The sequence below is a fragment of the Collinsella aerofaciens genome (assembly GCF_039062365.1).
Taxonomy (GTDB): Bacteria; Actinomycetota; Coriobacteriia; order Coriobacteriales; family Coriobacteriaceae; genus Collinsella.
Window position 1 is genome coordinate 57,672 of record NZ_JBCJBI010000005.1, and the last position, 57,671, is coordinate 115,342.

The 57,671-nt window shown below is 61.5% G+C and carries 43 protein-coding genes and 1 tRNA gene (2 of these 44 cut by a window edge); 9 read left to right on the forward strand and 35 right to left on the reverse strand.

All coding sequences use genetic code 11. From position 1 onward, the window contains the following. The 3 genes from ABCN01_RS04035 to ABCN01_RS04045 form a co-directional block, all read left to right on the forward strand. Nucleotides 1–242, forward strand: the end of a protein-coding gene (locus tag ABCN01_RS04035; RefSeq protein WP_342996692.1) for a hypothetical protein. The gene continues 1,081 nt to the left of window position 1, outside the view; 242 of the gene's 1,323 nt are visible here — the last part of the coding sequence; its start codon lies off the left edge, out of view; its stop codon occupies nucleotides 240–242. Nucleotides 243–290: 48 nt separating this feature from the next. Further along, nucleotides 291–1,514 (forward strand): SPFH domain-containing protein, encoded by a 1,224-nt coding sequence (locus ABCN01_RS04040; protein WP_342996693.1) that lies wholly within the window; start codon nucleotides 291–293, stop codon nucleotides 1,512–1,514. A gap of 80 nt (nucleotides 1,515–1,594) precedes the next feature. Next, the gene (locus ABCN01_RS04045; RefSeq protein WP_342996694.1) at nucleotides 1,595–2,437 is read left to right on the forward strand and encodes a hypothetical protein; all 843 of its coding nucleotides are present in this window, start codon (nucleotides 1,595–1,597) and stop codon (nucleotides 2,435–2,437) included. Between the two features lie 111 nt (nucleotides 2,438–2,548). Here the strand turns inward: ABCN01_RS04045 and ABCN01_RS04050 are convergent, their stop codons facing one another. From ABCN01_RS04050 to ABCN01_RS04080, 7 genes are all read right to left on the reverse strand, one after another. Then, nucleotides 2,549–3,169: a response regulator transcription factor gene (locus ABCN01_RS04050; RefSeq protein WP_006236292.1), complete on the reverse strand. Its 621-nt coding sequence runs from the start codon at nucleotides 3,167–3,169 to the stop codon at nucleotides 2,549–2,551. Then, nucleotides 3,166–4,659 carry a sensor histidine kinase gene (locus ABCN01_RS04055; RefSeq protein WP_342996695.1) on the reverse strand — a complete coding sequence of 498 codons (1,494 nt, stop codon included), beginning with the start codon at nucleotides 4,657–4,659 and terminating at the stop codon, nucleotides 3,166–3,168. The genes ABCN01_RS04050 and ABCN01_RS04055 overlap by 4 nt, the downstream gene beginning before the upstream one ends. A 2-nt stretch (nucleotides 4,660–4,661) precedes the next feature. Further along, nucleotides 4,662–6,461 carry a histidine kinase N-terminal 7TM domain-containing protein gene (locus ABCN01_RS04060; protein ID WP_342996696.1) on the reverse strand — a complete coding sequence of 600 codons (1,800 nt, stop codon included), beginning with the start codon at nucleotides 6,459–6,461 and terminating at the stop codon, nucleotides 4,662–4,664. A gap of 253 nt (nucleotides 6,462–6,714) precedes the next feature. Beyond that, nucleotides 6,715–7,359, reverse strand: a complete 645-nt coding sequence (locus ABCN01_RS04065; RefSeq protein WP_342996697.1) for a DUF4867 family protein — start codon at nucleotides 7,357–7,359, stop codon at nucleotides 6,715–6,717. A gap of 144 nt (nucleotides 7,360–7,503) precedes the next feature. Beyond that, the gene (locus ABCN01_RS04070; RefSeq protein ID WP_195521906.1) at nucleotides 7,504–7,992 is read right to left on the reverse strand and encodes an S-ribosylhomocysteine lyase; all 489 of its coding nucleotides are present in this window, start codon (nucleotides 7,990–7,992) and stop codon (nucleotides 7,504–7,506) included. A gap of 102 nt (nucleotides 7,993–8,094) precedes the next feature. Next, nucleotides 8,095–9,069, reverse strand: a complete 975-nt coding sequence (locus tag ABCN01_RS04075) for a nucleoside hydrolase (protein WP_342996698.1) — start codon at nucleotides 9,067–9,069, stop codon at nucleotides 8,095–8,097. Between the two features lie 30 nt (nucleotides 9,070–9,099). Then, the gene (locus ABCN01_RS04080; protein ID WP_342996699.1) at nucleotides 9,100–10,062 is read right to left on the reverse strand and encodes a ribokinase; all 963 of its coding nucleotides are present in this window, start codon (nucleotides 10,060–10,062) and stop codon (nucleotides 9,100–9,102) included. Nucleotides 10,063–10,249: 187 nt separating this feature from the next. Between ABCN01_RS04080 and ABCN01_RS04085 the strand changes: the two genes are divergently transcribed. After that, the gene (locus ABCN01_RS04085; protein WP_342996700.1) at nucleotides 10,250–12,466 is read left to right on the forward strand and encodes an acyltransferase family protein; all 2,217 of its coding nucleotides are present in this window, start codon (nucleotides 10,250–10,252) and stop codon (nucleotides 12,464–12,466) included. A gap of 544 nt (nucleotides 12,467–13,010) precedes the next feature. Here the strand turns inward: ABCN01_RS04085 and ABCN01_RS04090 are convergent. The 8 genes from ABCN01_RS04090 to trhA all read right to left on the reverse strand — a co-directional run bounded on the left by ABCN01_RS04090 (nucleotide 13,011) and on the right by trhA (nucleotide 22,241). Further along, a complete protein-coding gene (locus ABCN01_RS04090) occupies nucleotides 13,011–14,207 on the reverse strand; it encodes an Nramp family divalent metal transporter (RefSeq protein WP_006235731.1) in 1,197 nt (398 codons plus the stop codon). A 74-nt stretch (nucleotides 14,208–14,281) separates the two neighbouring features. Continuing rightward, nucleotides 14,282–16,126, reverse strand: a complete 1,845-nt coding sequence (locus ABCN01_RS04095) for a magnesium transporter (RefSeq protein ID WP_117758587.1) — start codon at nucleotides 16,124–16,126, stop codon at nucleotides 14,282–14,284. 331 nt (nucleotides 16,127–16,457) lie between these two features. Then, nucleotides 16,458–17,864 (reverse strand): polysaccharide deacetylase family protein, encoded by a 1,407-nt coding sequence (locus ABCN01_RS04100; protein WP_342996701.1) that lies wholly within the window; start codon nucleotides 17,862–17,864, stop codon nucleotides 16,458–16,460. 72 nt (nucleotides 17,865–17,936) lie between these two features. Beyond that, nucleotides 17,937–18,692 carry a PRC-barrel domain-containing protein gene (locus ABCN01_RS04105; RefSeq protein WP_342996702.1) on the reverse strand — a complete coding sequence of 252 codons (756 nt, stop codon included), beginning with the start codon at nucleotides 18,690–18,692 and terminating at the stop codon, nucleotides 17,937–17,939. Further along, nucleotides 18,692–19,081, reverse strand: a complete 390-nt coding sequence (locus ABCN01_RS04110) for a YtxH domain-containing protein (RefSeq protein WP_342996703.1) — start codon at nucleotides 19,079–19,081, stop codon at nucleotides 18,692–18,694. Before ABCN01_RS04110 ends, ABCN01_RS04105 begins: the two co-directional genes overlap by 1 nt. A 136-nt stretch (nucleotides 19,082–19,217) precedes the next feature. Then, nucleotides 19,218–20,051: a cyanophycin synthetase family protein gene (locus tag ABCN01_RS04115; RefSeq protein ID WP_342996704.1), complete on the reverse strand. Its 834-nt coding sequence runs from the start codon at nucleotides 20,049–20,051 to the stop codon at nucleotides 19,218–19,220. Between the two features lie 24 nt (nucleotides 20,052–20,075). After that, nucleotides 20,076–21,449 (reverse strand): hemolysin family protein, encoded by a 1,374-nt coding sequence (locus tag ABCN01_RS04120; protein WP_342996705.1) that lies wholly within the window; start codon nucleotides 21,447–21,449, stop codon nucleotides 20,076–20,078. A gap of 108 nt (nucleotides 21,450–21,557) precedes the next feature. Beyond that, complete coding sequence (gene trhA / locus ABCN01_RS04125; protein WP_172676303.1) at nucleotides 21,558–22,241, reverse strand: PAQR family membrane homeostasis protein TrhA; 684 nt, start codon at nucleotides 22,239–22,241, stop codon at nucleotides 21,558–21,560. A gap of 186 nt (nucleotides 22,242–22,427) precedes the next feature. Here trhA and ABCN01_RS04130 point away from each other — a divergent pair, with 186 nt between their 5' ends. Then, complete coding sequence (locus ABCN01_RS04130; protein ID WP_342996706.1) at nucleotides 22,428–23,393, forward strand: alpha/beta hydrolase; 966 nt, start codon at nucleotides 22,428–22,430, stop codon at nucleotides 23,391–23,393. Between the two features lie 164 nt (nucleotides 23,394–23,557). On the opposite strand, the gene ABCN01_RS04135 is transcribed toward ABCN01_RS04130, so the two are convergent. The 6 genes from ABCN01_RS04135 to ABCN01_RS04160 all read right to left on the reverse strand — a co-directional run bounded on the left by ABCN01_RS04135 (nucleotide 23,558) and on the right by ABCN01_RS04160 (nucleotide 31,814). Further along, the gene (locus tag ABCN01_RS04135; protein WP_342996707.1) at nucleotides 23,558–24,763 is read right to left on the reverse strand and encodes a DUF362 domain-containing protein; all 1,206 of its coding nucleotides are present in this window, start codon (nucleotides 24,761–24,763) and stop codon (nucleotides 23,558–23,560) included. A 207-nt stretch (nucleotides 24,764–24,970) separates the two neighbouring features. Then, nucleotides 24,971–27,637, reverse strand: a complete 2,667-nt coding sequence (locus ABCN01_RS04140) for an ABC transporter permease (RefSeq protein WP_342996708.1) — start codon at nucleotides 27,635–27,637, stop codon at nucleotides 24,971–24,973. An 8-nt stretch (nucleotides 27,638–27,645) separates the two neighbouring features. Continuing rightward, on the reverse strand, nucleotides 27,646–28,359 hold the full coding sequence (locus tag ABCN01_RS04145) for an ABC transporter ATP-binding protein (protein ID WP_342996709.1): 714 nt from the start codon (nucleotides 28,357–28,359) through the stop codon (nucleotides 27,646–27,648). Between the two features lie 127 nt (nucleotides 28,360–28,486). After that, a complete protein-coding gene (locus ABCN01_RS04150) occupies nucleotides 28,487–29,692 on the reverse strand; it encodes an ABC transporter permease (protein ID WP_342996710.1) in 1,206 nt (401 codons plus the stop codon). Then, on the reverse strand, nucleotides 29,679–30,866 hold the full coding sequence (locus ABCN01_RS04155; protein ID WP_342996711.1) for an ABC transporter permease: 1,188 nt from the start codon (nucleotides 30,864–30,866) through the stop codon (nucleotides 29,679–29,681). The genes ABCN01_RS04150 and ABCN01_RS04155 overlap by 14 nt, the downstream gene beginning before the upstream one ends. 9 nt (nucleotides 30,867–30,875) lie before the next feature. Beyond that, nucleotides 30,876–31,814 (reverse strand): ABC transporter ATP-binding protein, encoded by a 939-nt coding sequence (locus ABCN01_RS04160; RefSeq protein WP_342996712.1) that lies wholly within the window; start codon nucleotides 31,812–31,814, stop codon nucleotides 30,876–30,878. Nucleotides 31,815–32,010: 196 nt separating this feature from the next. On the opposite strand from ABCN01_RS04160, the gene ABCN01_RS04165 reads away from it, so the two are divergent. Further along, nucleotides 32,011–33,135 (forward strand): sensor histidine kinase, encoded by a 1,125-nt coding sequence (locus ABCN01_RS04165; protein ID WP_342996713.1) that lies wholly within the window; start codon nucleotides 32,011–32,013, stop codon nucleotides 33,133–33,135. A 17-nt stretch (nucleotides 33,136–33,152) separates the two neighbouring features. Continuing rightward, nucleotides 33,153–33,782, forward strand: coding sequence for a response regulator (locus ABCN01_RS04170; protein ID WP_342996714.1), 630 nt, complete (start codon nucleotides 33,153–33,155; stop codon nucleotides 33,780–33,782). 607 nt (nucleotides 33,783–34,389) lie between these two features. On the opposite strand, the gene ABCN01_RS04175 is transcribed toward ABCN01_RS04170, so the two are convergent. The 9 genes from ABCN01_RS04175 to ABCN01_RS04215 all read right to left on the reverse strand — a co-directional run bounded on the left by ABCN01_RS04175 (nucleotide 34,390) and on the right by ABCN01_RS04215 (nucleotide 50,723). Next, the gene (locus ABCN01_RS04175) at nucleotides 34,390–40,665 is read right to left on the reverse strand and encodes a Spy0128 family protein (RefSeq protein ID WP_342996715.1); all 6,276 of its coding nucleotides are present in this window, start codon (nucleotides 40,663–40,665) and stop codon (nucleotides 34,390–34,392) included. Between the two features lie 729 nt (nucleotides 40,666–41,394). Next, nucleotides 41,395–41,736 carry a 4Fe-4S dicluster domain-containing protein gene (locus tag ABCN01_RS04180; protein ID WP_342996716.1) on the reverse strand — a complete coding sequence of 114 codons (342 nt, stop codon included), beginning with the start codon at nucleotides 41,734–41,736 and terminating at the stop codon, nucleotides 41,395–41,397. 7 nt (nucleotides 41,737–41,743) lie between these two features. Next, complete coding sequence (locus ABCN01_RS04185) at nucleotides 41,744–42,832, reverse strand: hydrogenase large subunit (RefSeq protein ID WP_342996717.1); 1,089 nt, start codon at nucleotides 42,830–42,832, stop codon at nucleotides 41,744–41,746. A gap of 5 nt (nucleotides 42,833–42,837) precedes the next feature. Then, on the reverse strand, nucleotides 42,838–43,557 hold the full coding sequence (locus ABCN01_RS04190; RefSeq protein ID WP_342996718.1) for an NADH-quinone oxidoreductase subunit C: 720 nt from the start codon (nucleotides 43,555–43,557) through the stop codon (nucleotides 42,838–42,840). Next, on the reverse strand, nucleotides 43,557–44,174 hold the full coding sequence (locus ABCN01_RS04195; RefSeq protein WP_342996719.1) for an NADH-quinone oxidoreductase subunit B family protein: 618 nt from the start codon (nucleotides 44,172–44,174) through the stop codon (nucleotides 43,557–43,559). The genes ABCN01_RS04190 and ABCN01_RS04195 overlap by 1 nt, the downstream gene beginning before the upstream one ends. Before the next feature lie 12 nt (nucleotides 44,175–44,186). Then, complete coding sequence (locus ABCN01_RS04200) at nucleotides 44,187–47,069, reverse strand: proton-conducting transporter transmembrane domain-containing protein (RefSeq protein ID WP_343014202.1); 2,883 nt, start codon at nucleotides 47,067–47,069, stop codon at nucleotides 44,187–44,189. Between the two features lie 176 nt (nucleotides 47,070–47,245). Continuing rightward, on the reverse strand, nucleotides 47,246–47,641 hold the full coding sequence (locus tag ABCN01_RS04205; RefSeq protein WP_271737015.1) for a transposase: 396 nt from the start codon (nucleotides 47,639–47,641) through the stop codon (nucleotides 47,246–47,248). A gap of 446 nt (nucleotides 47,642–48,087) precedes the next feature. Next, nucleotides 48,088–50,118, reverse strand: a complete 2,031-nt coding sequence (gene bilR, locus ABCN01_RS04210) for a bilirubin reductase, long form (protein ID WP_342997059.1) — start codon at nucleotides 50,116–50,118, stop codon at nucleotides 48,088–48,090. A gap of 528 nt (nucleotides 50,119–50,646) precedes the next feature. Then, nucleotides 50,647–50,723 (reverse strand) — tRNA-Met (locus ABCN01_RS04215). A gap of 196 nt (nucleotides 50,724–50,919) precedes the next feature. Between ABCN01_RS04215 and ABCN01_RS04220 the strand changes: the two genes are divergently transcribed. Further along, the gene (locus ABCN01_RS04220; RefSeq protein ID WP_342996863.1) at nucleotides 50,920–51,693 is read left to right on the forward strand and encodes a type III pantothenate kinase; all 774 of its coding nucleotides are present in this window, start codon (nucleotides 50,920–50,922) and stop codon (nucleotides 51,691–51,693) included. 145 nt (nucleotides 51,694–51,838) lie between these two features. On the opposite strand, the gene ABCN01_RS04225 is transcribed toward ABCN01_RS04220, so the two are convergent. The 3 genes from ABCN01_RS04225 to ABCN01_RS04235 all read right to left on the reverse strand — a co-directional run bounded on the left by ABCN01_RS04225 (nucleotide 51,839) and on the right by ABCN01_RS04235 (nucleotide 55,115). Then, nucleotides 51,839–52,540, reverse strand: coding sequence for a hypothetical protein (locus ABCN01_RS04225; protein WP_342996864.1), 702 nt, complete (start codon nucleotides 52,538–52,540; stop codon nucleotides 51,839–51,841). Then, a complete protein-coding gene (folK, locus tag ABCN01_RS04230) occupies nucleotides 52,541–54,268 on the reverse strand; it encodes a 2-amino-4-hydroxy-6-hydroxymethyldihydropteridine diphosphokinase (RefSeq protein WP_342996865.1) in 1,728 nt (575 codons plus the stop codon). A gap of 94 nt (nucleotides 54,269–54,362) precedes the next feature. Then, nucleotides 54,363–55,115, reverse strand: a complete 753-nt coding sequence (locus tag ABCN01_RS04235; protein WP_342996866.1) for an NAD-dependent protein deacylase — start codon at nucleotides 55,113–55,115, stop codon at nucleotides 54,363–54,365. Between the two features lie 113 nt (nucleotides 55,116–55,228). Between ABCN01_RS04235 and ABCN01_RS04240 the strand changes: the two genes are divergently transcribed. After that, on the forward strand, nucleotides 55,229–56,047 hold the full coding sequence (locus ABCN01_RS04240; RefSeq protein WP_342996867.1) for an exodeoxyribonuclease III: 819 nt from the start codon (nucleotides 55,229–55,231) through the stop codon (nucleotides 56,045–56,047). Nucleotides 56,048–56,583: 536 nt separating this feature from the next. On the opposite strand, the gene ABCN01_RS04245 is transcribed toward ABCN01_RS04240, so the two are convergent. After that, complete coding sequence (locus ABCN01_RS04245) at nucleotides 56,584–57,297, reverse strand: DUF6580 family putative transport protein (protein WP_342996868.1); 714 nt, start codon at nucleotides 57,295–57,297, stop codon at nucleotides 56,584–56,586. Between the two features lie 4 nt (nucleotides 57,298–57,301). After that, a protein-coding gene (locus tag ABCN01_RS04250; protein ID WP_343014204.1) for an ABC transporter ATP-binding protein crosses the window boundary here: on the reverse strand, nucleotides 57,302–57,671 show its 3' portion. The gene runs 1,274 nt beyond the window's last position; the window shows 370 of its 1,644 coding nt (coding positions 1,275–1,644); the start codon falls outside the window, past its right edge; its stop codon occupies nucleotides 57,302–57,304.

The following is a 57,671-nucleotide window of genomic DNA, read 5'->3' on the forward strand; positions in this document are numbered from 1 at the left end:
TGGGTGGGAATGCCTTCGATCCAGACTACCTCACCTTTGATATCGAAGGCATCCTCATCAACATCGTCGCGCCGCTGATCATCGTAATCATCGCGGACGTACTGCTGGTAGGCCAGCTCAAGACAGCCAACGAGGCCACCCACGCCGATTACTACTGCGGAGACTTCGACCTGACCGAGAAGCACGACACCTTCAGCCATACCGAGACCTCGGTCGTCATGAAGGACAACAAGGACGATTAACCATTCTGACCAATACCACCCGGCCTTTGACGAGAAAGGAAGATCACCATGGGACTCTTGAAAGCTGGATTGGGTGCTGCCGGCGGCGTCATGGCCGACCAGTGGAAGGAATTTATCTATTGCGAATCGATGCCCGCTGACGTCTTGGCCTGCAAGGGCAGTAAGCGCACCGGCGGCCGCAGCTCCAACACGCGCGGCGAGGACAACGTCATCTCCAACGGCTCGGTCATCGCCGTCAACGACGGCCAGGGCATGCTCGTGGCGCAAAACGGCAAGATCATCGAAGTCGCGCTGGAGCCCGGTGAGTTCGTCTTCGATACCGGCAGCGAGCCGAGCGTCTTTAGCGGTAACCTGGGCGACTCCATCAAGGAGACCTTCGCCAATATCGGCAGCCGTTTTACCTTTGGCGGCGACGCCGGCAAGGACCAGCGCGTCTACTTTATCAACACCAAGGAGATTATCGGCAACAAGTACGGCACCGCCTCGCCCGTGCCCTTCCGCGTGGTCGACAACAACATTGGCCTGGACGTTGACATCTCCGTGCGCTGCAACGGAGAGTATTCGTACCGCATCACCAACCCGCTGCTGTTCTACACCAATGTGTGCGGCAACGTGACCGATAGCTATACGCGCGACAAGATCGACAGCCAGCTTAAGTCCGAGCTGCTCACCGCCCTGCAGCCCGCCTTTGCCAAGATTTCGGAGATGGGCATCCGCTACAGCGCTATCCCCGGTCACACCACCGAGCTCGCCCGCGCGCTCAACGAGGTCCTCTCCGCCGACTGGCGCGACCTGCGCGGCGTCGAGATCGTGAGCTTTGGCGTTAACTCCATCGCCGCCTCGCAAGAAGACGAGCAGATGATCAAGGACCTGCAGAAGGCCGCGGTCATGCGCGATCCCACCATGGCAGCAGCCAACATTGCCAGCGCCCAGAGCGACGCGATGCGCGCGGCGGCGGCCAACCCCAACGGCGCGATGGCCGGCTTTATGGGCATGGGCATGGCAGGTGGCATGGGCGGCATGAACGCCAGCCAGCTGTTCGCCGCCGGCCAGGCACAGCAGCAGGCCGCCCCGCAGCCGGCTCCGGCACCCGCCCCCGCACCTGCGGCCGGCACATGGGCCTGCAGCTGCGGCGCCACCAACACCGGCAAGTTCTGCCCCGAGTGCGGTAGCCCCGCACCCGCCCCGGCACCGGCCAAGTGGTTCTGCCCCAACTGCGGTAGCGAAAACGGCGGCAAGTTCTGCAGCAACTGCGGAACACCCCGGCCCTAGCCCCTTTATCTGGTAATCGGCGGGGGTTCCGCCACCCCCGCATTTGCTTCTATGGGTTTTCACACAAGAAGGAGGACACCATGAAGACAACGTTCAAAAAGTCCGCACTCGCATTTCTGACATGCGTTTTGGCGCTCGCCTTTGCCCTGACGGGCTGCAGCGGCGGCGGCAAGGACCCCAAGGCCAACTTCGTCGGCAGCTGGAAGTTCTCGGGCGGAACCCTGGAGGGCGAAGAGCTGACCGATGAGTACATGGACATGCTCGAGGAGTGGGGCGTCAACTGCATCCTGATCCTCGATGAGGACGGCACGGGTTCCCTCGACCTGTTCCTTGAGGTTGTCGACCTTAAGTGGGAGGCCAAGGACGCCACCACCGCAACCATCACCGCCGACGGCGATTCGCAGGACATGAAGCTCAAGGACGGCAAGCTCGTCCTCGAGGCTGACGGGGACGAACTCGTCTTTACGAAGTCCGACAAGGACCTGTCCGGTACGGTGAAGAAGGATCGCGAGAACGCCGAGAAGGAAGAAGAGATCGATGAGGCCGTCGAAGACGACGACGTCCAGAGCATCGAAATCTCCCCCGCCGTCACCGTCGCCGATGACGACCTGTGCACCATCACCATCACCGAGAAGTTCAAGGACGACTGGGGCGACATCGGCTTTGTCGTTAACATCACCAACAAGAGCGACAAGGACCTGACCTTCTACGCTCCCTCCGGCAAGACCAATGTCAACGGCACCATGAAGGACCCCTGGTTCTCGGCTCACCTGATGCCCGGCACCAACGCCACCGAGGAATTCACGTTCTCGAACGGCGAGCTTGACAGCCTTGACGACCTGGTCAACACGACCATCGGCATCGACGCCTACCTGACCGATTCCTACGAGGACGTCGCCTCCTACAGCGCAACCATCGCGTAGCGGCAGACATCGACGGCCGCGGATTGGCAGATACATCCGCGCACATGTCAGGCGGGGCCGCAGGAGTTGATCCTGCGGCCCCGTCGTTTTTGTGCCGATGCGTAACGAGCGCTAGCGCTCCATATTGGGAACGATGCTGCCCTCCGTTACTGCGCGCACGGCCAAGCGCATGATGTTGTCGTAGCCGGTCTTGTTGAGGATCTCCGAGATGCGACGCTTGATGGTGCCCTCACTCATAAACAGCTCGGCCGCGATCTCGCGACGGCTCTTGCCCTCGCAGGCAAGGCGCAAAATCGATAGCTCAACATCGTCGAGTGCCGCCGTACCCGAAAAAATACTCTCGGGCGGCTTGGGAAACGTGCAATAGCCCGCCAGCGTGGAGCGCATCACGGCGAACAACTCGTCGATACCGACGTTCTTGTACACAAAGCTATCGACGCCCGCCTCGCGGGCCTGATCGACAAAGGTGATCTCGGGCATGCCGGTCATGATAATGACGCGGCACTCGGGCAGTTGTTCTTTAATGCGCGCCGCCGCCACGATGCCGTTGGAATCATGCTCGGTGCATACGTCCATCAGTATCATGTCCGGGCGCTCCTTGAGCGCGACACCCAAGGCCTCGGAAGCATCGGCAATGGCGGAAACAACGGTCATATCGGGCTGGTCGCCAACGGAACGCGCCAGGCTCTCGCGCAGGATGGCCTGGTCTTCGACTATAAGGACGCGGATCATGAGCTTCTCCTTTGAGCTGTGGCGCTGGCGTTGAGCGGGATGGACACCGCAAGCGTAAAGGGCGGGGCGGCATGGATTTCCAGGCAGCCGCCCAGATCTTGCGCGACATGCCTCATACCTGGGATACCCGTTCCCTCGCGATACGATACGGGTGCAGGCGCGCCGTCGTTAGAAACGGTCATCCGCGCAACAGCGCTGTCTTCCGACGTCTCCCGCCACAGGCGCACATGGACCCGATGGGCCTGTGCATGCTTGGTGGCATTGGTCGAGGCCTCACGGATAATCTGCAAAAATGCGGCGGCGACACGCGCGTCCTCAGGCAGCGCACCCTCAACATCGATCTGCACACTCACCAGGCCAAAAGCATGGACGATATCACCCAGCTGCTCTGCAGGCTCGCTGGCACCGCCACTGCGCAAATCGGCGGCAATTGAGCGCAGCAGCGGGTCGATCTGCTCGAGCGACTCGTCATCCAGGCGCCCCTCCTCCAGATAACGATGGAGGATGGACAGGCGCTGCCCGATCACGTCGTGCACGCGAGCGCGCATACGCAGATAGGCCGCATTGTCAGCAACTTTTTTGACTTCTTCGATCTGGGCTTGGAGCTCTTGGCCCGCAAGCTCAAGCAGGTGGTTGGCTTGCGCTAGGCGATCATGAGCATGCGCATACTCTGTTACATCCAGGCCGATAATGCGCTCAAAGAGGCGGCCCGAAACCATAACGTTATCGTGCACAAACAAGCGAATCTCGGCGGGAGAAACCTCGACCACCGCCCGCGCCTCACCAAAGCGGTCCAGATTAATCCGCACGCGGTTCTGGCTGCTTTCGGGCATTTGCATGCTGAGTTTGCGCAGGCCGTTCCATGTACCGCTCATATCGCCTAGGTCGGTGGGCATATGAAGCTCCACCAGGTTTTTGCGCATGCAGCGGTTCATGAGCAGCGGACGGCCCCTCGGGTCCAGATACAGGATGCCCACGGGAATCACGTTGATGGTCTCGATCGTCGAGAACGCGGTGATATCCTCCTGGCGGTTACGGACGTCCATCAAGAGCGCCGCGATGGAACGGAACAGGAAGAACGCTCCCTCTGCGATAAGGACAACGGTCCACGCCGAGCCCATGGCAAAAACCACCGGCGGCGTCACGGCGACAACAAGCAGCAGCTCGACCAGCATGACGGGGCGACGATAGCGCACCATAAGCACCACGCCATAGGCAAAGATTGCGGCATTGAGCCACAGCGCTCCGCCCATTGCCCTGGCGCAAACGTCAAGCGGCGCCACCAGATACGAGCCAGACGACGCGAACAGGATAAGCGCCGAAACCACCAGGTGAAGCACGAGGCTCGCCTCGTAGGTGCAAACCGCCTTACGGTTATAGGACGAGCGGCGCGATGCGATGAGCGGAACGTGGATCGTCTGCAGGCACGCAGCCAGGGCAAAGACAATATCGAGTGCAACGATTTGGGGAAGGATGAGCGAAATCTGCATCGTCACTCACCCGCCCGCGGCATCAACACGATCATACGCAACTGGCCGGGTTCGCCCTCAAGGCGGTATGCCACGTTGCGCCCTTGCAGAGCGCTTTCGAGCTCTTGCGCAGCGGGCGTCTGCGAAAGATCTTCATCATCGTTGGAAAAAAGCGTGGCACGCAGCTCGACACTGCACCGGTCATGGTCGCCCAAGTGATACATAAGCGCCGGATGGTCGGTGGTGTAGGCAAAAAACGCAAAGTCATACACGCAGTCGTACAGGGCGCTTACCGTACTGGCGTGCATCGGGCGCCGTATGGCGATAATCGAGGCGCAATCGATATCGATGGTGCGCAGGTCGCTTGCGAGCTCGTTGGCAATGAGCTGAATGCGGTCGCGATCAAAACCGCTCTCCCCGTGCTGTGCCAACGTGAGCGACCCTTTGCGCTTGCAATAGGCGACGAGCATCTTGGCGCGCTGCAGCATGCGGTAACGCTCGTGCGAAGACGATTCATCGGTCAACGGCGGTAGCGAGCTCAGCAGGTCGTACATCCCTTCGAGCGCGCGGGCAAGCGCCTGGTCCACGTCTTGGACCAGCAAGGTCTCGGCCTCTTGGTCTGCCAGGTGCGTCTTAAGGTCGTAGTCGGCGGCGAGCAGCTCGTTTTGACGCTGCAGCTCCATGCGACGATGTGCCAGTTCACGGTTAAGCTCGTTGAGATCCGACACGTCTTGGGCAAGCAGGGCCGATCCGCCCAGCAGTGGAAAGGCACGGTACATCACATCGGGATCGGACGCCACGGCAAAGGCATGGGCGCGGCCGTGCGCCTGGGTCCGCAACTCCTCGCGCACGCCTACCGGCATTGGCTTTGACGCCGGCGTGGCATAGACTTCCTGCAGGTCGCGCGTTAGAACTTTGAGGTCAAGCGGCAAGGTGTCGAAAATGCCGGCGATGTCGTGATATGACGGAATGACACCGCAATCGAGACAGATTTCCATCGCCACCACGCACAGAACGCAATAGATGAGCGAGAAGTTGAGTCTCCATGCCCAGGGCACGCGCAACGCATATGAGATAGCAAAGAACGCGCCGCCCAGCAGCACGAGCGCCGCCGTGCCCGAGAAACGTTGGATGCGAAAGGACGAGGACCGACCAACCAGGATAAAAAAGGCCACGAAGTCAAAGGCCGTCCACACGAGGACGGCAAAATAACCCCAGCCGTACGTGTAATCGTTGCTCCAGGTGTCGCTTGTACGGTCAAAGTGGAAGACCTGCTGGTGAAAATCGTTGGTGAGCACAAATCCGATAAGCAGGATGGCCACAATCCACAGCGCAGCGCAGTAGCGGCGACCCAGGCGGTGTTGCTCCAGACCCGCAAGGCGCAAACCACACAACTGGTAGAGCAGCGGAATGAGCGTCATGGGCACGTAGTACAGGTACCACAGCACGGTGGCATAGAACGGCGTGAACGACTTGTACTTGAGAATGACTTCGATCATCCACAGGGCGCAGATGGTGGCGATGGCAACAAGGCGGCGGCGCAACACATAGTCCAAACAGCGCAGATAGACCGATACGCCCCAAATTGAAAATACAATTGCGGCGACAAGCAGCGGGAGAGAGCTCGAATGGACGAGCGCATCCACGACCTCTTCGGACACCTCGCTATAGGCGGGCACGGCGTTAGAAAGTTTGGGGTCGAAAGCGAACAGCGCCGGCAAGACTGCCAAAAGCACGAGGAACAGCGCGGTGATGGCACCGGCGATAGCAAAGACGCGGTGACGGTACACCTGATGCGTTATGCCAACAAGGAATCGCGGCATGGCGAAGAGCCTGCCGCCCCTGGGATCCGCAACCGGCGCGGTCCGGGCGGCCGCGTGGCCGATATGTCGCTCGCGGGTACCCATAGTGCTTTTAGTGTACCGACAGATGGGTCGAAAAAGCGGGCCGCATGTCCCAAAATCCGCAGACGGCAAGGCGCCCGGCAGCCTCCCCCGTCTGGCACTTCCCGATATCCGCCCGCCCCAAACCACCGCAAAGGGGACAGGCACCTTTGTGGTGGTTTGGGGCGATGCGCTAGTCCACGGTGATGTCGAGGTTCTTGCCGATGAGGCCTACGTAGCCGCCCTCGGCAGCCTTGGGGCTGTCAGCATGGCAGAGAACCCACTTGTCGGCCTTCCAGTAGCAGTAGCTGTCACCGGTGGCAGGCATGTCGGCCGCAGCCTCGGGGCGCGGACCGTTGGTGCCGGCGGGAAGCGCCACCATCACCTGGAAGCCACCGTCGTCGACCATGCACGGCGTGTAGTGGAGCGTGGTGTTGAAAACCTCGACAACCTTGCCCGCCGGCACGCGGAACGCCTTGACGCACGCGGTATCGAGCTCGCCGTCCTCGATCTCCCAGCGATGCGCCACGAGCAGGATAAAGTCGCGCGCGCCCAGGTTGAACTCACTCGCGCGGTGGTACTCCAGGCAGTTGAGACGCGTGTTGTGGCCGTTGCACCAGCCGAGCTGGAAGGGACGGCCACCAAACATGAGAAAGCCCAACTTATCGGCATCCTTGGCGCCCTCGAGCTCCGGCGCACTTGCTACGTACTTGCTGCCCTCGGGAATGGGCGTGGCAGAGAGCGCCTCGAGCACGGGCGACGTGAGCTCGGACGAAACGTTATCCCAAACGTTGCCATAGGATTTGAACTCGGGATCGTTGACAGAGTAGATATGCATGTTCACTCCTGTTCGTAAATGTGACTATACGAACATTCTAGAACAAACATGAGCGATTTTGAACGCTCGCCCCGACCAATCAACAAAAAGGCGCCCCCGCATAAGCGAAGGCGCCCAATGCGCGCGTTTTGGACGATAAAGCCCTTATGCCTGCTGATAGTGCAGGTGCTTCTCGTCGATATCGGCCAGGTCGCGGTCGAGGTAGCGGCGCGCAAGCCAGTTGGCCATGGGAAGGTTCTGGTCCAGGTAGTTGCCGCACTCCTCGGGAGCGGCACCGGGGACATCGCCCTCAAAGTCGGCGACAAACTCGAACAGCTCACGCACGAGCGGCAGGATCTCCTCGCTCGTCACCTCGCCAAATACGACGAGGTAAAAGCCCGTGCGGCAGCCCATGGGGCCAAAGTAGACAATGCGGCCCGACCACTCGGCATGATTGCGAAGGAACGTCGCGCCCAGGTGCTCGATGGTGTGGCACTCGGCCGTGTTCATGACCGGCTCCTTGTTGGGCGTGGTCAGGCGCAGGTCAAAGGTGGTGACGGCGGCGCCGGTCGCCGGATCGCGGTCGATGCGGCTCACATACACGCCGGGCTCAAGCAGCAGATGGTCAACGGAAAAGCTCGCAATGCGCTCCATGGCAGATCCTCTCGGTAGTCAATTTGGGACGGGCTCTTTTAGCTGGTTCGAATGGTCGCACCAATCATACCAGTCAAAAAAGCCCCGTCCCAAAAAGACAACTTAGCCCAAGACGCGGGCCATGCGTGCCTTAAACTCCACGAGGAAGCGCGGAGCATCCACGGTCAGTGCCACAAGCGTGCTCTTGTCCGGATCGGACAGGCGGCGCTCATCGCAGATGGTGCGACCGCGGTACTCGCCCAGCAGATCAACACGCAGGTTGCAGCCGAGCGCACCTACGAGCGTGGGGTCGATCGCCACGGCAACGGCCAGCGGATCGTGCAGCGCACAACCACCCAGGTAGGGTGCGTTCATCTCGTACGAGCCAATGTAGTGCTCGACCATGCTCGCAAATGCGCAGCCCGCCATGGTGCCCGAGCCCGTCCAGCCGGCAATGTCGCGGCGTGTGAGCACCACGCGATGCGTCACGTCCAGACCCACCATGGTGAGCTTACGGCCCGAGCGCAGCACCGCGTCGGCTGCCTCGGGGTCGCTCGCCATGTTGGCCTCGGCGCCCGCGCTCACGTTACCGGGCACGGTAAGGGCGCCGCCCATCACGACCACGCGGCCGATGGACATCATCGCCGCCGCATCGCGCTCCAGGGCGAGCGCCAGGTTGGAGAGCGGGCCAGTCGCTACGTAGACCAGATCGGGACCATAGGTGCGCGCGGCATCGATCAGATAATCGACCGCAGCGTTGCCGTCGGCCGAGGTCGCCCCCACCGGCTCGTAGGGCGACGCGGGCACGCTCGCGCCGCCGATGCCGTTCTTGCCGTGAATGAGCGCGGTGGACGCCGGCGGCGTATAGGGCTCAGTCGCCTGCAGAGGACGGTCGGCACCCAGGTACACCGGAACCTCGGGGCGACCCAGCAGATCGAGCACCGCCAGGCAATTGTGCGCCGATTGCTCGACGCGCACGTTGCCAAAGCACGTGGTGATGCCCACGAGCTCCACCTCGGGGCTCGCGATGGCATAGGCCAGCGCCATCGCATCGTCCACTCCCATATCCAGATCAAGGATCAGCTTCTTGATTGCCATTGTTCTACTCCGCTTCTCCGTCTTTATCGTTTAACCAAACCAATGTTCAACTTCGGCGCGCGTGGGAATCGATTGCTGAGCGCCCAGGCGCGACACCGTCACTGCCGAAGCGCGAGCACCCGCGGCCATGCACTCAAAGAGCGGCAAGCCCTCTAGGCGAGCCGCCGCCAACGCGCCGATAAACGTATCGCCGGCGGCCGTGGTATCGACTACCGCACTCGAAAGTGCCGGCATGCGCAGCAGCTCACCGCCATCGCCGAGCGTAACCGAGCCGGCACCGCCCAGCGTGATGACCGCGGCGCCGGCGCCCTTGTCGAGCAGCGCATTGAGCGCGGCGACGCAACTCACATCATCCGTGGGCAGAATGCCCGTCAGAACCTGGCACTCGGTCTCGTTGGGGCAGACCAGGTCGACCGCAGGCCAGACCTCCGCAGGCAACTCGCAGGCGGGCGCTGGATTAAAGACCGTATAGAACCCCAGCTCGTGAGCGCAAAAAAGCGCATCGGCAGTCGCCACAAGGTCACATTCGCCCTGGGCGATAAAGACGCTTCCGGCAGCCGGGGCAATCTTGCTGGCGTCGCCGTCGAGCTCATCGGCCACCAGACGCCTCAGCGCGCGGGCAACGTCCTCGCCCGTAAGCGCATGATTGGCTCCCGGCGACAGCACGATGCGGTTGTCGCCCTCACAGCGAATGATGGTCGCCGTTCCCGTCTCCACATCATCGCGACGCGCCACAAAGTCACAGTTCACGCCAGTATCTTGGAGCCCCGCCACGAGCGACATGCCAAATGCGTCACAGCCGACCGCGCCGATCATATGCGTGCGCGCACCCATGCGCGCGGCGGCGACGGCCTGGTTAGCGCCCTTGCCACCGGCGTTGGTGATAAAACCGCTGCCGCCGACGGTCTCGCCCGCGCGCGGCATGCGCTCGCACGCCACCGAAAGGTCCATGTTCATGCTGCCGAACACCGCAACGATGCTGTGATCCGCCATGGAAACCTCCTCGTCTTTAGGCTTTGTGCCCACCGTCGACCATCGATTGTGCACTCTCGCACCCCCTATAACTTTAGTTCACTTTGATGTGGACGCGCGCTTGAGCTTGCGCCAGCAGCAAGCATTCACAGGAGCAGGCAGCTACAATGAAGGCGTGCTGATTATTCTCGTCATTGGATGATGTTTTATGGAACAACTCTCGCAATCGGGCTCGCGCGGTCGACGCCGCACGGGCAACGAGCCGGCGCCGCACGAACGCGTGAAGGGCGAACGCCGTGCCAACGAACCGCGACGCACCGTGAGCCCCCATCGTGCTTCTGCCAACAACGCGGGCCGCGCCAACACTCCCGCCGCGGAGCAGACGCCTGCTCGCCCTAAATCCCGCTACATCCCTGCCCTTGACGGCCTGCGTACGCTCGCCGTCGTCGCGGTGGTGCTCTATCACCTTAACCTCACGTGGGCGCAGGGCGGTCTGCTCGGCGTCACGATCTTCTTTGTGCTTTCGGGCTATCTGATCACGCGCTTGCTGCTCAACGAAGTCGCTAAGACCGGCCGCATCGACCTCAAGAGCTTCTGGATTCGCCGCATCCGTCGCCTGGTCCCCGCCGTGGTAACCGTCGTGGTGGTGACCTGCGCGCTGTGCACCGTCTTCAACCACGTGATGCTCACCAAGATGCGCCCCGACATCTTGCCGTCGCTGCTGTTCTTTAACAACTGGTGGCAGATTGCTCAAAACGTCTCGTACTTCAATGCTCTGGGCGACCCCTCACCGCTCACGCACTTTTGGTCGCTTGCCATCGAGGAACAGTTCTACCTGATTTGGCCGCCGCTGCTGTTTGCCATGGTATCCATGCATGTGAGCAAGCCCAACACGCGCCGCGTGGTTCTGGGCCTTGCCGCGGTATCTGCCCTCGCCATGATGGTGCTTTACAACCCTGCCGCCGACCCCAGCCGCGTGTACTACGGCACCGACACCCGCGTGTTCTCGCTGCTGCTGGGTGCCTGGATGGCCTTTATCCCCGATCGCGACCTGGCGCCGGTGCGTCTCGCTCATCGTTTGGGGCTCAATCGCCTGGCTGGCGCCGCCAAGCACGGCAAGAACGCCGAGGGCAAACCTGGCGAGAAGGCCGACGAAGCAGCCGAGACCGCCCCGGCACAGCCGAGCGCCCTCGTGCGTTTTTGGTCCTCGCCCGCATCCATCGATGTGTTGGGCGTCGTGGGTCTGGTTGGCCTTGCCGCCATGGTCGCGCTCACCAACGGCTACACCGCCTTCCAGTATCGCGGAGGCACGCTGCTGTGCTCGATCCTCACGCTCATGGTCATCGCGGCCTGCGTGCAGCCCCAGGGAATGGTTGCCCGCGCGCTATCCGCCGAGCCACTCGTGTGGGTTGGCAAGCGCTCCTACAGCATCTACCTGTGGCACTATCCGCTGCTGCTCCTCATGAACCCGGTCGCCAACATCAACGATACGCCGTGGTGGCAGTACATTTTGCAGGTGTTGTTGGTGGTCGCCGTGGCAGAGTGCTGCTATCGCTTTATCGAGACTCCGTTTAGGAAGGGCGCCTTTGGGCGCACCGTCGCCGAATTCCGCGATGGCACCACCACGCCCGCCAACTGGGCACGCACGCACATCCCTGTCTGCGCAGCCTGCGCTGTCGTGTTGGTCGTTGCACTGGGCGGCCTGATCTTTGTGCCCGAGACGTCTGCGCTGAGCGGCGAGGGCGCCGAAGTTCTGAACAAGGAAGCCAAGAACACCGCGCCCACCGACCAGCAGGCGGCCGACGACACCGACAAGGACAACGACGGCTTCCCCGATGGCTCCTACGATCTGCTTATGATCGGCGACTCCGTGTCGCTGCGTGCCGTAGACACCTTTGACGGCGTGTTCCCGCACAGCCATATCGATGCCGAAAAGGGCCGCCAGTTTGATGCGGGGCGCGCGACATTTGAGGGCTATATCCAGCAGAACCTTGCCGGCAAGATCGTGGTCTTTGCCCTGGGCACCAACGGCTTGGTAACCGACGACCAGATCGACGCCATCATGGCCGATGCAGGAGATAAGCGTATTGTGGTGTTTGTGAACACGCGCAGCCCGCAGCCGTGGGTTGGCTCTACCAACCAGGCCATCGCCAACGCCGCTACGCGCTACAAGAACGTGCGCGTTATCGATTGGCACGGATACAGTGCCAACCGCAACGACCTGTTCGATGGCGATGGCACGCACCTATCGACCACTGGCGTGACTGAGTACCTCAACTTGATCCACGATGCCGTCAAGAAGGACCTGCCCGTACACCCCGAGGATCACGTCAACGATCCGCAGCCGGCAGCCGTCAAGTCTGCCACCGACGCGCTCGTCAATGCGCTCGCTCTCAAGCCGCACAAGTTGGGCACCGACAAGTAACCTGCAGCGCAAACTTCCCACATCCGGAGGGGGCGTCTGCCGTGGCAGACGCCCCCTCCGGCAGTTAGGGACGTTCCTTATGTGCCGGTACCTAGGGACACTCCTGGCGCAGCCAATGAAGACCTCTACGGATGAATTCCAGGCCGCTCCGTCGCTCCAGACATCGTTTCCGCGCCTCGTGCCTGCCCCAAACAATCAAAACAAGCCCTTTTCGCCGCACCCTCAAAGGTCTGTGGGCAAAAAAGGGCAAATATGAGTACTGTTACCATTTTAGTAGCAGGCAAAACCACCCAAAATGACGTCCGAGCGACCCCTACAACCCCCTAAAGCAGCCAACCTGACTGGTTTAAGGCGTATTGGAGCCAATTTTAATGAACATACTAAAGGCTATGTTCATTATCTTTTAGGATGTAAATGCTATTCACTTAGCAACAGTACTCATATTTGGCATTTTTTGTCCATTGCTATATAACTAACACCCTATAGCAGACAAAAAACAGGCCGCAGCCCATCGCTGGGGCCTGTTCGGAAGCAAAAGTGGGCGTTAAGCGCTGTAGCCCATCGCCTGCAGAACAAACATGACGACCGTGAGCACCGTAATCACACCGATAGTCGCCCAAGTGAGCACATTCCACACGCGGCCGTTGCGGTTGGCACCCATAATGTGACGGTCAGCGGCAATAACCACCTGGAACACCAGAACCACGGGCAGTAGCACGCCATTGATGACCTGCGAGGTCATCATAATCTGGAACAGATCGACGCCGGGCATAAGCACCAGCACGGCAGAGATACCGATGATGGCCGTAATGATGCCGCGATAGACCGGGGCCTCGTCCCAGCTGCGGTCGGCACCGCGCTCCCAGCCAAATGCCTCGCAGATAGCGCTCGACGTAACGCCCGGCAGCACACAGGCAGCCAAGAAGCTCGCCGCGACCAGGCCCGAGGCAAACAGTACCGTGGACCACTGACCCGCAATAGGCTCCAACGCGCGGGCGGCATCGGCAGCATCGCTAATCTGAATACCCGCCGGGAACAACACCGTACCGGTCGTGATGATAATAAAGCCGGCAATGACATCGGCGGCAAGCGAGCCGCTCACGGTATCGATGCGCTGCAGCACGATATCGTCCTCGCCCGCGTTCTTATCGACCACGTTGTTCTGCGCCAAGAAAATCATCCACGGCGCGATGGTGGTACCGATCGTTGCGACCACGAGCGACACGTAGCTGGGGTCATTTTGAATGTTAGGCACGACCAAGTCGACCGCGACCTCACCCCAGTTGGGGCCAGCCATAAATGCAGCGACGATATAGGTCACGAACACGCAGCTCACCAGCAGCAAAATCTTCTCGATGCGCTGGAAACTACCCGACATGGTAAGCATCCACACCAGCAGCGCCACCAACGGCACCGAGATGCTCGCCGGCACGCCAAAGAGGGCAAGGCCGCTGGCGATGCCCGCAAACTCCGAAATGGTCACAGCCGTGTTGGCGATCAACAGCGCCGCCATAGCAAGTACACTCTTGCGCACGCCAAAGCGCTCGCGAATGAGCGATGCCAAGCCCTTGCCCGTGACGCAGCCGCAGCGCGCCGCGGTCTCCTGCGTCACGATGAGCAGCACAGTCATGACGGGAAGCATCCAGAGCATCTTGTAGCCATAGCTGGCGCCCGCGCTGGAATACGTTGCAATGCCGCCGGCGTCATTGCCCGAAAGCGCCGCCAGCAGGCCGGGACCCATAGCGCCAAAGATGGCCGCGATGGTCAACTTTTGCTTGGTGCCCGACTTTTGCTTGGTATTTTGCACGCGACCACCTAACCCATGACCGACATGGTGAGCAGCACCGCAGCGGCGCAGTACGCTACGCACGAGATCATGACGGCAATAACGTTCATGGCAGTGCCCGACGTGTTGAGGTCATGCTCGTCACGCCAGAACAGCACCATCAGGTAAATCACGGCGCTCATGTTGCCAACCAGGCAAATGATGGCAGCGATATTAAAGCACCCCGTAAAGAGTTGCTCCTCAAACATGGGTGCATCGGGGAACGCAGCGGTGCGCACCAGCTGGGCGCACAGGTAGGTCACGAGTGACAGAATCAGGCCCATGCCCGTGCTCTGGAAGAAGAACCCCAGATACGGCTTGGGCTCGTCGTCGTGACCGTCATACTCCAGGAAGTAGTTCTTGACGAACGACACCATGCGCGAGGCCGCCAGCAGCACGAGTGGCATGGCGCACATGGGGAACACCACCAGATGCGCGGAGCCGAGCGCCGTCCCCAGCACCGTTGCCATGATGCACGAGGCAATGCCCCACACGACAACCCAGTACTGGCGATGCACAAACCAGCTGAGCACGTTCGTCGAGTCGTCCGACGCGCTATCGCCCGAGCCGACACCGGCGATCTGCAGGTCCTCCTGGTGCTCCTCGGCGATAACGTCCATGGCGTCGTCGAAGGTTACGATACCCAGGATATGACGGTTCTCGTCGCAGACAGGGATGGCAACCAGGTCGTACTTGGTCATCTCGTCCGTCACGTCTTCCTGGTCCTCGTCGGGCGACACATAGACCAGGTCGCGATAGGCCAGCTGACCCAGCGTGGCGTCGCGGTCGGCTACGATCAGCGTGCGCAGCGAAAGCACGCCGGTGAGCATGCCGCTCGGATCCTCGGTATAGACGTAGTAGACGCTCTCGAAGTCCTCGTCGAGCTTGCGAATCGCCTCGATGGCGTCGCCGACCGTCGCCGTGGCGGGCAGCGAGACAAACTCCGAGGTCATGATGCGGCCGGCGGTGTTGTCCTCGTAGCCCAGCAGATTACGAATCGCCTTCTCCTCCTTGACGCCCATCAGGCGCAGGAGCTTCTCGGCCTTCTCATAATCGAGTTCGTCGATCAGGTCGGCAGCGTCGTCCGGGTCCATCATGGCCAGCATCGACGATGCGTCGGTATCGGACAGGCCCTCGAGCATCTCGGTCATAAGCTCGTCGTCATCGAACTCCGAGATGGCCTCGGCGGCCTGGGCAGTATCGAGCTGCGCAAACACCTGCGCACGCAGGCGCGGGTCGAGCTGCTCGATGATGTCGGCAATGTCGGCAGGGTGCAGCTCGCCAAGCGTCTTGTGCGACACCGAGAGTTGAATGTTCTTGGTCGAGCGGTCGAGCAGGTCCATGTAGGACCAAGCGATGATGTCCTCACTGAGCGGCTTGCCCAGGTGCTTCATAAAGCCTTCGACGATATGCTCGAGCGCGGGGCTGATGGCGCGTAGCAGACCACGGGCACCGACCTCGGCGCCCAGCAGGCGCAGCTGGTTTTCGCCCGACATGGAAAACTTGATGTCGTTTACGCGCACGACCTTCATGCCCTGCGTGTCGACGATCTGCTTGTTGAGCACGTCGCGGGCGAGCAGGAGTTCGGTCGGCTGCAGGTACGAAAAACGGATTTCGGTGGCCGACGTCTTAAGGTGTACACCCGTCTCGTCGATACGGTCGACCCATTTGCGCCAGCTGATCATAAACGGCGTCTTGCCGGGGCCGCGGAACGCGAGCGACGTCACGTGTGGAAAAACTTCGCCGGTAGCAATGCCAAAATCGTTCACAACGCCGAGCTTTTCGCCATCGACGTCCAAGACCGGCAATTTGAGCATCTCACTCAGATAATTCAATGGTGCTCCCCATCATTATTCCTTCGGGCTGCGGCCGTGATGGCGCACGCTCCGTGGGCTTCTGGATATGTATACGCATGCGCGGGCGGCACGCCGCTCGACGCTTACACCCCGTGCATGCGCAAAAAGCACCTGCATGGGGTCATCGACTGTATGGTCGAGGTTTGGATTTCACCTGTAACCTTTCTCTTGACCCTCATTAACCGCAGTAACTATAGCATCAGCATCGCCCTGCGGCATCGAATTTATGCGCTGCACATTGCAGGCATACCAAACACTGACGCATCCGTGACATAGTCATTGGGGACGTTCTTAAATGACTACCCAATGACTACTCCGTGGTGTCGTCGTCCTCGGCAAGCTGGGGGAACACGGCGTCCTTGGGCATGGTGACCTTCGTCAGCGAGGTGAGCTTTTTGCTCAGCGACGTGTCCGTCTTGACCAGGTCGCTGAGCGTCACGATCTTGTAGCCGTCGGCAATGAGGCCGTCGATAATTTGCGGCAGCGCCTCGAGTGTCTGCTCAGCGCATTCGTCTCTATCGGTGAGCAGCACGATATTGCCCGGCGTCACCGAATCGAGCACCGTCGAGACTTGCTCGTCGGCACCGTTGAGCAGCCAGTCGCCCGAGTCGATATTCCACGAGACCACGGCGGAGACCAGGTCCATCGCATCAATCCAGTTTTGCTCGTCAAAGGCAGCGTAGGGAGCACGCAGTAGCATCGTCTTCACGCCGGTCGCCGACTTAATCGCATCGGTGCCTTTCGTGATCTGTTCGCGTACCGCCTCACGGTCCTGGCCCTTGAGCGAATCGTCGCTGTAGCTGTTGGATCCGATCTCGCACCCGGCATCGACAATCGCCTTGGCCGTGGCAGGCGAGGCCTCGGCCGCATCGCCCGAAAGGAAGAACGTCGCGGTGACGCCCTTTTCCTTGAGCACCTGCAAGATCTGTTTGGTGGCGCCGCTCGGACCCTCGTCAAACGTCAGCGCCACGTACTTTTTGTTGCCCTTGGGCGCCACGCTGGCGCACGCAACGACGCAATCGGTGGCGGGCACAACCTCGCCGCGGTCTTGCGTCTTGCCCGACTGCTCACCAACCCACACCTCGGAGCGGCCCTGGACACCCCACGTCTGCACATACTCGATAGCGCCCGTGCCTTCGACCTTGAGCTTGGGCTCGTTAACCGTAGCCTGAACCTCGTGCTTCTCGTAGATGTTACGGCCATCCTTGACCGTCACCTTCTCGCCACCCTCAAGTTCGCGGCTATCCCATTTGCCCTGCTTCACGCGCTTGCCGTCGACCTTCACCGACAGCTTTTCGCCGCCATGGCGCTTGAGCACGCTGTCGTCGACGGCCAGCAGATCGCCGGCGTCGTACGTTTCGGTCAGGCTTTGATCGTCGATAAGATTCTGCAACGTAGAGCCCACGCGCACCGCGGTCTTTTGCCCGTTGAGTTCCACATCCACGCTGCGGTTGACGTAGCCCACGACGGCAGCGATAAACAGCACGAGTGCGCAACCCACGGCGATGAGCGCATAGGGCAGGCGAGACGAACGACGGGGTGTGCGGCTGTTGCCGATGCGAGCGCTGCGGTCGCTAAAGCCGCGGCTATGGTTGAGATACATCGCGCCGGGCTTACGGTGACGCTTGCGCTGACCGCTGGGCAGCTGCCCCAGGTCGCGGCGCGCCGTCGGACGCGCACCCGAACGCCCGTTTAAGTTGGATCCGTTTTGGCGCATATGCCCTCCCCCATAAACACAGCAAGCCGGAGCAACAGGTCTCCGGCTTGCCTCCCATCATTTGGTACGTCGCTATTTTGTAGCTTTTGACGAGCCTCCGCTCGCCTTTTGGTATTCGTCCTTAAAGGCCTTGAACATGCCGCGCGTCTTGCCGAGCTGCTTGCCCAGTGCGCGGCTGCCCTTGTCCACGGCAACCGATCCCTTGTCGTCGAGCACCTTGGCGCCCTTTTTGACCTTGTCGCCCACCACGACGCTGGCCTCGGCGGCCTTGGCAGCCGCACCGCCCGAATACCCGAGCGACTTGACCTCGTCCGAGACGACCATCGCGCCGTTCTCGTAGCCGCGCAGCATCGTCGGCGGCACCTGCGTGTCACCGACCAAAACACTCGAAGCAGCACCGGCGGTCACATAGAATGCCTGCACGATGCCCGAGCGTGGCTTGAACTCAACGTCCGAGCAATAGCCCACGACGTCGCCCGATTCCGTGCGCACGTCCATACCAACCCAGATGATGCAATCATCCAGATTGATGTCGAGACGCTTGGCCGCAGCGGCATCGTAGGTGCCCTTGACGTCATCGACCGCAATGGCGCCCTCGTAGACACCAATGGCGTCGAGCGCTACGAATCGGTCGGGACGCTCGATCATGCCAGCGATATCGGACTGGCGGACCATAAAGCCGACCACGCGCGTACCGCCCGGGGTAAAGACCGGAAAGTGAATCTTTCCGAGCTTTTTAGGGCTGCGCGGCGTGCCGTCCTTTTTGGTGCGCTTATCCTCGGTAGGCTTGCGATAGATCTTGGCGCCGACAAAATCCCCGGCGCGCATTATGCCTCGGTCGAGGGCTCCGCAGCCTCGGTATCAGCCTCGACGGCGTTCTCGACCACGACGTCGACGGCAGGCGTCACGTTGCCGCCCGAAATGGCGTCGTTGAGCTGCTCGCGCAGCTGGTCCATGCGCTCGCGGGCCAGGTCGACCTTGGCGCGCAGGTCGTCGGTCTTGGCGTCGACCATCGGGCCAAAGTCATTCACCGCAGCACGGGCCTCCTCGGCGCTGTGCTCGTAGGTGTCGCGCATATTGTCCCAGGCGTCGTTGGCGATATCGGCAGCCATGGCGCGGGTCTCGGCGCCCGAGCGCGGGGCCAGAGCAACGCCGACAATAGCGCCGGCAGCGGCACCAAAAAGTGCGCCGGAGACAAAGCTGAAAGTCTTACCCATGATCATTCCTCTCCTGCGGGCACGTCGGTGCCCACCGTTTGAATGCTGTCCATTATACCCGCAGCGCATCACTTGCCGCTCCGCTCATCTGCGTACGGCAAAGGCGCAGGTACGTGATGGTGATAAACGCGTAGGCCTACTCCTGGGGCATAGCCGGCATGGCCACCGTGGCACCCGGGTCCTCGCCGGCGCCGTCCACGAGCGGCAGGCCGCCCTCATGCGCAGGCCCTGCCGGAACCGTCGCCGCACCGCCAAAGACGGCAGCGGAGGCCTCGTGGTTCTCAACAACCGCGCCCTCGGTATCAATCGCCACCTGGGGCTCGTCGTCAAAGTTGGGGACGCCCTGGGGCTCGGTGGGAACAGGCTCGGCGGTCGCATCGGCAACGGGCTCGGAGTCGACCGGCACATCGCCCTCGTCAGCGCCCTCGTCCTCGGCAGCATCTTCGCCGTTCGCAGCGGCGACGGCCTCGTGAGGATCCTTGCCCTCGGCCTCGGCGCGCATGCCCAGCACCAGGTTGCGCAGGCCTGCGACCGTGCCTTCCACGTCGGGGGCAGGCTGGTCGGCGTGCAGATAGGCCCAGTCCATCATAAAGGTGGCCGAAGACAGCGCGCCGATGGCCAGCGCGTCGTCGGGGCACGAAAGCTCAACCTCAAAGACGCGCTCGTCGTGCTCGCTTACGCGCGTGCGGCCGCACGAGATGCTACCGGCAAGACCGGTCTCGTTCATGAGCTCGACCGTCACATGCTCCAGCAGGTGGCAGAGCTCGGTCTGGCCCATGCAGTCCTGGAACTCGCGGCCGGAATCGCCCAGGCACAGGTGCTTGGCAATAGCGGGCACCAGGTAGTACACGCGCGCCGTGGCCTCGATGTCCTCCGAGGTCATGAGCGGCATGCCGGGGTTCACCAGCACATGCGCGCAGATCTTGTCCTCGCTGACGGTGACCTTAAGGATGTTGAACAGGCCTGCCATAACTCTCCCCTACTCTTCCTTGTCCTACTCGTCGCCGTCGTGCGGATTCGCGGAACCCGCACTCGGCGTCGTCGGCTCGTCTACCGAAGACTCGGAATCCTTCTTATCGGTTTCGGCCGGAGCGATCACGCGAATGAGCGAGATGCGCTGGCCACGCATCGACTGCACTTTAAACTTGTACCCCGCGACCTCAAACACCTCTCCGATGTCGGGCACCGAGTCGCAAAGCTCCAAAATCCAGCCGGCGATGGTCTCATAATCATCGCTTTCCTCGAGCGGCCAACCAAGCTCAATCGCGTCATCGCACGAAAAACGCCCATCAACGAGCCACTCGCGGCGCGAAAGGCGCGTGAGATACTTGTTGTCGGGGTCGAACTCGTCCTCGATCTCGCCGACGATCTCCTCGACGATGTCCTCGATGGTGATGATGCCGGCCGTGCCGCCGTACTCGTCCACGACCACCACGATCTGGTCGTGCGAGGTCTGCATCTCGGACAGCAGCGGCAGGATGTCCTTGGTGTCGGGCACAAAGGTGGCGTCGCGCAAAAAGTCGGCGATGGGCTGGTCGCCCTTGCCGTCGAGCGCGGGCTGAATCAGGTCCTTGATGTGCGCGATGCCGGCGACGTTGTCGGGATCCTCGTGATAGACGGGGATGCGACTAAAGCCGGTCTGGCGCATGGTGGACAGCACGTCGGCGACCGTCTCGTCGTCCTCGCACATGGTGGTGTCCACGCGCGGCACCATGACCTCGCGGGCAACGGTGTCGCCCAGGTCGAAGATCTCGTGGATCATGCGCTTTTCCTCGTCGAGCAGGTCGTCCTGCTCCGAGACCATGTACTTGATCTCTTCTTCCGAGACGTTCTGACGGTCGTCGGCACTCTTGATGCGCAGAATACGGGCCAGGCCATCGGAGCAAGCGCCAGTCAGCCACACGAGCGGGCGGGCAATCTTCTGGAACACGGAAAGCGGGCCCACGACCTGCTTGGACACGCCCTCGGCATTGGCCAGGCCGATGCGCTTGGGGACGAGCTCGCCGATCACGATGGACACGAAGGCGACCGCGACGGTGATGATGACCGGCGCCAGGCCGCGTGCGATGGCGGAGAGCGGCGCGATGCCAAAGCTCATGAGCCACGTGGCGAGCGGGTCGGACAGGCTCGTCGAGGCGACGGCGGACGAGGCGAAGCCCACGAGCGTGATGGCGACCTGGATGGTGGCGAGCAGCTGGTCGGAGTCGGCAGCCAGCTTAATGGCATGCTCGGCGCGCTTGTCGCCTTCCTCGGCCTCGTGCTCCAGCACGGCGCGCTTGGCCGTGGTGAGCGCCATCTCTGACATAGAGAAGTAGCCGTTGATGAGGGTCAAAACGAGGGTGGTGATAAGGGAGATGGTTATGTCCATCGGGAGTTTCTCGAACCTCCAAGATTCGGGACGTCGGATTATAACGTTGGTGGCGGATACGGCAATTGCACTGGCGACCGAGCGGGGGCACGGGCGCTGGCGTGGTCGCTAGATTACGAAGAGGATCACCGCCATGAACTGGAAGATGCTGCCGGCGAGTACCCACAGGTGAAACACGCTGTGAAGATAGCGCACGTTTTTGGCGATATAGAACGGCACGCCCGCGGTGTAGCACACGCCGCCGACGGCGAGCAGGGCAAGTGCCACGGGGTTGAGCAGCGCCACAAGTTCGGGCAGCTTAAAGACAACGAGCCAGCCCATCAGCAGATAGACCAGGCCGCTTACCCAATGCGGCTGGCGCTCGCGCAGGAAGCACTCGAGGGCGATGCCGATGATGGCGATGGCCCATACGGCAAAGAACAGCACAGCGCCGCCGTCGTTTGCGAGCGTGATGAGGCAAAACGGCGTATAGCTGCCGGCTATGAGCAGGTAGATGCAGCTGTGATCGATGATGCGAAACACGCGCTTGGCGCGCGCGGGCTGAATCGCGTGGTAGAGCGTGGAGGCTAGGTATTCGAGGATAATGCTGACGCCATAGACAATTGCCGCGGCCATGTGGGCCGGGCCTCCGCCGCGCAGGGCGGCGAATACGATCAGGAGCACCAGGCCCGCGATACCCAGCAGGCAGCCGACACCATGGGTGACGGAGTTCATGATCTCCTCACCCACCGTGTAGTGTGGAACGGCCGCGGTCTTGGGTCGCGGCTTAGAACTGTCGCTCGAATCGGACATGCCGGTTACATCCTCCAACGTAAAGAGTTCTCAACACTATATCAAAGCGTCTGGGTACGTGCGAAATTTGCACCATACGTGACCCCTTGTTTACCCATTCTTTGCTTGTTGACGCATCAACGGCAAACGTCCATAATGCGCTTGCATTAAATGTTGATGTATTAACATCTTATAGGAAAGCTTCTTATGTCTCAAAACGCACGTTCCCATCGAAAGCTCAAGATAGCCGGCGTCGTTGCACTGGTGGTTGTCGTTGCGCTGCTCGGATTTGCCGGCAACTTCCTGTTTGACTTCGCGCTGAATCCCCGCGCGCCATACACCATGAAGATGATGCAGGATAGCAAGAACGACAAAGAAGGTGAGCAGCCGGATGCCGAGGATACCGAGGCGCGGGCATGGTTTAAAGAGAACCGCGAGAGCAGCAGCCTCACTGCGGACGACGGGACCGAGCTTGCCGCCTGGTATTTTGCTGCGTCAGAGAGCACGCACGACTACGCCGTCTGCCTGCATGGATATACCAACGAGCCCATCGGTATGGCCCGATACGTCAAGCGATTCCACGACCGCGGCATGAACGTACTCGCACCCGCCGCACGCGCCCACGAGCGCTCCGGCGGCGACTATATCGGCATGGGCTGGCCCGAGCGGCTCGATGTCGTCGCATGGATCGAGCGAATCGTTCAGGCTGACCCCGAGGCGCGCATCCTGGTCTTTGGCGAGTCGATGGGTGCGGCAACTGCCATGAACGTCGCGGGGGAATCTCTGCCCGCAAACGTGGAATGCATTATCGAGGACTGCGGTTATACAAGTGTTTGGGACGAGTTTTCTCTGCAGCTCAAGGACGTGTTCGGCCTGCCCAGCTTTCCCTTGCTCGATGTAGCCAACTTGGTGTGCAACGTGCGCGCGGGCTACGACTTTCATAAAGCGAGCAGTGTGGAGCAACTCAAACACGCGACGGTTCCCATGCTGTTTATCCACGGCGACCAGGACACCTTTGTACCGTACAGCATGCTCGACCAAAACTACGACGCGTGCGCCAGCAAGGTCAAGCAAAAGCTCACTATCCATGGCGCCACCCACGCCAAGAGCGCGCAGGTCGACCCCGAACTCTACTGGAATACGGTCGACAACTTCCTCGACAAGAATTTTTAGGCAAAAAGCAACGTCTGGGGTTTTGTTGCCAAAAATCGGTTTGTAGTCGGCGGTATTCGATTTTTCACCGCACTTCTGAAAAGCCGCCCGCAAGCGTTGTGCTCGTGGGCGGCTTTTGCTCAACTAACGCTACAAAGGCGCTTGTTTTGTCCAATAGCTAGGCGCTACTTGACCTCGATGAGCTCGTACTTGCTCGTGCCCAGGCCGATCTTTTCGGCGTGCGCGATGCACGCGCGCCAGTCGGTGTCGGGATGCGTGATGCAGAAGGGATCCTTGGCCTGCTCGCCCTCCAGATGCTCGTGGTTATGCTCCATCTTGGCCGCGCTGTCGGTGAGCTCGGTGTTGGGCAGCGGCTCGGATGCCATGACGGCATCGGCGCAGGCCTGGTCGATGGCGACCGGGTCGAAGCTCGCGAACATGCCGATATCGTTGACGATAGGCGTGTCGTTTTCGGGATGGCAATCGCAGTTGGGGCTGATATCCATAGCGAGCGAAATGTGGAAGCTCGGGCGATCCTGGACAACGGCCTTGGTGTACTCGGCGATCTTGCAGTTGAGCACGTCGGCCGCGGCCTCATAGCCGGGCTTGATGCAGTCCTGGTTGCATGCCGCAATGCAGCGTCCGCAGCCCACGCAGCGATCGTGGTCGATGGCAGCCACGTGCACCGTGCGAGTGTTGCCGTTAGCAAGCTCGCGCTCGCGAGTATCGTCAAACGAGATGGCGTTGTGCGCGCAGATCTTTTCGCAGGCACGGCAGCCAACGCAGTGCTCGGGCGCGACGTTCGGCTTGCCGGCGGCATGCTGCTCCATCTTGCCGGCACGGCTGCCGCCTCCCATGCCCAGGTTCTTCATGGCGCCGCCAAAACCGGCCTGCTCATGGCCCTTAAAGTGGGTGAGGCTGATCACGATATCGGCATCCATGAGCGCCTGACCGATCTTGGCCTCGTGCACGTACTCGCCGCCCTCGACCGGGACGAGCGCCTCGTCGGTGCCTTTGAGGCCGTCGGCAATGATGATCTGGCAACCCGTGGCATACGGGGTAAAGCCGTTCTGGTAGGCGGTATCGATGTGCTCGAGCGCGTTTTTGCGGCTACCGACATAGAGCGTGTTGCAGTCGGTGAGGAAGGGCTTGCCACCCAGCTCCTTCACGACATCCGCGACGGCGCGGGCGTAGTTGGGGCGCAGAAAGCTCAGGTTGCCCAGCTCGCCAAAGTGAATCTTGATGGCGACGAACTTGTTCTCAAAGTCGATCTGCTCGATACCGGCGTGACGGATGAGGCGCTTGAGCTTGTCGAGCTGGCTCTCGCGAGCATGCGTGCGCAGGTTGGTGAAGTACACCTTAGCGGGTGCTGCGGGTGCAGTTGCGGTCATAGATATATCCCCTCTGTCTATATGGCGTTACAGACATAGAGGATGGTACCAGTTAAAGCAGAGTTAAAGTCAAGTACGGCACCTAGTCATTGGGAACGTTCTTAAATGACTAGTCGCAAGGGACACTCTTTCGCCGCCCGGCAGTTGGAGACAGTCCTTGCCAGCCCGGCCGGCGAGCCGACGAATGGCAAGGACTGTCCCCGATGGCTACTCCTGCACTTTGAGGGCTTCGGCCAAACTGACGCGCTTGATGGAGCGCGTGTGCAGCAGTGCCACGACCAGGTAGGTCGCAAAGCCGATTCCTGCGCACGCCGCCATGGACCAAGCGGGCACGTAGATCTCGATATTGCCGTTGTAGGCGAGCAACATCGAGCGGAAGATGGCCGTGAGCGAGCCAATAATGACCGGCAGGCTCAGCACGAGCGACGCCACCACGCACAGCGTGATCGAGCGGATGTACAGATGCGAGATCTCGCCATCGCGATAGCCAAAGACCTTCATGTAGCTAATCGAACGGGCGCTGTGGTCGATCACAGCCTTGGTCAGCAGGTACATAAACAGCAGGAAGATAAACACCGCGAGCCCGACCATCATGCCGATCATTTTGCTCATCATGCCGATGAACTGGTCGCCCACGGCGCGCATGTCGTCGGGCGTGGTGTCGCCGGCAAAGTAGCGCGCGTCGAGGTCGAGCTTCTCGTCGCTCACATAGCCGTTAAAGTAGGCGGCGTCGTTGTCGAACAGCTCGTTAAAGTCTTCGATACTCATATAGATATTCATGTCCGACTTGGAGCCCCAGGCACAGTCCTTGCCCACGTACTCAAAGGAATAATTCTTGCCCTCATACTTGTCGTGGAACGTGACCTTCTGCCCCTCGCTCCAGCCAAACTTGTCGAGCAGGCCGCCGCCAAAGACGACGTGTCCGTCGCCGACGTTGAGGCCTTTCCAATAGCGCGAATCGGATGAAATGCCGTAGACGGAAATCGTCTCCTCGCCATTTCCATCGCCGCGGTCGCATTGCAGCTGGTAAACGGCATATTTCTCGGCCTGTGCGATTGTGCTCGCGCCGTTGCCGGTCGTATTGACCGGGTGGATATCGTCGTTGTCAGTGTCGACCTTAGAGGCCTTGTCGATCAGGCCGATGGCCTCATCGCGGTCGCAGCCGAGGGCATCGGCAACATCGTCAAGGCGCGCGTAGAGCGCATCCTTCTTGTCCTGGACCTTGGCAAGCGCGTCCTGCGCCGCGGCCAGGCTATCGGAAGACGGAGATGCGGTCGCGGCGGCGGCTGCCGTCTGCGCCGCATCGGCCGCGTCGTCGAGTTCGTCATCGGCATCTTGGGCGGCGGAAAGCAGCGCGCCGTCAACCGATTGCAAGCGCTCGAGTGCCGACCACTGTTCACGCTCCTCGGCAGTGCCCTCGAGCTCCAACGGCGCCTTGAGCGTGTACTGGTGCTCGGCGACCAGGCTTGTCTCGAGGTTGTCCGCATAGTGCGTCATCGTGGGCAGAATCGCCAGGCCAAAGAGCAGCAGTAGCGACGCAAATGCAATGCCCACGAAGAGTGTGGCGAAGTTGCCCAGATTGCGCAGGAAGATACGCAAGCGGAAGCGCGAGACAAAGCCCATGCGCTCCGGCAGCCGCAGGCCGCGCTTGGTGCCCGATTTGCCGCTCGACTCGTGACGAAGGAACTGCAACGGCGTCTTGCCCATCTTGCGAAGCAGACCCACCAGCGTGATGAGGACGAGCGCGGCGGCGGGAACCACGGCGCACTTCACAAAGATCTCCCAGCTCCAGTACACCTGGAAGGGCGGCAGGCTGTACGAGCCGTAATAGAGGCTGCGCATGGGCTCGGTAAAGAACACGACGCCGAGCGCAGTGCCCAAAAGCGCCGCGACCACGCCCACGATGGCGGGAAGCGCAAGGTAGTGCAGCACGATCTCGCGTCGACGATAGCCGCTGGCGAGCAGCGTGCCGATGATGGCGCTCTCCTCCTCGATGGTGGCGTCGGTAAGGACCACAAAGACGAACGCCATGATCACGATGATGATATCGAGCAGCGTCATCCACATCATGGAGTCGCCGTCCACGTCATCGCGCGCATAGCCAATGCCCTGGTTGGAATCGGCGTCGATGAGGTCATCCACGCGTGCATCGGCATCGGTCAGCGCCTCGACCATATCCTGCTCGGCATCGATGCGGTCTGCAGTGGAGAGATCGCGATCGGTAAAGGTAAAGGAATAGGTGTAGGCGGGTGCGCCGCCGGCGTCCTCGAGCGCGGCAAAGCCGGCGTCGCTGACCTCGGCCACGCCATAGGTGATGGTGTTCACCGTAAAGTCCGAATTGTTGAGGAACAGCGCCTGGCTATCGGGCTGGGTCATGATGCCGCAGATGGTGTAGGTGCGGCCCTCAAGCTCGACCTTATCGCCCACGGCGAGGTCGTTGTTGGTGGCAAAAACTCGATCGATGGCCACCTCGTCGTCCGCCTTGGGTTCCCTGCCCTCACAGTAGGACGCGATATCGACCTTGGTGCGGTGCGCATAGGTGCGCAGCGTGCGCTTGGTGCCGTCGTCGCCGGACACCTTTTTGCTGATGGCGTCGATGGAGAAATTCTTGTAGAGCGTGACGCCGCCGACGTCGTCTGCCGCGTCCTCGGCTGCCTTGAGCTGGTCTTTGGTGGCCTCGAAGGAGGTGGTCACGCGGCCGTCCTCAATCGTGTACGCATCGCGCATGTCGTCGATAAGGCAGCCGATGGAATGCGCCGCAAGCAAAAAGCCCGATGTAAGGGCAATGCTTCCGCACATAAGCAAAAAGATGCCCAGGTACTTACCGATATTGCGGCGCAGCTCGCGCGGGAGACGTTTTGCGAGAGGTGTCATGGCGCCGCCTACCAATCGAGCTCGGCGGCTGCGACGGGCGACTCGTTGAGCTCATCCTCGACGATGCGCCCGTCGCGCAGGCGCAGCACGCGATTGGCCATGCGCGCGATGGCGGCATTGTGGGTGACAATGATGATGGTGCAGCCGTAGGTGCGGTTGACATCCTCCATGAGCTGCAAGATTTCCTTGGACGTCTTATAGTCAAGTGCGCCCGTGGGCTCGTCGCACAGCAGCAGGCCCGGGTTTTTGACGAGTGCGCGGCCGATGGCACAGCGCTGCTGCTGGCCGCCCGAAACCTGGCGCGGAAACTTGTTGCGGTGCTCGTAAAGGCCCAGCGAACGCAGCAGGTCGTCGACGTTGAGTGGCTTTTTGGACAGGTGTGCCGTGACCTCGATGTTTTCCTTGATGGTGAGGTCGGGCACCAGATTATAGAACTGGAACACGAAGCCCAGCTCGCGGCGTCGGTATTCGCCCAGGTCGGTGGCGTTGAGCGTGGTGAGGTCGCAGCCGTCCACCAGAATAGAGCCGCCGTCGGCATCCTCCAGGCCGCCGATCAGGTTGAGAAAGGTCGACTTACCCGAGCCCGAGGGCCCCAGCATGACGCAGATCTCGCCGCGGTTGATGGACGTGTCGATGCCATCGAGTACCATCAGGCGCGCATCACCGTCGCCGTAATGCTTTTTGAGATCCTTAACCTGGACATAGGCTTCCTGCGTTGCCATGGTATCCCCCGTTGTTAGCCTCGTACTACTTTATGAGCGTAATAGTAAACCATGGCGAACTATTTTGGAGCGAGGCTCGGGATTTATTTCAGACTGGTCATTGGGGACGCTCTAAATGACTAGGTGGCTAGGCGCGGGATTTGGCGCGTGCGAGGGCCAGACCTACGGCGGCAATGGCGGCGGCGAAGAGCACCGTGACGCCCAGATCGCAGGCGATGTCGCTCAGCACGGCAGACGTCAGATCCGAGGCAAGTGCCTTGCTGATCGCATCGTTCACCCAATATGTCGGCACAAAGTGCGCCACGGTCTGCACGGCCGAGCCCATGAGCGACAGCGGCATCCAGGCACCGCCCAAAAACGTCATGAGCATGCCGAGTAAGTTGCCCACGCCGTTGAGCAGCTCCTCGCGCGCACCCAGGCTCGACAACGCAAAGCCAACGGCCAGCGGCGTGCACGCCAGGGCAAACGTCGCCGCCAGCGCCAGACACACACGACCCGCGCCGACCTCGGCAACCGCGCCGGCAAAGCCCACGACGCCCATCATACTCGACACGAGCCAAATGCAGACGGTGAGCACGGCGGCGGCCGCAAACACGGCAAGCGAACGCTGGCGATCGGAGATTGGGCCGGCATCCATGCGGCGCACGCGCTCGGGCTCGTTCATGCCCGAAAACACCAAGCCCACCGACACGATGACCGACGAGATAATCGCGTACGCGCCAAAGTTGAAGTACGACTCGAGCGTGGCGGCAGCAGCCGAGTCGACCTTGACCCGCTCGATCTGGACCTCCGCGCGCTTTGCAGCGGCATGTTCGGCGGCCTTGGCAACGTCGCCGTTGGAGGCAGTGGGCTCAAGTGCGGCTGCAGCGCCCGCGAGCGAGATCCAGCGCGAAGCCTCGGCAAACGAAAGCGCCGCCGCCATGGTGCCGGCACCGTAGGTCACATCGAGCTTGGGCAGGGACTCCCCCGCGCGGGCAGCCACGACCAGGTCGTCCTCGAACCCCTCCGGGATAAAGAACACGCAGTCGGCGCTGCCCTTGGCGCTGTTGCTCTTGGAGAGCGCGTCCGCAAGGTCGTACGTGTCATCGCCGACGCCCGTGACCAGGTCAAACCGCGAACCTAGGTGCTTGGTGAGCGCACGTGAAAGATCACTGCCATCGCGGTCGACCACGATCACGTTGGCGTCGTAGGGCTTGTACTCGGTAAGCTGCGACGAGTTCCAGCTCACCGATGCCGCGATGAATACGCCCATCAGCGAAATGAACACCGTGTAGATGAGCAGGTAGAACGGGTGAGCGAGCGCCATGCGAAGCGCGGTCTTAAAGGTGCTCATAGCGGCTCCTTCCAAAGATCAGCGTGGCGGCGGCAACGAACAGCAGTGCCATGAGGACCAGTGCGCCGGCGCGAACGGCAAAAGGATCCAGGTCCTCAAAGAAATACAGGCGGTTGAACATGTCGCAGATGAGCTTGACGGGGTTGAGCCAGCACTCGGCCGGACAGGCGCGGGCGACGTCATCGGCAAGCGCCATCGCCGGTTCGCCGTAGAGCCCAGCGAACAAAGCGCACGTGGTGGCAAAGCCTGTGAGGATGCCCGACTTGGATGCCTTGCCGCCCTTAACGGGAAGCGTGCCCACAAAGAGTCCCAAGCCCGTGGCGGCAAGCGCGGAAGCGGCACCGCCCACCAGACACAGCCCCTCGCGCCCGCCAAAGTCGACGCCCACAACCAGGCGCACGTAGCCGATCGCGATCGCCATCGAGGCAAAGGAGACCAGCCACGAGCCCACAAAGATACCGGCCAGCGACGCCGTTTTGGAAAGACCGCCCGCGCAGCGGCGCGCGCCAAGGCCCGACAGATTGGGCTGCAGATCGACGACGCTCAAGGCGGCAAACTCCGCAGACATCATCGCGACCAGGCCGAAGAGCGCGTAATAGTAGATGACCGCGCCATCGGGCGTGGTGCGTGTCAGGCTTACGCGGCGGGTGCCGCCCTCGAGCGACAGGGCGCGCGCAACCGCCTCCGGGTCGGCGAGCGCCGCCGGGTTGTCCTGGGCAATCTGGGACATGAGCTCGGCATTTTGTGTATACGAGCTTGCCACCGTCTCCAGGATGCTGCGATCGGTGAGCACCGATGATGCGCGCGAGCTGTCGTAGCTCGATAGCAGTGTGAGCTTGGGTGCGCCTGCGTCGTCGACCGTATAGATGCCCGCGACCTCGCCGGCCTTAAGCGCACGGTTCGCATCGGCTGCGTCGTCGCACTCGTGGATCTCGAGCAGCTGATTGTCGCTCTCCTTGGCAAGCGACGTCGCCACGTCCTTAAAGGTCGAGGCGTCCCAGGCCTCGTCCGCTATGACGGCAACCGGTACCGGGTCGACCGTGCCGTCAGAGCTCAGATTCGCAAACATAAACATGAACATCGTGGAAAGTGCGATGGGAAAGAGAGCGCCCCAGACCCACGTGCTCGGCCGGCGCAGCAGCGTCTTGACCGTAGTGATGATGGTGTTGAACATGACTGCCCCCTAGTCGCGCAGCTCGCGGCCGGTGATCTCGAGGAACACGTCGTTGAGGGTCGGCGGCTCGCTCCACACGCGGCCGAGCGCCACATCGGCGGCGCGCAGCGTGTCGAGGATGTCGACCAAATTGTGCGGGCTCGCTTCGCAGGTGCAGACGAGCTCGCCGCCGGACAGCTCGACGCTGAGCACGTGCTCGAGGGCGCGCAGCCGCTCGACCGTGGCTGGCTCGACGGCGCCCACCTCGACGGTCACGCGCTCGCCCATCTGAATCATGCGTTTGAGCTCGTCGTTGGTGCCCTGCGCCAGCACGCGGCCGCCGTCCATGATCATGATGCGGCTGCAGATTTGCTCGACTTCCTCCATGTAATGGCTGGTATACACCACCGTGGCGCCCCCGTCGCGCAGGCGGCAGATGCCCTCCAGGATGGCGTTGCGGCTCTGCGGGTCGACCGCCACCGTGGGCTCGTCAAAAAAGATGAGCTCGGGCTTGTGCGCGATGCCGCAGGCGATGTTGAGGCGTCGCGCCAGGCCGCCCGAGAGCTTGCCGGGGCGGAACTTGGCAAAGTCGCCCAGGCCGACAAAGTCGATGGCCTCGTCGACCAGCGCGCGGCGGCGCTTGCGGTCGTTGACGTAGAGGCTGCAGAAATAGTCGATGTTCTCGCGCACCGTAAGCTCGTCGAACACCGCCACCTGCTGCGGCACCACGCCGATGCGGCGCTTGAGGTCGTAGCGGGCGGGCGTCATGGGCTCGCCGAACAGTTCGATGGTGCCCTTGTCGTAGGCGAGCAGCTGCAGGATGCAGTTGATGGACGTGGTCTTGCCCGAGCCGTTGGGGCCCAGCAGGCCAAAGATCTCGCCGGGGGCGATGCTCAGGTTAAAGTGGTCGAGCGCAATAAGATCGTCGTAGCGCTTGACGAGGTTTTCGACGTGGACGATGTCTGTCATGAGGCGGCCCTTCTGTTGATTGCGGCCCGGTATGATTGCATCATCGCGGGAGCGGGCGGCGTGCACCAGTGAGCTTTGTCACGAGTGCGGAGCTTGGTCGCGTGGCCCGCCGGCGCTCCGCTTTGCCGCGCGGGAGGAATGTCACGGTTGTGCAGGCGGTCCCTCCACCACGCGCGGCTTCGCGTACAATACCCGTATGAACAGGCTTTTCGACAAATCGATTGTGCTGGCGTGCTGCATTGCGGCCGCCATGGGTCTTACTGTGGACGCTCGCCTGGTCGCGGCGTTTTGCCTTGGCGTTATCACCACCTCGCTGGCCGAGCTCGCGCAGGAGAAACGCGCCCGGCGCGCAATCGAGGCAGCGAGCTACGCTTTCATCATCGCGGCTGTCTTCGTGCCGCCGTTTGTGCCGTTTGCGTCTCTCGCTCTCTATGACATCGCGCGACGCGTGCGCCGTGAGCACGCCTGGGTCGCGCTGGGCATTGGCTCCGTCTTTGCTTTTGCGCTCATTGCGGACCTAAGCGCCGACGCGCTCACCGCTCGAACGCTCCTGCTGACCGCCATCCTTTCGGTTGCCGCCGCCTTGCTATCGCTACGTACCGCCCAGTTGGAGCGCGAGCAGCAGCGCATGCGCCGCACCCGCGACGAGCTGCAGGAACGGACCCTCGCGCTCGAAGCGCGCAACCGCGATCTTGCCGACCGTCAGGACTACGAAGTCGAGCTCGCGACGCTCGCCGAACGCGCCCGCATTGCGCGCGAGATCCACGATAACGTCGGGCACCAGCTCACGCGCGCCTCACTGCAGGCCGAAGCCCTGCGCGTGGTCCACGCCGACGAGCCCAGCGTCGCCGCCGATTTCGCCGACGTCAAACGCACGGTTGACGAAGCGCTCCAGCTTGTGCGCGCCAGCGTCCACGCGCTCAACGACAACGCCGTCGACCTTTCCATGCAGCTCGAACGCATTGTCGAAGGCGCGCGCTCGGACGGCGGCCCGCAGATTGAGCTTGAAGTTTTGGCCGAACATGCGCCCGCAAACGTCGCCAACTGCTTTGCGGCGGTCCTGCGCGAGGCGCTCTCCAACACCATGCGCCACGCTTGCGCCCATGCTGTCACCGTACGATGCATGGAGCATCCGTCGTTTTACCAGCTCATCGTTACCGACGATGGCGCGGGCGGGGTCCAAGCAAACGATCGCAGCGCCGCGGAGGGCATGGGGCTCGCCTCCATGCGCGAGCGCATCGAGGCGCTTGGCGGCACCTTCACCGCCGGTCCGCGTGCCGGCGCCGGCGGATGGCGCGTGTTTGCCACCGTTCCCAAATAGCAAGGAGATGAGGACCGATGAGGCTCATCGTTGTCGACGACGACCGCTTGGTGGTCGATTCGCTCAAGATTATCCTGGGCGCCCAGCCGCAGATCGAGGTGGTGGGTACCGGCGCCGACGGCAACGACGCAGTGGCTCTCTATGCCGAGCACGCACCCGATATCGCACTGCTCGACATTCAGATGCCGGGGCGCGACGGACTTTCGGCGGCACGCGAGATCCTTGAGCGCGACCCTGCGGCACGAGTGGTGTTTCTGACGACATTCTCAGATGACGAGTACATTGTGTCGGCGCTCAAGTTGGGCGCCCGCGGCTACCTGATTAAAACCGATGTCGCCGCCATTCCGCCAGCGTTAGCGCAGGTCATGGATGGCAAACGCGTGCTCGAAGGCAAGGCAATCGAGGACATCGATTTTGACGGAACGGACGTCGAGGCGGCCGCGACCCGCCGGCCCGCAGCCTTCGCCAGCCTAACCGACCGCGAGTTCGAAGTCGCCGAGCTCATCGCCCGCGGCCTCGACAACAAAGAGATTGCCGCCACCGCCTATATGGGCGAAGGCACCGTACGCAACCACATCAGTTCGATCCTGGCCAAAATGGGCCTGCGCAACCGCACGCAGATCGCCATCGCCTACCTGCGAGGGTAGTTGCCCAGCGGCCGACCGCCCCGGCATAGCAAAATGGCTGCTACCGCTTTAATGCCATTTCAAAACTATGCCGGTTTACGGGGCCAGACTCAGGACCCCCATCCATACCCGCGTTTTCTGCAAAATGACGGCTCGTCTACCTGCGGTTTTATTTTCACGCTTTTCGGTATGGTTGAGGATTCGGAATCCGGCCCCGTAAACCGGCATAGTTTTGTTCGAGCAACCCTGCACGAGTGCCTCCGCAAGCCTTGCGGGACCAAAATGATCCGTTTTCCTCCATCCCCAAGGGATCAGCCGGAACCGCTTGCCACGAAATCGGCCCATCTACTACGTTTGACTCGATACCCCTGACCATGCCTTCGTTTTGAACAAAACCGCAGGCGTTCTACCTGCGGTTTTGTTTTCGCGTTTTTTGGCATGGTTGGGGGTAAGGGGCTAAACGTAGTAGATGGGCCGATTTCGTGGCAAGCCCTTCTCGCCTACGCACAAAAGTGCCGCCACGGAGGAGGGAGATACCTCCGTGGCGGCTGGGGGTGGGGGTGGGGGCTATGTTCTGGCTCCCCGCCGGCCGCCCGGGGCCTTTTGGCCCCGGGCACTACCAGCGTGCCTAGCGCTTACGGATACCCCAGACCAGGGCTCCGACGCCGGCCATGGCAATGACGAATGCCATGAGCAGTGCAGCGGCCTGCTGGTCACCCGTGGTGGGCAGGAAACCCTTGACCGTCTTGACGATGTTCGTCACGGTCTTGGGCGTGCCGGGATCGGGCGTCGGCACGGGCGTCTCGGGCTTCTTGTACGTGTTGTTGAACACGATACCCTCGACGCTCTTGTCGCCCTTGGTAAAGGCGATGTTCGCCTTGAGGTTGCCCTCGCCGTCGTCGACCACATTGACGGTCGCGGTAAAGACGGACTTGTCGTAGGTCATACCGGCCTCGTCGCCCTTGACCTCGCTGATGGTGTAGACGTACGTACCAGGCTCGTCGTACTCGAACTTGTCGAAGTTGATCTTGCCGTCGGCATCGTTGGTGACGGTGGACTCGACGTCCTCGCCAACGAGCTTAAAGCTAAACTCGTCCTTCTTGAGCTCGCGTCCCTCGAGCACCTTGACGGCACCGATGGAAACCTGCGTGGGCATGGCGTGATACTTGTTGGTAAAGCCAGCCGACTCGGTGGTTCCCTCGAGCTTGTGCGTCGCGGTCAGCGTGCCGTCACCATTGTCGGAGACGGTGGTCACGACGGTGTAGGTCGCGCTGTCATAGGTGACGCCCTTGTACAGGCCGAGCGCGTTGGGGCAAGCCTCGCGCAGCGTGTACGTGTGCGTGCCGGGTGCCTCGTAGCGGATCGGGCTCAGCGTAACGGTGCCGTTGGCGTCGTTGGTGCCGCTAGCGACAACCACGCCGTCCTCGAGCAGATCAAACGTGAACTCGCCAGCCGCAAGGTCGCGGCCGGTCAGACGCTTGACGGTCTTGACCTGATCGGTCACGGAAGAATCGGTGGGCGTCACGCCATAGGTGTTGGTGAACGTGAAGGCCGCACCGTCATCGCCGTCGCGCACGACGCTCAGATGTCCGGCACCATCGTCAGTCACGGTGTAGGAAACCTTGCGCGTGGCGTTGGCGTCGTTGGTCACGCCAGGGGCGCTGCCGGACTCGGTCACCGTGTAGGTAAAGGTGTGCGAGCGCGGGGCGGTGGGGGCTTCGGGCTCGGACTCGTCGCCGGGCTCGTCAGCGTTGGCATCAGCGTCGGCGCCGGCCTCTGCCTCGTCGGCCTCGGCCTCGTCAGCTTCGTCCGCCTCGGCCTTATCGGTCGCATCGTCCGTCACGCCCAGAGCGCGGTTGAGGTCCTCGAGCGTAAAGTGGATCTTGCCAAAGTCCACGTTACCGGCTGCGTCGTTGGTTACGGTCGTGCGCTCGGGCATCGGGGCACCTGCCTCGTCGGCGGTCACGGTAAAGGTGAACTTACCCGTGATGTCGGCCGGGGTCAGGCCCTCGGCAACCTGGAGCTTCTTAGTACCGGTGAGCGCGGCATCCACGGCGTCGGCGCCGTAGGCGTTCTCGAACAAGGGCTCGACGCCGCCGTAGTCGACCGTCGCCGTCAGGGTACCGTCACCGTTGTCGACGACGATAACCTTAAAGCCAAAGCTCCACGTTGTAGCGGAAACGCCATTCGGCAGCCCGAATAAATCTTCGTAGGCCGTGTAGTTAATGGTCCAGGCAAGCTTGCCGTCCTTATCGGTACGATAAGCAAGCCCAGCAGCCTCAAGATTGGCAAGCATCTCGGTGTCGTAGTGCAGCGCATCAAAGCTCACATGCCCGCCGATATTGGGCTTGAGGTTTTCGTAGCCCACAAGCTCGCCCTGATAGGCAATGCCGAACCAGAACTCGCCGTCGGCCATCGGACGACCGGTCAGGGTCTTGGTGGCGACAACCTGAGCAGCGGTACCACCAGGCGTATTGGTCGTAGCGCTGTAGCTGTTGTGGAACGGAACCAGGGCACTCTCGACCTTGTTCTCACCGCTCTTGTGGACCGTCGTATGCGTACCTTCGGGACCGCCGGAGACGGTCGTCGTGGCGGTAAGCGTACCGGCACCGTCATCGGCGACGGCGATCGTCACGGTACGCACGGCGTCGTCGTAGGTGTAACCGGGCTTGCCGTCATTCTTCTCGGCTACGGTGTACGTGAAGGTCTTGCCGGCGTCAGCCTGCGTAAACTTGACCTCATGGCCAGCCAGGATGTCAATCAGGCCGACCATTGCCTCTGCCGTCGCAGGGGACTTGAAGTTGTTGGCTCCGGGCAGCAGGCCAAGCGCGTTGGCTGAGGCCTCATCGGCGGTCACGGTAAACGTGAACTGACCCTCGGTCATAGGACGTCCGGAGAGGCTCTTGCTGAGCTTGAGGCCGCCGGCCGCGGTGTAGTTAAGCTCAGTGCGGTACATGTTGGTGAAGCGTCCGTTTTCCTTCTTGGTGACATTGGCGGTCAGCTTGCCCTCGCCGTCCTCAGTCACGGTCACTTCGGCGGTCGCGACATGCCCGTCATACGCCATGCCGGCCGCGTTACCCGCGTTCTCGCGGATCTCGTACGTGTAGGTTCCGGCAGCCGTGTAGCGGATCTTGCCGAACTTGACGGCAGCGATGCCATCCTTCGCATCGTGCTTGTTCACGGTCACGGTTGCAGGATCGGGCAGCGGGGTGCCCTCGGAAGCGGTGATGGTAAAGCTGAACTTGTCGGAGTCCGTCCAGTCGCGACCGTCGATGGCCTTGCTCAGGTCAAAGTCGAGCTCTGCGTCGAGCGGGGTCACGCTGTAGGAGTTCTTGAACTCGGCGGGCTCGGTGCCCTTCAGGACATGCTCAGCCTTGAGCGTGCCATCGCCCTTGTCGGTAATGGTGGTCTCGATGGTGTACTTGGCGTCGCCGTACGTGATGCCCTTGCTGATGGTTCCGCCGTTGACCTCGCGCAGCGTGTAGGTGTGCTCGCCGGCCTCGGTGTACTTCACGGCGCTCATCGTGATGTTGCCCTCGGCGTCGTTGATGCCGATGGCAACGACCTTGTTGCCCTCGACGAGCTCAAAGGAGAACTCGCCTTCCTTGAGGTCGCGGCCGATCAGAACCTTGTTCGCGGTAATCTGGTCGGTGACGCTCGTCTCGACAGGCGTCACGTTATAGGTATTGGTGAACGTAAATGCCACATCGCCGTCCGGCTTGTGGGATACGCTCAGATTGCCCTTGCCGTCATCAGTCACGGTGAAGGAAACCTCGCGCGACAGCTTGGCGTCGTTGGTCACGCCAGCGACCTCGCCGGACTCGGTCACGGTGTAGGTAAAGGTGTGCTCGCGCTTCTCGGGCTTCTCGCCCAGAGCCTTGTTAAGGTCGTCGAGCGTAAAGGTGATCTTGCCAAAGTCGACCTTGCCCTTGGCATGATTGGTCACGCTCGCGTTCGCGGGCATGGGTGCACCATCTTCACCGGTCACGGTAAAGGTGAACTTGCCGGCAATGTCAGCCGGGGTCAAGCCGTCGGCGACCTGCAGGTTCTTCTTGCCCACAAGTGATACCTCGGCAGCATTCGTGGTGTAGACGTTCTTGAACTTGATGCTCTTGGCGTCCTTGGCGCCCTTCAGCTCGTGCGTGGCAACCAGCTGACCATTGCCGTTATCGGCAATGGTCGTCACGATGATGTAGGTCGCGTCATCGTAGGTGATGCCGCCGGCGTCGCCCTTGACCTCGCGCAGCATGTAGGTGTGCTGGCCGATCTCGGTGTACTTGATGGCACTGAACGTCACCTTGCCGTTGGCGGCGTTCTCAACGGTCTCGACAGGCTTAACTTCCTTGTCAATGATTTCGAGCAGCTCAAAGCTGAACTCGTCGGCCGTAAGGTCACGCCCGGTCAGAGACTTGGTCACGGTAATCTGGTCGGTGACGCTGGACTCAACAGGATTCGTGGCGTAAACGTTCTTGAACTCGGTCTCGCCCGAGGTCACCTTCACGCCAGCGCTCAGCTCGCCCTTCTTGTCGGGCGTTACCGTCACGGTGATCTCCGCGACGTTCTTGCTGTAGGCGATGCCGTCAATCGTGGTCCCGGCATGCTTTTCACTGACCTTGTAGACGTACGTGCCAGGTTCGGTGTATTCGATCGTGCCGAAGTCGATGGCAGCCTTGCCCTGGTCCAGGTCAGCCTTGCGCACGGTCGCAGTCCTAGCCGCAGGCATCGGGGCGCCGCTCTCGGATGTCAGGCCAAACTCAAACGCGTCAGCATTCGTCCAGTCGCGACCCTCGAGCACCTTGGTCAGGCCAAAGCTGGCCTTGGTTTCTACCGTTGCCGGCGTCATGTTGTACGCAAAGCTAATCTTGCCGTTGTTGCCCAGGTAGGAATTGACATGCGTCGCGGTCGCCTTGGCGGACACGTTGTTCCACTTGGGATTGAGAACGTCAGTCACGGTACCAGTGTTGTTGCCTCCCACACTCTCCTTGGTGGTGTGGAGCTCGTCGATAAAGGCTAGGCGCGCGGTTCCCACGCTAAACGAAAGGTTGCCGTCTTCGTCAGCAACAATAGCGCCGTCAAACTTCGCAGCGTCGCCGCCGATAAACTCGATGACGGCAGAGGCGGGCTTGGCCTCGCCGTTTTCGCCCTGCTCCTCAAACTCATCCTTGTAGTAATAGGTGCCGGTATCTGCCAGCGAATTCTTTGCAGGCTGCGTACAGTCCTTGTCCGTGTAAATAGGGGTCTGTTTCTGGAAGTAGTAGTAGCGGTTGGTGTCGGCCGGCTCAAAGGTCGCAACCGTATTGCCCAGATCGCCGGCAGCCCACTTGTTCGCATAGAAACTCACGGTCTTGGCGCCGTTGGCAACGGTCGTATTGTTCTCGATGTAATCCTTGAGCCCCGTTACCTTCTCGGGCGTAAACAGGTTGTCGAGCGCAGCGCTCTTCACGCTCGAGGTGTACTTCACGCGGATAGGCTGAGCGCTGTCGACCGAAAGCTTGCCGTCTACGGTCTTAAAGTGGCTCAGCGGAATCAACGACGCAGGAATGCTGACCGTTACGACATCGCCCTTCTGGGCATTGTCATCACCAGCACGCTGCACGGTAATGAGCAGGTCTTTTGCTTTGCCATCGAACTCGTACGTATCGGTCTTGGTTTCTTTGTTGACCGTCTTGCTCGCCTTGGTAAACGGCGTGCCGTTGATGACGACCTCGGTGAAGCTGTCGACCTGCATAAAGTCGCCCAGCTCATCGGTAAACGTGATGTAACCGGACTTGGTCGCGTCGTAGCCCTTATCAATTTCGGTCGGATAAGGCGCCTCCGATGTGATGGCCTGCGAGATGTCGTCGAAGACCTTCTTGAGCTCTTCAGCATTGGTCGCCGACTTGTAGTAGTCGGAATTTTCCGCGCGCGTGCCAAGCTCGTCGCTCGCATACGACGTGGCATCGGGATAATTACTCGACACGGCGTGCATAAACTTGTTGACGTCGCTTGTCCCCTTTTTCGAGGGATCGGCAACAGGGTCCGCTCCACTAAAGATGCCGATGGTATAAACGGTGGCCTTGCCATCCTTCATCTTCTTGGCAGCCGTCACGGCAGCATTGGCGACGTCAGAATCAAACTCGCTGTAGCTCGTTGGCTTGCCGTCGGTAAAGAACACAACGATCTTCTTGGCATCTGCGCGACCAGAAGTGATATCCCCGGCCAGTTCCAGACCATAGTCGGCACGCGTAGCACCGCTTGGCTTGATTCCAGCAACTGTATCCTTAAGAGCTTTCACGTTGCCGCCGAAGCAATCGGTCAAACCCTTCATTACCTGCGAGTGGTTGTACTTGTATTGGCCTTGATAGTACGTGTCATTGCCGACCTTATCAGTCTTATCACCCGCAAACTTAACAATGGCAACCCTATGCTGCCTATCAACGCCCTCGATAGCCTCGTTTTGTTTGGCGATGGTATCGATAAAGCTGTTCGCAGCGCCCTTCAGTGCATCGATACGCTTGGTGCGATCTCCGCCACCCATAGGATCATCCATCGAGCCGGAGGCATCCAACACCATCACGATGTCGAGTGGCGTGGTGACCGTCACGGTCGAATTAGACGTTGAGGACATCGCCGAAAGCGTGGTCAAAAAGTCCGACTCTTCGTTTTCCCCGGTTGCCTTGACCGTCTTATCGGTCCAGATTCGGCCGACGTTTTGGGTCGTTACTTTATTGCCGCCGTGGCCTGCCGCCCAGATTTCCCAGCGTCCGCTGGTATCGGGGTCGACGACCTTTCCGGTCATTATCGGTCCGTCCATTCCTGTGCTGGACCTGGCGTTGGCCTCGGGCAGCATGGCGAATGCTGCGGCTGGCAACACCAGCACTACGGCCAGTATCACCGCCAAGAGACCCCTCGTGTACTTACCCATCGTGTCTCCCTTCTCGCGGTCTCAGGCCTTGCATCAGCCTAAAGTTACGAAATGAGACACAATTAGGGCAGGTGACACACGTTTCAGATTTGATTTTGGGCGTGAGACAAATGTCTCACCAAAGATGAGACACGAGAGTTTTCGCAGGAAAACGGGTGCGACTCGGAGCCATCAGGCAAAAATAATCCGTTTTCCTCCGTCCCCGGGGGATCAGTTGGTAACGCTCGCCACGAAATCGGGCCATCTACTACGTTTGACTCGATACCCCCGACCATAGCCGCTTTTCATGAAAAACCGTAAGCGTTCTACCTGCGGTTTTCATTTCGCATTACTTGACGTGGTCGAGGGCTGCCGCCTAAACGTAGTAGATAGGCCCATTTCGTGGCAGACGGGTCACGCGGCAGCCCTCGCAAGGCAAAAATGATCCGTTTCCCTCTGTCCACGGGAGATCAAGGGCTTCTACGGATATGGTGCTATTTCAAAACTATGCCGGATTACGGGGCTAAAGTCGGAGTCCTCATCCATACCCCCAATTTTTGAAAAACAGCAAGCAATCTACCTGCGGTTTTGTTTTTGCGATTTTCGGTATGGTCGGAGGTTCGCTATCCAGCCCCGTAATCCGGCATAGTTTTGTTCGCGACGGCACAGCCGCGCGTTTAAGCGCGGGGCCGGTGGGGCATTTTTGCCCCGCCGGCCCCATTCCAGCGCAATGCCAGCCCCATTCCAGAGCTACTCCGGTTTGGTTTCTACCGTGGGAGTCTTGTCCGCCGCAACTGGAGTGCGGGCGGCGTCCATAGTCAGGCAGTGCTTGGGGCAGCTTTCGATGCACTCGCCGCACACCACGCAGGCATACGGGTCAATCGACCACGTTCCGCCCTTGCGATCGACCGCGAGCGCGCCCGCCGGGCAGCGACGCGCACACATCCCGCAGCAAATGCACACGTCCATGTCGTTGACGATATGCCCGCGCAAGCGCTCGGGCGCCGTCAGCTTCTCCTGCGGATAGCACACCGTTACCGGCTGCTTGACCATAGAGCCCAAGGCCGTCTTGGCAAATGTCAGTAAACTCATGCCGCGCCTACCTTTCCGTGCAGCTAATGCAGGGGTCGATGGTCAGGATAATCATGGGCACGTTGGCAAGAAGCACGCCCTGCAGCGCATGCGTCAGACCCGCCAGGTTCTGCGACGTCGGCGTACGCACGCGAAAACGGTCCAGGTTCTTGGTGCCGTTACCGCGCACATAGTAATACGCCTCGCCGCGCGGCTGCTCAATCACAACCTCGCCGCGCGCGCCGTCGGCCGGCGTGAGCTTGGTGCGTCCACCGATGCCGTCGTGCGGAATCTTACCTACAAGCTCCTTGATGATGTCCATGGCCTGCGTGACCTCGGCACAACGCACCTGACAGCGGGCGTAGCAGTCGCCGTCGGTGGCAACGATGGGCTCAAACGCAGCCAGATCCGCATAGGCGCCGTCACCGAACATGCGCACGTCGTAATCCACGCCCGAGGCGCGCCCAAATGGGCCGACCATCGAAAGCTCCAGCGCGTCCTTCTTGCTGATCACGCCCACGCCGTGCAGGCGCTCGCCGCAGCTGTCGTCGTCCAAAAACGTATGCACCAGGGCCTCGTAGTCGGGACGCATGGCATCGAGCGTCTGGACAATACCCACCAGCTCGGAGTCCTCGATGTCGTGCTTAAGGCCGCCGATCTCGTTAATCGAAAGGATCACGCGGCCGCCGCAGGTGCTCTCAAAAATCTTGAGAATCTGCTCGCGCAGGGTCCACGAACGATAGAACAGCGCCTCAAAGCCAAAGGCATCGGCGAGCAGGCCTAGCCACAGCAGGTGCGAGTGAATGCGCGAAAGCTCGTGCAAAATGGTGCGGATATACTGCACGCGGCCGGGCACCTCGATGTCGAGCATGCGCTCGCAGGCGCTGGCATAGCCGCAGCTGTGGCCCACGGCGCAGATGCCGCAGATGCGCTCAGCGATGTAGCCAAACTGGTGCATGTCACGCTTTTCGGTGAGCTTCTCGAGTCCGCGGTGCACAAAGCCGATCTGCGGAATTGCCTCGATAACGCGGTCGTCCTCGATCACCAGGTCCAGATGAAGCGGCTCGGGCAGCACCGGGTGCTGCGGGCCAAACGGAATAACGGAGCGATGTGCCATGGACCTTACGCCTCCTTGTTCTGCTTGTCGCGGGCGGCCTTGGCGGCAAGCGCCGCGCGGACCTTGGCCGCTTTCTCGGGATCCATGGCGGCGAGCTTTGCTTCCAGCTCGGCGGCTTTGAGCGCGGCCTTGGCGGCAGCTTCATCGTGCTGAGCATCGGAGCCGGCAGCCGCAGCGGGCTGAGCGACGGCAGCGCCCGCAGCATCGTCGACGCCCGCAGCACCCTCCCCCGCAGCGACCGCGGCAGCGGCGGCCTTCTCGGCCGCAGCCTTGCGCGCCTTGGCCTCGGCAGCGGCGCGGACCTTCATGGCTTTCTCGCGCGCAGCCTTCACCTCGGGCGTAATAACGCTCATGGGCTCGGCAGTCGAGACCTGGTAGAAAAAGCCGTTAAAGTCGACCTGCATGTCAGTAATGGCAAGCCCGAACAGATCGTGTGCCTCGTTCTCAAACGGAAATACCGCCGGATAGTACGAGCTGATGGACGGAATCTCCTGGTACTGGTCGATACCATCAACCACCAGGTTTTCGATCGCATAGCTGCCGTCCTGCGCAATATGCTCCTGAGCAGCACGAACGTTGATAAACGTATAGACCAAGCGATACGTGCCGTCGTCGACGTTGCGCTCGGCATGCATCTGCACAAAGCGCGCGCCGGCACCCTTGAGCGCCTGCACATGCGGCAACAGCTCGTCGATCCCGACGGTGGTATAGATAGCCTTTTGCATTACTCGGCCTCCTTTGCAGCGGCGGGCGTCTCAACAGGTGCGTCGCCAGCGACGGGCGCGGCAGGCTTCCCGGCAGGCGCGTCACCGGCACTGTCAGCCCCGGCCCCCGCAGTCACAAACCCGTCGTCGCCCAGCTCAACGCCACCGTCCCAGGTAGCGGCGCCGCCCACGGTGAGCGGATCGCCACCGGCGCGCATCACGGCTTCCTTCTGATCCAGGATGCCGCACGCCTCCACAATGGCATCGATCACGGTCTCGGGACGAATGGCGCACCCGGGCGCGTACACGTCCACGGGAATCGCGCGGTCCACGCCACCAATCACGTTATAGGCATCGCGGAACACGCCGCCCGAGCACGCGCAAATGCCGCAGGCCACCACGCACTTGGGCTCGAGCATCTGGTTGTAGACCTGGCGCACGACGGGCAGGTTCTGCGCGTTAACCGAACCCGTCACCAAAAAGATATCCGCATGCTTGGGGTTGCCGGTGTTGACCACACCAAAGCGCTCCGCATCGAACAGCGGCGTGAGCGAGGCCAGCACCTCGATATCGCATCCGTTGCAGCTCGAGCCGTCGTAATGAATAACCCACGGCGAGCGCGACATTTTATGATCCATGGATGCCGCCTCCTAAATAAACACGTCGACGAGGATGGGCATAAGGTTGAGCAGGCCAAACACCAGCGCCACGCCCCATCCGAGCTTAAAGCAGCTGCGCCAGGTGCTGCGTGCGAAGGTGTTGTCGATCAGCACCTCGACAAAGTACGTCGCGGCCATCACGACCAGGGCGACCACCCAGCTCACCGGGTTGTCCCAAACAAAGAACATGCCCACCCACATCAAAAACAGCACGGTCTCGCACCAGTGCATAAGGGTCATCTTGGCCAGCGTGCCGCCGCTCATCTCGGTGGCGACGCCCTGGACAATCTCCTGATGCGCGTGATGCGAGTACGAAAGGTCAAACGGCGACTTGCGCAGCTTGATGGTAAGCACCGCGAGCAGCGCGAGGAAAATGGGCGCGCTGTACACGATGATGGGGGCCGACTGCCCCGTCACGGCGATGGAATCGAAGCTATCGGTGGCAAGGTACAGGCCCACGCTCATCAGCAGAACGGCGGGCTCGTAACTCATAACCTGCAGCAGCTCGCGGTCGGCACCAACCTGGGCAAACGGGCTTTGCGTCGAGGCGGACGCCAACACCACAAAGATCGCGGCGAGCGTCACCATAAAAGCGCACAACAGCGTGTTGGAACCCGACACAAAGATGCCGCCGCCCACCACGGTAAAGATGAGCGCGCATGCCATATAGGTGTCATCCATGGTGTTTACGCTGGCAGGGGCCTTGCGCAACAGCTTGGCAACGTCGTAGAAAGGCTGAAGCAGGCGCGGACCCACGCGGCCCTGCATGCGGGCCGAAAGCTTGCGGTCAACGCCGTCGATCAAACCGCCCACAAGCGGCGCAATCAGGGCAAACGCCACGGTACCAATAAATATGCCCGCGACGCCCGAGCCTTCAAAATACTTACCGCGCAGCACCGAGGGCGCGCTCATGGCAAGTCTCTCGGGCCCAATCCACGCGCAGCACAGCAGCGCAAACAAGATAATGCTGCAGCACACGACGCTACCCGCGGGGCCAATACGCTTCTCGCCAAGGGCGTCCTCCGAGTACCAATTGCGCTTTTCGGCCTTCACCTCGCGCCCCATCGAGCCGCGGAAATGGCGGTAATTGTCGGTTCCCACACCCGAAAGATATACGTTTACGTGCGGTTTGTTGCTCACGCGGAACGACGTCAGCAGCACCACGGCAATAAACGCCACGATAACCACCATCAGATACATAGCGTCCTTGCCAATAACGTACGGCACGCGGCCAAACACCATGGCCAAGTAAGGCGACACCAGACCGCTCGAGATAACCGGGAACGCCACGCAGCACAGAATCAGCAGCGCGGCGATGGTGTTAAGTGCCATCCATTCGGTCTTATGGACATTGACCTCAACGTTTTGAGCCGTGGGGTCGACGCCCGAAAGCTTGGCGAGCCATTTACCCCAGAAGAAGAACGTCGCGGCCGAGCCAAAGGCAAGCACCATGATCATGAGCACGTTGCCAGTCTGCGCAAACGCCACCAGAGCGCCCCACTTGGACACGAGCATGCCAAACGGCGCCACGAACATACCCATGATGCCCAGCATCATCAGACGCGTCAGGTGCGGCATGCGGCTGAACATGCCGTCCATGTCCTCGATATTGCGGCTGCCGATATGATGCTCGGCGGTGCCCACGCACAGGAATAGCAGCGACTTGGCCACGGTATGGAACAAGATCAGGAAGATGGCGGCCCACACGGCCTCGGGCGCGCCGACGCCCAGGCAGGCACTGATGAGGCCCAAGTTGGAAATGGTGGAGTATGCGAGTACGCGCTTGGCATTGCTCTGCGAGATCGCCATAAGGGCTGCCAGCAAAAACGTGATGGCGCCCACGCTCGTGACCATAAAGCCCGTCACGGGATAGGTAGCGTAGAGCGGGCTGAGCTTGACCATCAAGAACACGCCGGCTTTGACCATGGTTGACGAGTGCAGCAGGGCGCTCGTGGGGGTGGGGGCAACCATGGCACCCAACAGCCAAGTGTGGAACGGCATCTGTGCGGCCTTGGTGAGTGCGGCGAGCGACAGCAGAATGACCGGCATCACCAGCAGCGCGGATTGCGCGGTTCCGGCGCCGGAAAGCTCGATCATGCCCGAGATGGTCAGCGGCATGCCGTTGACGTGCAGGAACATAAGGCCCGCCAAAAACGCGATGCCGCCCAGCATGTTGAGGATGATCTGGGTGAAGGCGTTTTTAATGGCCTCGGGCGTGCGCGTGTAGCCAATCATAAGGAACGAGCACACGGTGGTGATTTCCCAGCCGCAGAACAGCCACTCAAGGTTGTCGCTCGTCACGATGACGAACATGGCCGAGAGGAACAGGAACATAAGCGCCAGGAACTGCGGGCGACGGTCGGGCGCGGTCTGCCCGCGCAGCGCGGCCTCGTGCTCGTCGTGGGCCTGGAAGTCCTTCATGTAGCCCAGGGCATACACGCAGATTAGGCTGCCGACAATGCCGACGGCGAGGACCATGATCACGCTCATGTAGTCCAGGTAGAGCGGCGTCGCCGTGACGGCTTCGGCCGCGGGCAGCGTCATGGCTGCAAAGGCGAGCGAGCCCACCAGCTGGACTATGCCGAGCACCGTGGTGAGCGCGTTCCTATATTTGTACGCTTTGTACAGGATGACGGCGCACAGAATTACGTCGATGACGGAGCTGATGATCGAGAGCACATGCGAGGTGCCGGGGGCAACCTCAAAGCTCTGCGGACCCGTGCCAAAAAACATGACGGCGACTACAACTGTCACCGCCATAATAATGCCGGAGCCTATGAGCCCCACCGCATCGCGGGCGCGGTCACCGCGCGCGAGCAGCATGCCCAACGCCGGTACCAGCGGAAACAGGGTAAGAAAATACAGTAGCGTCATACCATCACTCCCCCATGCAAAAACGCTGCAATTGTTTAACGTTATAGCTCAATTGAGGAGTAGCGGCGGCAGGTTTTCGGTCAACTGGGGAGTTTTAGGCATACGGGGCAAGGGCACGTCCGCTTTGGAGCAGTGGGGCGGCAAGAAAAATGCGCCCCTGTGGGCGCACCCTCTTGCTACTCTGCCTGTTTAACGCGCGGCTTGCGACCGCGCGGCTTATCGATAAGCGCGTCGGCGCCGCCATCGCGATACTGACGGCACCAAGCCTTGACCGAAGACTCGCTGGGAATCTTGTGCTTAATCATGGCCTCGCGAACCGTCAGGCCGTTTTCCAGACGGTCCTTAACCACGGCAAGCTTTACGTCGTACGAATAGGTGTGATGATGCGAACCGGCGTTGAGAACGGCATCGGCACCGCCCACGGCATATGCGCGGGCCCACTGGCGAGCCGTGGCCTGGGGAATGCCAAGCTTTGCGGCGAGGGCGCGGTGGCCGACCCCCTCTTGGAGGATCTCGACGGCGCGCTGCCTAACCTCGGGCGCATGCGTGCGAGTCCTTGTTGCTTCCGACATACCTGCCACTTCTTAGCCTTAACCGTTAATCTGCTTTCTTACGTGCACGCTAGATAGTAGCATTTTGCTGTTTGCTCAAAGTAGTTAATTAAAATAGACGCGGCGTTATCTGGGCATTTGACACCTATTTACGACATTTCTTTATCGATTATTTACGCTGGTAGCTAGCTCGCAGCTAATCGTCATTCGTTTGCCAACAAAATTGACATCTCTTTATGTCCTTTGGTCTAGAGGGAATAATTATTAACCCCTCCCCCAATAATTTTGAGCGGCCTGCAGGGCAGTGACGCCTCACTCCTCATGATTACCGCGCATTGCCATCCACCGGAGCAAAACAAAAAGGGCGGGACCTGCTGCGCTTGCAGACCCCGCCCCGGTTGACACCCGATGGGACGCAGCCGGGCGAGGCAGATCCGTGCTACCGCCCCGCCTGGCCGCGAAGTTAACTACAACTCGTTGGCCGCGTGATACGCCGTGCGAATGGCGCTCGCAATGTCGGCGGTGCGCTCGCCCGAGCAGTCGCCCACGCAAGTCACGGGCACCGTCACGCCGTCCAGGTCAAACGCGTTGGCCTTGGAGCCCACGGCCATCACAACGTAATCGCAGGCGATCTTCACCGGCTCCTCGGCGCCGTCCTCAGCGGTATGAACAGCCTCCACGCCCTCGTCGGTAATGGCGGTCAGGCGGGTCTTCACGTGCTGCTCCACGTTGTGCTCGGCAAAGTCGCTCATAATCAGCGGCAGAATGGTCTCGGACTCGCCTGCGGCAATCTTGTCGAGCATCTCGACGATCGCCACCTCGCAGCCGTGCTGCAGCAGATACTCGGCAGTCTCGGTGCCCACCAGGCCACCGCCAATGACGGCGACGCGGCCCGTAAGCTCCACCTTGCCGGCCAGCACGTCCCAGCTCGAGACGACCTTCTTAGAATCGGCACCCGGAACGGGGATGACCACGTCGTGCGCGCCCACAGCCACAATCGCGGCGTCGGCGGCGTTGAGGTCCTCAGCGGTAGCGGCATGGTTGAGCTCAACCTTCACGCCCAGGCCAGGCAGAATCTTCTCGTAGTACTCGACCGAGCGCATGATCTCGTCCTTGCGCGGAGGCGCGGCTGCCAGCACAATCTGGCCGCCCAGATGATCGCTCGCCTCGTAGACGGTCACGTCGTAGCCGCGCTTGGCCGCCACGCGTGCGGCCTCCAGGCCGGCGATACCGCCGCCCACCACGGCAATCTTCTTGTCGCCCTCGCCAGGCTTGATGGCGATGGTCGCCTCGTCGCCGTTCTCGGCATTGAGCACGCACGAGATGTACTTGCGGTTTTGAATCGCATCGACGCAGCCCTTGTTGCAGTTGAGGCACTCGCGGATGGGCTCACCCGTGGCAGCCTTCAGCGCAATGTCGGGGTCGCACATGAGCGAGCGGCCATAAGCGACGATGTCTGCCGAGCCATCCTCCAGGATCTTCTCGCCGGCCTCGACCGAGACCACGCGGCCGACGGTTGCCACCGGCACGGAGACCAGGGCCTTGACGCGCTCGGCCACGGGCAGCGTCCAGTTGTAGGGCATGGCGCCCATGGGCGGAATGGTGTCGCCCATGTTGCCGGTGTGGTTGGCCTGCGCAACCTGGATCATGTCGATGCCCGCGCCCTCGAGCAGCTTGGCAAACTCGCAGGCCTCGTCGGGCTGCAGGCCGCCCTTGCCGCGCGGCGTGCCGTCGGGGTTCTCCATGATCACGGGGAGCTTGTACTCCACCATCAGCTGCGGCGCGGCCTCCTTAATGGCAGCGACGACCTCCAGCGCGTAGCGAACGCGGTTCTCGAACGAACCACCGTACTCATCGGTGCGCTGGTTGAGGATGGCCGAGCACAGCGAACCCACCAGGCGGTCGCCGTGGACCTCGATGGCGTCGATCCCGGCCTGCTGCGCGCGGGCGGCCGAGGCAGCGATGGCCTCCTTGATCTGGGTGAGCTGCTCCACGCTGGCCTCGTTCACAAAGTGCTGCATGTCGTGGTGCAGCTTGGCATAGGCCTGATTGCGGATCTCGTTGGACTCGGCCATCTTGGCGGCAAAGGTCTCCTCGTCGCCGGCGGCCTTGGCCTCCTGCGCAGCCTTGGCGGCAGTCATGGAGCCCATGACCATGCGGCCGACACCGGGCACGTCGTACTCGGGGTGGAACAGCTGCAGCGCAACCTTGGCGCCGTACTTGTGAACGGTGTCGGCCAGCGCCTTAAACGTGGGGATCTGGGCGTCGGTTGCCAGCTTGGGCGTGGGGCTTGCGGTCATAACGGGAGCGACGTCACCGATGACGATGTAGCTCACGCCGCCACGGGCCAAGCGCTCGTAAAAAGCCAGGCTGCGCTCGCCGATGGAACCGTCACGCTCCTCGTAGCCGGTGGTCAGCGGCGGAAACATAATGCGGTTCTTGAGCTCAAGGGGGCCAACCGTAATGGGCTGGAGCAGCTTGGATGCAGGTGTGGTCATGGACATTCCTCTCTTGTAGGCGCGGCGGCGATGTTGCCGCGTAGTTGTCTAGAGGATATGGCATGGAAGCGCGGCGGCACAACGAAAATCGGCGAATATCAGGTGGCGGCTGGTGGATGGGGCATGGCGGCCCGTCGGTTTGTCTCAATCTGTAACAGTTACTCGGCAAAACCGGGTCTTACTGTTACAGATCGAGATATTCCTCTCGACCCAACCTCAACAATCTAGATCTGTAACAGCTAGGCCCACTTTTGACCCCTACCTGTTACAGATCGAGACAAACCAAACCCGCCTGCTAGAAAATCTAAATCTGTAACAACAACTCGGCAAAATCCGTCCCTCGTGTTACAGATTTAGACAAACACGACCCAACCCACCGGTATATCTCGATCTGTAACACCCAGCCGCCTAAATCGGGTCTAGATGTTACAAATCGAGATTTTGTTTGAGAGGCCGAGAATTGGACCGAAAACACGGTCCCGGAATAACAAAAAAGCTCGCCGGCTAGGCCGACGAGCTGCAAGTTCTTGGTCGCGGGGGCAGGATTTGAACCTACGACCTCCGGGTTATGAGCCCGGCGAGCTACCAGACTGCTCCACCCCGCAATGTCTGGGCGCCTCATGTGCGCAAGAAAGAATATTACGCGGGAGTTCGGTAAACGACAAGGAAAATCTCGTAGAGCATAATTCCTTCATATTTAAACCCCTCGGCCCCTATCACCGTAAACGAATCGCAGCCGAGTGCCGTCGGCGACGCGTATACAATGGTGCGCGTCCTTTTATGCCAACACTGGGAGTAGACATGCTGCTCGCTATCGATATGGGAAACACGCAGACGGCCATGGGCCTGTTTGACGGAGACGAGCTGGTGCAGTCGTGGCGCATGCCCACCGACCGCTCCTATACCGCCGACGAGATCCATGTGCGCCTGATGGGTTTCTTTAAGATGTACGGCCTTTCGCTCGACGCGGTCGACGCGATCGCCTTTGCCGGCGTGGTGCCGCAGCTCTCGCGCGAATGGCACGCCGTGGCCGACCGCATTGCCGCGGACGCCATCGTCATCGGGCCGCAGACGGCCGCGGTGACCAAGCTGCGCGCGGCGCGTCCCCAAGCCGTAGGCGCCGATCGCGTCGCTAACGCCGTTGCGGCCGAAACTTTCTACGGCGCGCCGGCAATCGTTGTGGACTTTGGCACCGCGACCAATATCGACGTCATCGATGAGGACGGTTATTACATTGGCGGAGCGATCGCGCCGGGCATTCGCATCTCCATGGACGCGCTTGCCGCCCGTGCCGCCAAGCTCGCCAGCGTGCCGCTCGAGGCGCCCGAGCACGCCATCGGCCGCGATACCGAGGAGTGCATCAAGGTCGGCGCCGTAACGGGCGCCGCCGCCATGGCCGAGGGCCTGGTCGCGCGCATGAAGCGCGAGCTGGGCCGCGACGATGCCACCGTTATCGCCACGGGCGGCCTCGCCGGCATCGTCGCCGGCTCGACCGATGCCTTCGACGTGGTAGACGGCCAACTCACCATCAAGGGCATCTGCGAAATCTACCGCCGCATGCAGAAGCTGGGATAGAGCAGGGGCTTAAGTCGAGCGCGCCCGATGCCACAGTCCCCGCAAATGCTCGCCAAGCCTATTCCTCAGACAGGCGAAACCCTCCCCGGCACAGGCCGAGGAGGGTCTTGTTGTCATGTCTATCTTTGGGCGCGAACGCCCCGCGCTACAGCCCGCGAATTCGTACGGCCTCGGGCGGAAACTCCTGCTCGCCGGCATCGGTCTTAATGGTCGCGCGGCCCCAGATGTCCAGGCCTGCAAACACACCGACCGCAAGCGGCAGGCCGTTGGGCGACACCGCCGCAACTTGGCGGCCCAGCAGCGGCACCATGTCGAAGTACTCGCCCAGCACGGGAGCCAGCGGCCCTGCGGCGCCTTGCGGCGTGTTGGCAACAACCGCCCAGGCGTCCACGCGGGCCAGCACGGCGGCGGCCAGCGTCTCGACCAGCGCTTCGTCAGCCACGTCCACACCAAGCTCGCTCAGCGCCGAACGCTCAATATCAACCGTCACGGCACCGAACATGCCCGCAGCACCGGCACCGCCGTTCACGGCAACACGCGCGAGCGACGTCTCAAACGCGGGCGCGCCGCACACGATATCGCTCGGCCACTGGATACCCACCTTACCGGCAAGGCCCAACCCCGGCGTCGAAGCCGTGCCCACGAGCACGTCCATCATGCCCATCGCGGCCACAAACGGCAGGCCGTGAAAGGCATGCATGTTCACATCCGGACGCACGACCAGCGAAAACGTCAGCGAAGCATCGCCCGCGCTCCACGCGCACCAGCCCGCGGACACGCCCTCGCGGCCCGCGTCACGCGCCGCGTCGAGCTCGGTGCCGGCGGCAACAGCATTCATCTCGATCATCTACATACGCCCCAATTCGCCCACGATATGGCCCACGCGGTCCTCGGGCTCCTTGACCTCGACACCGTTGTAGCGGAAGAACCGCGCCGGGTCGTGCATCAGGTCCTCGAGCGGCACCAGCACAAAATCGCGCTCACCAATGAGCGGATGCGGCAGGCGCAGCTTTTGGCCGCCGTGGGTCTCGCCGTCCATCCACAGCAGGTCCAGGTCGATGGTGCGCGGACCGTTGGCCTTGGCCTTTTTGGAGCGGTCGCGCCCCAGCTCGGCCTCGATCTTCATGAGCTCGTCGAGCAGCACCAACGGCGCCAACTCGGTCTTGATCTCGATGACGGCATTGGCAAACGCGTCCTGGCGCGTCTCGTAGGCCGGCTCGCTCTCGTAGATCTTGGAGGAGTTGGACACGCAGGTGAGCGGAATCTCGGCAATCATGTTGCGCGCGGCGCGGATGTTGTCGCAACGATGCCCCAGGTTGGAACCCACGGCCACAAACGCACGGCGCGGTTGCGGCTCGGCGACAGCCCAGTAACCGTTCAGGAACTGCGCAAAGCCAGCGACGTCGTGCACGCGCACGATGTTGGCGCCGGCCTGGATGGCGCCCAGGCACACACCAAACGTGGCGGCATCGCGCGCGGCGGCCTGGGTCACGCCCGAGACGGCGCCCACAAAGCGCTTGCGCGACACGGCGCACATGAGCGGATAGCCCAGCGACGCCATCTTGGCGGTCTCGCGCTGGATGACGATGTCTTCGTTGGCCGTCTTGCCAAAGCCCGAGCCGGGATCGATGCAGATACGGTCGCGCGACACGCCGGCATGGATGAGCGTGCGGGCCTGATCGGACAGAAAGCCCATGACGCGGCGCATGATGGGTGCAGAATCGGGCAGGGTAAAGCGGCGGAGCTGCGAAGTGGGCACATAGGCTTCCTCACGGCGGGCACTGCGGCGCATCATGGCGGCCAGGTGATCGCTGGGCTCTGGTGCGGCTTCGGCAGCTGCGGGCACGGTCTCGGGCGCAGCGGCGGCAGGGGCAGCCTGCTCGGCAGCCGGCTTCTCTGACTCGGACTCGGGCGCGGGCTCCGATTCGCCAAGCGGCAGCGAGGGCTGTACCACACCGCCCGGAAGCTTGGCTTCAACCTTGGGCTCGCCCAGCAACTTGCCGCGACGGCGACGGGCCGGCTTCTCGGCCTCGCGCGCGGCCTCGACAGCCGCTTCGCGTGCCTTCTCGGCAACAAACGCCGCAGCCGAGGTATCGAGCTGCACCGTCGCGTGCGTGCGTGCGGGTGCGGCGACCTCGCCGGCGTGCATTACGATAACGCCGCAGGTGCTTGTCTTAACGAACTCAACCATCTTGGGATCGGTGAAGCCCGTCACGTCGTTGACAATCGAAGCACCGCAGCGCACTGCCGCCTTGGCAACCGCCACATGACGCGTATCGATCGAGACGATGGCGCCCTCTTTGGCGAGCGCGCGCACGACGGGCAGCACGCGACGCGCCTCCTCGTCGGGGTTGACCGGGGTAAAGCCAGGACGCGTGGACTCGCCGCCCACGTCGATGATGTCGGCGCCGGCATCGAGCATCGCCAGGCCGTACTCGATAGCGGCATCCTGGTCAAAGTGCTCACCGCCGTCGCTCATCGAATCGGGCGTCACGTTGAGGACGCCCATGATACGCGGACGGTCAAAGCTGAGCTCGTACTTTCCGCACCGCCATGTCTTGCTGTCGTTCGCCATGAACATCCTCCTAAAATGCCCACGTCGCCGCGCTCGGGCACAGGCGGCGGGGTCGCTTTGCAATCAGTCTTTCTATTGTATCCGCGCGCGCGGGCTAGAATGCAAACGCGGCCGCGATGTCGCAAGAAATCAGCAGGTCGGCATTTGCATCCTGATCGGTGGGTGCCAAATTGCAAATGGCCAGCGCATCGCCAGTAAAGTAACGCGTGAGGCCCGCCGCCGGATACACCACGAGCGAGGTCCCGCCCACGACAAGGGCGTCGGATGCGGCGATGGCAGCAACGGCGCCGGTAAGCACACGCTCATCGAGCGGTTCTTCGTAGAGGACCACATCGGGCTTGATGCGACCGCCGCACGCAGGGCACACGGGCACGCCCGCGGCATCCTCGTGCTCGCGCGCGCAAATCCATTCGGCGCTGTAGACCGCGCCGCACGTCTGGCAGATATTGCGGTGGACCGAGCCATGCAGCTCAAACACGTGCCGTGAACCAGCCGCCTGATGCAGGCCATCGATGTTTTGAGTCACCACGGCGGCAAGCTTGCCGGCGCGCTCCAGCTCCGCCAGCTTGGCGTGGCAGTGGTTGGGCTTGGCGCCCAGCGCGATCATCTTGGTGCGGTAGAAGTCGAAGAACTCGGCCGGATGCGCCTCGTAAAAGCTATGCGACAGCATGGTCTCGGGCGGATAGGCAAACTGCTGGTGATACAGGCCGTCCACGCTGCGGAAATCGGGGATGCCACTTGCCGTGGAAACACCAGCGCCGCCAAAGAAGACCACGCGCTTGTGGGTGTCAAACAGATCCGCCAGCGCGGCGGAGGCCTGCCTGGGGTCCGATATTGCCTGCGTCATATGAGTCCTCCGTCCGTGTCTCCGGGACGGCGGCGTTCGCACTATCACTCGCGGACTCCGCCCCGCTCTTGTTGCGTTAATCTTAAGCCTGCCAACCCCGTCGAAAGGACACCATGCCTCAGACTTACACTTTCGCCTCGTGGAACGTCAACGGCCTGCGCGCCGTGCTCAAAAAGGACCCGAGCTTTATCCAGATCGCGCAAGAACTCGACGTCGATATCCTGGCGCTGCAAGAGACCAAGCTGCAAGAAGGCCAGGTTGATATTGACCTGCCCGGCTATCGCCAAACCTGGAGCTACGCCGAGCGTAAAGGCTACTCGGGCACTGCGGTCTTTAGCCGCCAGGAACCGCTGCGCGTGCTGCACGCCGATGCGCTGTTACCCTACGCCGGCGAGGGCGAGGCGGCCGAGCTCGTCGCCCAAGCCGCAACCGAGGGCCGCGTCTGCGCGCTGGAGTTCGACAAGTTCTGGTTTGTGGATGTCTACACTCCCAACGCGCAAAACGAACTCGCCCGCATCGACGTGCGCATGGCCTGGGACGATGCCTACCGCGACTTTTTGAGCGCGCTCGAGCGCGAGACCGGCAAACCCGTCGTGACCTGCGGCGACTTTAACGTTGCGCACGAGGAGATCGACCTTAAGAACCCCAAGTCCAACCGCGGCAACGCAGGCTTTTCGGACGAGGAGCGCGGCAAGTTTACCGAACTGCTCAACGCCGGCTTTACCGATACCTGGCGCGCGGCAAACCCCGACGTCGAGGGCGTTTACAGCTGGTGGAGCTACCGCTTTAATGCCCGCAAGAACAACGCCGGCTGGCGCATCGACTACTTCCTGGTAAGCGACGCAATCGCCGACAACGTACGCGACACCGGCATCCGCGGCGACATCTTTGGCAGCGACCACTGCCCCGTTACCCTCACGCTAGAGCTCTAACCCCCAAATGATCCCCCGGGGACGAAGGAATACGGATCACTTTTGCCCGCGCAAGGGCGCCTGCGTGACCCCGTCCGCCACGAAACCAGCCCATCTACTACGTTCAAGCCGCTACCCTCAACCACAGCGAACAACGCAAAAAGAAAACCGCAGGTAGAAAGCCTGCGGTTTTTCATAAAACGCGATTGTGCTTGGGGATGTCGGGTCAAACGTAGTAGATAGGCCGATTCCGTGGCGGGCGGGTTCAGCTGATTCCCCGGGGACGTCTGGAGACGGAAGAAAACGGATCAATTTGGCTCTTGAGGGCCACGATGCCCGTCTATAAGCCGGCCATTCCAGAACTATGCCGGTTTACGGGGCTGAATCGCGAAGCCCTAACCATACGGAATTCTGAAATAATAAAACCGCAGGTAAACGGCTTGCTCCATTTCGAAAAAAGCCGGTATGGTCTGCCTGTGCCAATCTGGCCCCGTAAACCGGCGTAGTTTTGAAATGGCGCTTCGGCAGTATTGATTCCCGCCCCGGCGCAACCAGCCCTACAGCCCGTACTTCACGACGACTCGGTTGATGCGGCGACACCAGGGCTTGTACAGGACGGCCAAAAACACGCAGGTCGCGAGTCCGTGCGTGATATCGAACGGTACGGCGGTAGCAAGACGCGCCACGACGCCCGCCCACGTGAGCGGTTGTACAAAACCGATAATGTCGTACGCGTTGATCACCACGCCGTACAGCAGACCCGAAGCAAAGCCGTACGCCATCAGCGCCGGCATGCGCACGGTTCCATCCGCACGGTCGAACGCACCGGCATGCGCCAGCGCACCGCCAACATAGCCAACCAGGCCCCAGGCATACATCTGCCATGGCGTCCACATGCCCTGCCCAAAAAAGAAATTGCTGGTTAGTGCTGCCAACGCACCGACCATAAAGCCGTTGCGACGCCCGAGCGTCGCCCCGGCGATGATGGCGATGGCGCTCACGGGTTTAAAGTCGGGAATGGGGCCGAACAAGATGCGGCCCGCCGCAGCCAGCGCCGCCAACACCAGCGTGGGCATAATCTGGCGCAGGCCCGGTCGCGACGCCTCGTAGCCCGCAAAGAACAGCGCGAGCACGAGCGCCACCACGACAAGCATGGCAAGCGCCGCCTGCTCAACGCCCGCCAGCAACGCCGCTGCCATCACCGCCGGCACCGCCAACAACAGCGGGATCTCCAGTTTTGTGAGTAAACGCGAGAAACGACAGTCCGTCATCCCATCACGCCCTATAGAACACGTTGTCGGCAAAGAAGTCGGCCGGGGGCTCCATGCAGGCAATCTCGCCGTCAAACATCATGGCGACGTCGTCGGCTACCTGCTCGGCAAAGTCCAAATCGTGCGTAGCCATGATGACGGTGCCGCCAGCCTTCGCATGGTCACGCAGGGCGCGGGCGATAATGCGGCGGCTGAACAGGTCTAGACCCTTGGTGGGCTCATCGAGCAATAGCAGCTCGGGGCCGATCAGCAGCAGCTTTGCCAACGCAAGCAGCTGGCGCTGTCCGCCCGAAAGATCGTACGGGTGGCGCCCATCCAGGCCCGACAGCCCCAGGCTCGCCGCGCGCTCCCGCGCCAAGTTCTCGTCATATCCG

Coding starts and splice junctions, on each gene's coding strand:
- ABCN01_RS04175 (WP_342996715.1), bottom strand. CDS start 40,665: ATGGGTAAGTACACGAGGGGTCTCTTGGCGGTGATACTGGCCGTAGTG.
- ABCN01_RS04105 (WP_342996702.1), bottom strand. CDS start 18,692: ATGCGCGCCGGGGATTTTGTCGGCGCCAAGATCTATCGCAAGCCTACC.
- ABCN01_RS04130 (WP_342996706.1), top strand. CDS start 22,428: ATGTCTCAAAACGCACGTTCCCATCGAAAGCTCAAGATAGCCGGCGTC.
- ABCN01_RS04195 (WP_342996719.1), bottom strand. CDS start 44,174: ATGGATCATAAAATGTCGCGCTCGCCGTGGGTTATTCATTACGACGGC.
- trhA (WP_172676303.1), bottom strand. CDS start 22,241: ATGTCCGATTCGAGCGACAGTTCTAAGCCGCGACCCAAGACCGCGGCC.
- ABCN01_RS04115 (WP_342996704.1), bottom strand. CDS start 20,051: ATGGCAGGCCTGTTCAACATCCTTAAGGTCACCGTCAGCGAGGACAAG.
- ABCN01_RS04155 (WP_342996711.1), bottom strand. CDS start 30,866: ATGTTCAACACCATCATCACTACGGTCAAGACGCTGCTGCGCCGGCCG.
- ABCN01_RS04165 (WP_342996713.1), top strand. CDS start 32,011: ATGAACAGGCTTTTCGACAAATCGATTGTGCTGGCGTGCTGCATTGCG.
- ABCN01_RS04100 (WP_342996701.1), bottom strand. CDS start 17,864: ATGCGCCAAAACGGATCCAACTTAAACGGGCGTTCGGGTGCGCGTCCG.
- ABCN01_RS04240 (WP_342996867.1), top strand. CDS start 55,229: ATGCCTCAGACTTACACTTTCGCCTCGTGGAACGTCAACGGCCTGCGC.
- ABCN01_RS04070 (WP_195521906.1), bottom strand. CDS start 7,992: ATGGAGCGCATTGCGAGCTTTTCCGTTGACCATCTGCTGCTTGAGCCC.
- ABCN01_RS04120 (WP_342996705.1), bottom strand. CDS start 21,449: ATGGACATAACCATCTCCCTTATCACCACCCTCGTTTTGACCCTCATC.
- ABCN01_RS04245 (WP_342996868.1), bottom strand. CDS start 57,297: ATGACGGACTGTCGTTTCTCGCGTTTACTCACAAAACTGGAGATCCCG.
- ABCN01_RS04065 (WP_342996697.1), bottom strand. CDS start 7,359: ATGCATATCTACTCTGTCAACGATCCCGAGTTCAAATCCTATGGCAAC.
- ABCN01_RS04075 (WP_342996698.1), bottom strand. CDS start 9,069: ATGGCAATCAAGAAGCTGATCCTTGATCTGGATATGGGAGTGGACGAT.
- ABCN01_RS04180 (WP_342996716.1), bottom strand. CDS start 41,736: ATGAGTTTACTGACATTTGCCAAGACGGCCTTGGGCTCTATGGTCAAG.
- ABCN01_RS04200 (WP_343014202.1), bottom strand. CDS start 47,069: ATGACGCTACTGTATTTTCTTACCCTGTTTCCGCTGGTACCGGCGTTG.
- ABCN01_RS04145 (WP_342996709.1), bottom strand. CDS start 28,359: ATGGCAACGCAGGAAGCCTATGTCCAGGTTAAGGATCTCAAAAAGCAT.
- ABCN01_RS04190 (WP_342996718.1), bottom strand. CDS start 43,557: ATGCAAAAGGCTATCTATACCACCGTCGGGATCGACGAGCTGTTGCCG.
- folK (WP_342996865.1), bottom strand. CDS start 54,268: ATGGCGAACGACAGCAAGACATGGCGGTGCGGAAAGTACGAGCTCAGC.
- ABCN01_RS04170 (WP_342996714.1), top strand. CDS start 33,153: ATGAGGCTCATCGTTGTCGACGACGACCGCTTGGTGGTCGATTCGCTC.
- ABCN01_RS04220 (WP_342996863.1), top strand. CDS start 50,920: ATGCTGCTCGCTATCGATATGGGAAACACGCAGACGGCCATGGGCCTG.
- ABCN01_RS04040 (WP_342996693.1), top strand. CDS start 291: ATGGGACTCTTGAAAGCTGGATTGGGTGCTGCCGGCGGCGTCATGGCC.
- ABCN01_RS04160 (WP_342996712.1), bottom strand. CDS start 31,814: ATGACAGACATCGTCCACGTCGAAAACCTCGTCAAGCGCTACGACGAT.
- ABCN01_RS04235 (WP_342996866.1), bottom strand. CDS start 55,115: ATGACGCAGGCAATATCGGACCCCAGGCAGGCCTCCGCCGCGCTGGCG.
- ABCN01_RS04050 (WP_006236292.1), bottom strand. CDS start 3,169: ATGATCCGCGTCCTTATAGTCGAAGACCAGGCCATCCTGCGCGAGAGC.
- ABCN01_RS04090 (WP_006235731.1), bottom strand. CDS start 14,207: ATGGGTCCCGGCCTGCTGGCGGCGCTTTCGGGCAATGACGCCGGCGGC.
- ABCN01_RS04060 (WP_342996696.1), bottom strand. CDS start 6,461: ATGCCGCGATTCCTTGTTGGCATAACGCATCAGGTGTACCGTCACCGC.
- ABCN01_RS04135 (WP_342996707.1), bottom strand. CDS start 24,763: ATGACCGCAACTGCACCCGCAGCACCCGCTAAGGTGTACTTCACCAAC.
- ABCN01_RS04185 (WP_342996717.1), bottom strand. CDS start 42,832: ATGGCACATCGCTCCGTTATTCCGTTTGGCCCGCAGCACCCGGTGCTG.
- ABCN01_RS04085 (WP_342996700.1), top strand. CDS start 10,250: ATGGAACAACTCTCGCAATCGGGCTCGCGCGGTCGACGCCGCACGGGC.
- ABCN01_RS04110 (WP_342996703.1), bottom strand. CDS start 19,081: ATGGGTAAGACTTTCAGCTTTGTCTCCGGCGCACTTTTTGGTGCCGCT.
- ABCN01_RS04140 (WP_342996708.1), bottom strand. CDS start 27,637: ATGACACCTCTCGCAAAACGTCTCCCGCGCGAGCTGCGCCGCAATATC.
- ABCN01_RS04080 (WP_342996699.1), bottom strand. CDS start 10,062: ATGGCGGATCACAGCATCGTTGCGGTGTTCGGCAGCATGAACATGGAC.
- ABCN01_RS04055 (WP_342996695.1), bottom strand. CDS start 4,659: ATGCAGATTTCGCTCATCCTTCCCCAAATCGTTGCACTCGATATTGTC.
- ABCN01_RS04150 (WP_342996710.1), bottom strand. CDS start 29,692: ATGAGCACCTTTAAGACCGCGCTTCGCATGGCGCTCGCTCACCCGTTC.
- ABCN01_RS04205 (WP_271737015.1), bottom strand. CDS start 47,641: ATGTCGGAAGCAACAAGGACTCGCACGCATGCGCCCGAGGTTAGGCAG.
- bilR (WP_342997059.1), bottom strand. CDS start 50,118: ATGACCACACCTGCATCCAAGCTGCTCCAGCCCATTACGGTTGGCCCC.
- ABCN01_RS04045 (WP_342996694.1), top strand. CDS start 1,595: ATGAAGACAACGTTCAAAAAGTCCGCACTCGCATTTCTGACATGCGTT.
- ABCN01_RS04225 (WP_342996864.1), bottom strand. CDS start 52,540: ATGATCGAGATGAATGCTGTTGCCGCCGGCACCGAGCTCGACGCGGCG.